Here is a 57,671-nt window from a genome sequence, read left to right on the forward strand (position 1 = left end):
CCATTACCCATTACCCATTACCCATTACCCATTACCCATTACCCATTACCCATTACCCATTACCCATTACCCATTACCCATTACCCATTACCCATTACCCATTACCCATTACCCATTACCCATTACCCATTACCTATTACCCAAAAATCTTAATGACTTAAAATTACCAACCAAATGTAACCCTCGTCGAATTTTTCCTTTCGCGATCGCCGATAAGATCTTAAGATAAGTAACAGGATTAGTATATCTTTGGAATAACCCAGTCACATCACTACTGGCGACATCTTGGTGATACCATGCTTGCCAAATCTCTAAACTTTCATCAAGATACATTGCTTTGCACTTACCACGCTGTACTTTGCCACTCGAAGTTTTTGGGATACGTCCTGGCAATAATAAAACAATACCGTAGATATCAATAAAGTGCTGTTGAAAAACCTGCCAACGGATTGCTTCTACCACTTCATCCATTACTAGGGATTTTCTATGGGTGCGTTCAATTTCCTGAGCAACGATTAAGCGGGGTTTCCCTTCTACCTCAACCGAAAAAGCAGCACCACTGTTCGGTTTTAATCCTAAGTGTGACTGTTCGATTGTTTGCTCAATATGCTGTGGATAGTGATTAAGTCCCCAAAATACTAATACATCGTGCAAACGTCCAGTAATATATAGTTCACCGTCACTAATAAAACCTAGATCACCAGTACGCAAATACTGTTTACCCTGCCAACTAGCCTGAAAAGTTTGTTGTGTTTGCTCGCTTAACTGCCAATATCCTTGTCCCACATTAGAGCCTGAATACCAGATTTCACCAATAAGATCGGGTTCACATTCTTTTAAACTGAGAGGATCGGCAATCAAAATCTGACCATCTAGCCAAGGATAACCCGCACTAATAAAACTCTTTGTCCCTAAGCTTTTTTTTCCTGGTTGAGACTGATCGACAATCACTACTTTGTTTTGTTCTAAAGCAACTTCATCCACATGTTTTATTTGCGGATACTGCGCTCGATCTCCCCCCGTAATCATTAAAGTCGCCTCCGCCATCCCGTAGCAAGGATAGAAAGCAGTTGATTTAAAGCCACAACTAGCAAATTTAAGCTTAAATTCGTCTAAAGTAGTCGTTTGCACTGGTTCAGCGCCACAAAATGCTACTTTCCAGCTACTTAAGTTTAATTGCGCCACTTCTGCTGTCGTAACGCGATCGCATAATAGATCATAGGCAAAATTTGGCGCACCGCTGGTAGTCGCCTGATACTTACTAATTGCCTGTAGCCAACGTAGTGGCTTTTGGACAAAACTAACGGGAGACATCATCACGCAATACCCTCCTACATATATTGGCTGGATCACGTTACCAATCAAACCCATGTCGTGAAACAGCGGTAACCAACCCACCCCCACTAAATCTGAAGTATGTCCAAACGCCTGCTTCAGCATCTCCTGATTCTGCATCAGACACCCATGAGTAATCATCACTCCTTTGGGTTCTCCCGTCGAACCAGAGGTATATTGTAAGAAAGCCAAGGTATCAGCAGTGATTTCGGGTGAAGTCCAACCATCAGCTGGTAACTCAATCTTGTCTGTATTTAAGCAAGGTAACTCAGCTTTGTCCCACTCTGATAGCCGTATTCTCAATTTATTAAACGAACTAGAGTTAGTTAGAACCACCTTTGCATTTGCAGATTCTAGACGAGTTTGCACTTCTATCGTCGTCAAGCGATTTTTCGGTGGATGAGAGGGTACGGCTACAATTCCTGCATAGAGACAGCCAAAAAAAGCCGTAATAAACTCCAAGCCTGCATTATAAGGATATACCAGTAAAGCTCTAGAACCAGGAGTAACAAGCTGTTGTAATTCAAAGGCGATCGCTTTTGCTTTGAGATCTAATTCCTGATAAGTTAGTTTAGTCTCCTTACTCTCTCCATCCTGAAGAAAAATATAAGCCAGATTATTCCCCTGAGATATGGCTCGATGCTGTAATATTTCGACAATGTTAGACTCACGCTGACTAGACATTATGACTACTATTTATTCAATGCAAACTAAACCATCAATATAACCTGGGTTTAAGAGAATCTGAAAATCTACGAAATGATCCTAAATCCTGTTGGGATACAACATTTAAAAGTTGAGCAAAGATAATGGGTAATGGGTAATGGGTAATAGCGGAATTAAACTGCTTACCACAAAGTTATTTTTAAGAATCGGATTTAGTATGAAAAATGTTAAATTTAATCTTAATTTCTATAAATCTCCGAGATACAGACGGAATTTTTGTCTAGTTTAAAGCACAATACGTAAACAATAAAATAAATCATAAACATTAAGATGCGAACTAATATTGTAATTGACGATCGGCTAATGGCTGATGCACTTAAAGCAACTGGTTTAACAACTAAGCGAGAAGTGATTGAATTGGGACTAAAAACTTTAATTAGACTCAAACAGCAGGAAACAATTAAAAACTTTAAAGGAAAACTTAAATGGTCAGCAGATCTTGAAAAAATGAGACTCTATCAATAATTTTATTGGACATTATTTATCTGTCCCTAATTCAGGGCTATTTCATTCTCATATATCCAGAGAATAAATTCTCTGTCTAAGTACATTAAGTCCGTTTAAACGGACTTTAATTTTAAGCCAAGAAATAAATTTCTGGGTTCACTACTCCCTAATTCCCTAATCCCCTAACTCCCTACTAGATTATTTTTTAATTAATTTGATCCACCTGCTTACTGTATTTTTATTTATTAGTAACTTTTTGCGACCAAATTTCAATTAAATTATTAACAGTTTGCTGCCAACTATATTGTTGAGCCAGTTCTTTAGCTTTTGTTCCCATCGAGTGACGAAGATCGTGATTAGAAATCAATAGAGTCAATTTATCTATGAAATCTGCTGGGTTTTGAGGTTGATATAAAAAGCCTGTTGCACCATCTACAATCGTATCAATAACTCCCCCTGCACGAGGTGCGATCGCTGGTATTCCCGCAGCAGCAGCTTCAATTACTGTTAAGCCTTTAGTTTCTTTGGCGGAATTTGTAATTAATATATCACCATTGACTAATAGTTTGGGTACGGCTTGAGGTTGAATTCTGCCTAATAAATAAACGTCTGGTGTTAACTGCTTTAAAGTTTGTTCAATCTTTGTTTTAAGTGGGCCATCTCCAGCAATGATAATTGTTATTTTATTCAAGATTTCTGGAGATAATTTTGCTAAAGCTTTGAAAGTAAAATACCATCCTTTATCAGGAGTTAATCGTCCGATAAAAATTAGCTTAATTTTGTTTTCTAAATCGGCTAGATTATATTGTTCTTTAAAAAAACTAGGAGTTTTATTTATCTGATTAAACTGACTTAGATCGCAGCCTAATAATTCAGCACAAGCTATATTTTTAATCCCTATCTGTCTAATTTTACGAGTAGTTACTGAACTTGATACTAAAGTATAGTCGTAAGAATTATAGATTTTAGCAAAAATTAAACCTAAACACTTTTTGCCTAACCGATTAAGACCAAAGGGTAAATTAAAATAGTCATCAAAATAATCAAGATAATTAGTATGAAACCAGGCAAAATAAGGAATATGATGCTGCTGGGCATATTTAACTCCAGGTAACTTAAGCAAACAAATTCCTAATCTTTCCGCTTCATCAACATGAATCAGATCGGGTTTAAACTGTTCCAGCTTTTGCAGCACAATTTGATAAGATTTAACTGTTAGATCTCGTTCAAAATCTAAAGCGATCGCTTTACTACTAGGTAAACTAATTATTTCTATTCCAGGCAATATTTGACCAGTATATTGTTGATGATCGGGATAAAAATGTTTAATTGGGCTATAGTCAGGACAAAATACGATTACTTGATGTCCTAAAAGACTAAGCTGTTCTAATCTTTTAAAAATGGCGATCGTTACACCATCGATTACAGGAAAAAAACTCGAACATATCATGGCAATCTTCATTAATTAAACTCGCTCCTAATTTCTGACTTGATCAAGACTCCATAAGTCTAGAGGAAATTCATTAGCACTAAACACCTTAGATTTATATACCTGTTGTAATTTAATTTGTGGCTCTTGATTTAATCTTTGTTTTAATTGCGTAGAAGGCTTTAACAAAAAGACATGCTCAAATTTATTCAAGTACAAAGTTAAATTCTCTTTGCTAGTAATCACCTTATATTTAACTTCAGATCTTAAAGAATAGGCTAAAGATATTGCATCCATGGCTTCACTTGATTCAACTACTACTAAAGCAGAATTACTTTTATTAATAATTTTAGCGATCGCAGGATTATTAATATTCCTTCCCTTTTGATAAAATGGCGATACATTTAGATTACGCATATTAGAAAAAATGCCTAATAATATAAATGCAATCACAATTAATCGCCAGAATTTCGGCTGCTGAGAGTCTAATTTACTAGCTACAGTATAGGCTACAGCAATTAATATACCTAACTGTAGAGGGATTAAGTATCTAGGTGCAGTGGAACTTTGCCCTTGATTAATAATGTCTGCAACTAATAAAGGTAGAGGCAAAGAAAGCATCAAACAGACAATATATAACCAGCGATCGCGATTTGTTTTGATAATTAGATAGTAGAGAGAATAAGCTGATAAACTTAAGATGCCAATAGCGACTAACGCTCCAATAATAGTTGTCCAATCTAAATAAATATATTTAGTTAATAAGAAAATAAAGCTAGAAGTTACTAATAACAAATTAAACTTTAGTAGTTTATTCTGCCAACGCCGATAGAGTTTAATAACAGCTAGTAGAGAAAACACAATAACTACTAATGCTATAGCAATTTCAACTGGATTAGAATTTTCTGATAGTGGTAGATCACCAAAAATTAATAAATTCGTTCCAATATAAACTGCAATAATATCACCAAGATTAAAATTGCCCCTCATCCAGCTAGTGTTATCCTGAAGTAAATTTAAATGATTAATAATTACCCAGATCCAAGGAGTAAAAGCTAGTAAAGCAATAACTAAAGAGAGCAGATAATTCTTAATTATACTTAACTGTTGTTTAGTTATATTAGACAACAAGTATAAACCTTGAAATAAGGCAACATAAAGAGAAAACAAAGAAGTATAAAAGCCAAGGATTAAACAAAAACTATGTAATGCCCAAGCCAATTTACTATTTAACCTTATAGCTCGAAAAAAACTCGCTCCCATCAATAAAATAGTCACTGTCCATAAACTATAAGGACGAGCTTCTTGAGCATATGCCACATAAAAAGGTGAAATACTCATTATGCCAACAGATAACCAGCTAATCTGCGAGCGCTGAAATAATTCTTGACACAACCAATACAAACAAGGCAAAATTAGCAAACTAAAGCAGACAGAAAGACTCCGTAGAATCCCTAGGGAATTTCCCCACCACTGTAGCCAAAATCTAGTGAGTAAAAAGTAAAGAGGAGCATGTTCAGGACTTTTAGTTAAAGCATTTAAACTATCACTTAAAGTTCGTGAAGTTACAGTTTGATAAAATAACAAAGTATCGCGTTCAACTAAATCTTGCTGTAACAAATCACTAGTAACCTCGGCAATTGTATATCCCGAAACTCTAACTGCCGTAGCCACTTCATCTACCCAAAATACCTGATCTGATAAATTTGTCCAGCGAAAAAAAAGGCCCAATAAGACCACAGTTATTAAACTAAAAACTGGAGCTGGCTTAAATACTAGCTGGTGAATTTTGTGCGACATTTAAGACATCAAATAACAACAAGGCTAAGATATAACAATCCTTTAATTAAAATGCAAAAATAAAATATAAAAATCAATTTGTTTTTAGTCTTTAATTCAAAGGCATAAAATAGGCATGAGATTTAATTAAGTATCTTAATTAACCCCAAAATACTATCAAGCGTAATTTCAAAGTTAAATAATGTCACCAACATCACCAATATTTCCTGAACAGCAAGCTACAGCCCATAAACATAACATTTATTACGGTATAATACTTATATTGGCGGTAATGTTGACAATTTTGCGATCGCCTTTGAAAGTATCTGCTCAGGAAGTAGAACCCCCACAACGAACTATTTCACCAGTCATTACATCGCCTGCTTCCCCACAGGCATCTCCCCTAAAAAAAGATCGAACTGATTCACCTAAGCTGACTACACAATCCGAAGCAACTTTTGGCACAAAAGGACAAAAACACTGGTATGTTCAGGGTGCAGTAGCAACCACCCTAGATCGAGAAGAAGCTTTCCCTCAACGTTTTGCCTTAGCAGGTGCTGGATTGTCTAAATTTCTGTTTGATGGTCATAGCATCAATTTAGAACTAAACACTATCTATTTTAGTCAGCCTGATGATGATGCTTTAGGCTTAAACCTCGCTCTTTTAATGCGCTGGCATTTCCTGCGTAAATCCAACTGGTCATTATTTATTGATGGTGGCGCAGGGGTAATGGGTACTACCAGCGATGTTCCCAGCAAAGGGGCAAGCTTTAACTTTACGCCTCAAGCTGGTGCGGGAGTTAATATTAAACTTAAACAGCAAAGACAACTGATGTTAGGTTTACGCTGGCATCATATCTCCCATGCCGACTTCTTTGGAGCAAATCCTGGTAGAGATAGCATTATGGGCTATGTTGGGTTGCAGTTTCCCAGATAATATAGCTGGACAAAATTAAAATCAATTGAGCATCAGGCAATGCGAGAGAGTACTCGATCTACACGATCTAGTTCAATGTCTAGAAAATCATCGACTGTCCAATTTGCTTGGCGCTGTAACATATGTAGAGGATAAAGATTCGAGATCCCAACTACTTGTATCTTCGCTCGCTTTGCAGAAGTGATACCAATTGGATTGTTTTCAATTGCCAAACATTCTTGCGGATTTAAGTTGAGCTTTGAGACAGCAAATAAATAAGGTTCTGGTTCTGGTTTACTCGATTCCAAATCATCACCTGCCACAATTAAATCAAAGTAGGGAGCAAGTTCAACTTTTGCCAAAACATATTCCACTTCTGAGCGAGTTGCACCAGTAACTAACCCGACAGCTATGTTTTGCTCTTTTAACTGGCTGAGAAACAGGGTTAAATTTGTAGGTAAAGTTATTTCTGGCAATTGTTCGACTTTTTCACGATAGCCTTTGGCTTTAGTTTTTAGCAGTTTATTGAGATATTCATCGGCGAGAATGCGACCCCGATTAGCTAAAATAGTTTTTAAGCAGGCGCGATCGCTTTTACCACGACAATATTGAGTATATTCATCATCATCAGCCCGCAAGTTTTCACTTAGAAGTATATCTGCAATTAATTCTTGATCGATCGCTTCATCATCAATAATTACACCACTAAACTCTAGAAAAACTGCTTTAAGACTCATAGATTAAACATCAAATATTAATTACTGCTCGATTTTACTCCTGTTGTGAGCTGATTTGTCCACCAAACATCTTCAGTTAGTACCTGATTAAAACCAGCCTTTCCCATCCAAGCATCAATACTACCTGCTGCATACTCTTTAATATAAGGCTCTTCAAATATATCAGAAAGCCAAGTAGTGTTACGTAGGGTTTTTTGATGACCATCCAGAATAATAATCTGTCCGACTGACTTGAGCAAACGATAAGCTTCTTGCAGTATCTGTTGGGCAACAGCCGTGGGAGTTTCGTGAAACAATAACGAAGCAGTTACAACATCAAACTCAGCATCAGCAAACTTAGTTGCCTCTGCCAACCCATGAACCCACTTAATATCTAACTCTGCCTGCTGCGCCTTGTATTCAGACATCGTTAACATTTGAGGCGATAAATCTAACCCCACAACTTCAGCACTGGAAAAAGCCTGCTTAAGCATGATTGTAGTTGAACCAGTACCACAGCCTAAGTCAAGAATTTTCTGGGGATTTCCTGTAATAGCTTTAATTACTGCTTCGCGATTCCAATTTTCATTAGGCGGTAGAGCATGTTTAGTCACAGGATCGTAGGTTACTGCTGCACCCGAAGTTAGATAACCCCCAGTAATACCGTGAAAATTCTGAGAAGTATAATATTCAGGATACAATAACTCTGGATCTTTGAGGCGATCGCCAGCTTCCGTCCAATCAATACTATCAGAAAGTTCTTTGAGTGCCTCGCGATCGATTAAAAAACCAAATACAGGTTGGATAAATTTTTCCCACAAGGTATCTTGAGCAGTTGCCATTGAGTTTGTAATTAACAGGGTTTATTCCCTCTATATTTTAGGCAATAATGTTCAATTACGCTCTAATACTAACCTATTGTTCAATGTTCAATGTTCACTGCTCATTGATAAAGCCATGATCTTTAATATCAAGATTAGTCGCTCTAATAACAGTTTTGACAGAAAGACTGAATTTGTTTTCTGAGTGTTAAAAAAGCGATCGCCACTACCAGTAAACAAACTCCTGTAAAGCTGTAGGTTTTAGCCAAACCAATCCCATTAGTAATGGGTTGAGAAACTAGCGGAGATAAAAACTGGCCTAAGAAAAAGAAGGTCGTTAAACCGCCCAAAGCTCGACCACGTAGAACATCGGGAATGATGCTAGATAGCCAAACATTAAGATTCGGCATTAATAAGCCAAAACCAAAACCAGCAATGATTAAACCGATTAAAACAACGTTATAACTACCAGCTATACCAATAATTAAATAGCCTACTGCTGCCACCCCAAAAGCAATGACTACAATACTGACAAAACCCAAACGCTCTTTAACAAAACCATAGCGCAATGAAGCGATCGCACTGGCTAAAGTTGAGGCTGCGATCGCCAACCCCGAAGCAGTAGCAGAAGCATTACTAAGATTTTGGAGATAAAACGGTAGCTGTACGGGAATTAAATAAAACGTCACCATATAGAACCAAGCAACACCATAAATCATAGCTAGCACGCCGATGGGCATAGTAGGCTTAATTGCAGAAGAAGATGTTTGGTTGAGTAGTTTACGCTCAGGTTCGTAAATAGTTACAGCGATCGCGATTAAAATAGCCCAAGCTGAAAGATAAATTAGAAAAGGGAAGCGCCAGTTAAGATCGGCAATAAAGCCGCCGACTGAAAGAAATACTACCCCTCCCAAACCCATAAAAGCTGCTTGCAAACCCATAAAGTTAGCCCGCGTTTGACCTGTATAATAATCAGCAATCAAGGTGGTCACCCCAGTCATAATTCCCGCTACAGAAAGTCCTAATAAAGCACGACCAACTAAAATTGCACCCAAAGAATTCAAAATAAAACCAGAACTACCAGCGATACCATAAAGTAAAGCCGAACCAATTAATAAAGGTTTGCGACCAAGGCGATCTACGAGTTGACCTGCAAACAGTCCTCCAATGGCGATAAACAACGCAGGGATAGTCAATACCAAACGAACTAAAAGCGCGGAATTGGGTACATCAGCAAAATACTCCTGCATCGCGGGTAGTGAAGGGGCAATTGTTGCTCCCGACATTACTGTTAAAGTACTAGTTAGTAATAAAGTTGCCTTGAGTGGTAAAGAATTGGAATTAGTTAGGCTCATTGATTATGCTTAAGAAGTTTTGCGGATCATCAATCTTAGCGATCGCTTTTTCTAAAGCTTAACGGGTTCTAAATATTGTTTGACAGTTAGCGGTTGAATTTGGGAATAACGATGTGACTGAACTAAAAAATACTAACAAAAGCGATCGCATCTATCAATTCCTGCTGTCGTTCCGATTCGACGGAAAAAATAACGATTACGGTAATAACTTCATTGTTAACTGCAATTGTTGCCATTATTACCAGATCTCCTTATGCGATTACTTCTTTAATCAACATAGTATGATGTAAAGATAAAAAGACGTAAAATAAAAGACTTTAACAGCTTGCCAACAATTAGATAATAATAGAGCGACCCTGGGTGATAATGAAAAATGATGAACTAAGTTTTATTGAAGCTGAACTAAATAGTCCTCTAGATAATATCGATTCAGCCAACTCTGTAGGCGACATTCCACCTCCAGATCCAGAGCGGATGTTAAAGTTGTTAGAATCTGCCGTCGCTTCAGATCGGATGCTAGCAGCCAGAGCATTTTGTGAGTTGGAAGATCGCCGTTCCATTCCGATCTTAATTAAACTGCTAAAGGATATCTGTCCTCTAATTAGAGTCAGCACTGCCTATGCTTTAGGACGCAATCCAGATTCTACTGCTGTTGAACCTTTAATTGAATTACTAGAGACAGACTTTAATGGCTATGTCCGTAAAGGAATAGTGTGGGCATTGGGTAATAGCAAAGATCGACGCGCTCTCCAGCCGTTACTTCATGCTCTTAAGACCGATATTTCCGCCGTCAGACTATGGGCAGCCAGTGGTTTGGCTCAAATTGCTCCAGCAAACTACGAAGATATTATTGCAGCCATTCCTCCTCTAATTCAAGGATTAAGAAGAGATCGGGTTGCAGCGGTACGCAGTAACTGTGCTTGGGCAATTGGACAACTATGCCGCGAACTACCTTCTAACGTTGTTTACGCTACGGCGATCGATGCTTTAATTGAGTCTCTAGTAGAAGATGATGATTATGGCGTTAAAGATGACGCAAGAAGTGCTATTCTCAAAGTCGGCGATCCTCGTGGTTTACAGATGATCGAAGAACTTGAATTTGAAGGACTAATTTAATTACCATCAATATTAATATTACATGACCAAACCCTTGATTATTGGCGTTAGCGGTGCTTCAGGGCTAATCTATGCTGTACATGCTCTAAAATACTTATTAGCTGCCGATTATACGATTGAACTAGTGGCCTCTCGTGCTACCTACATGGTTTGGCAAGCAGAACAAAACATTCGGATGCCAGCAGAACCCGATCAACAAGAACTTTTTTGGCGAGATCAAGCTGGAGTTAAGACAGGTGTCTTAAACTGTCATCGCTGGGGTGATGTGGGAGATAACATTGCCAGTGGTTCTTTCCGTACTTTGGGGATGGTGATTATTCCCTGTAGCATGAGTACAGTAGGCAAAATAGCAGCAGGTTTAAGCTCAGATCTCCTAGAAAGAGCAGCAGATGTGCAGATTAAGGAAGGAAAACCTTTAGTAGTTGTTCCCAGAGAAACCCCCTTTAGTTTGATTCATCTACGCAATTTAACCACTCTTGCTGAAGCTGGAGTAAAAATTGTGCCAGCAATTCCCGCCTGGTATCATCATCCCAAAACAATTGAAGATTTAGTTGATTTTGTCGTAGCTCGAACTTTAGATACTTTAGATATTGACTGTATTCCTTTGTCACGTTGGAAGAGTAGCTAATAGCAAACAGCAGATTAAGTAGGTAGGCAAAATAATTGATCAAACCCCTACCCTTAGAGCTATTTGTTACTCGTCCTAAAGGATACCGCTTCGCATATTACTCGTTACTCGTTACTTGTTACTCCCTAACCTCATTTCCAATTTAATTACACCCACCTACTTAGATCCATCTCAAAGCGATCGCCAAAAAATTAATTAATCTATCGGTTAAAATTCTGTTAACCTTTGCCTAAATATTTTGTTGAAGGGATCGGAGATTAATGGCGAAGGAGATCTCCATCCCTCTGCTGTGATCTTCAACCTGTAAATTATGTCTGAACCTGTTCTTGATGTTCGCCATCTACAAGTCCAATTTACGACTCCAACTCCTCCTGTCGTGGCGGTTGAGTCGCTAAACTTTCAGCTTAAAAAAGGAGAAAAACTAGGCATTGTTGGTGAGTCGGGTTCGGGTAAATCGGTAACATCCTTAGCCATTATGGGTTTAGTACCCACTCCTGGGAGGATTACTCAGGGTGAGATTTGGTTTACTTCTGTGGGTAAGTCGGCAGTAGATTTATTACAGGTAAATGAAGCTGAACGTAGAAGCTATCGTGGAGGAGAAATCGCCATGATTTTCCAAGAACCCATGAGTGCATTGAATCCTGTCTATGATATTGGGTTTCAAATCACGGAAGCGATCTTATTACACCAAAAGGTATCTTCACAAGATGCTAGAAGAAAAGCGATCGCTCTTTTACAAGAAGTTCAACTTTTACCCAGTGACGAGGCGTTACAACAGCAGTGTCTGCAAGAGCATCCTAGCTATAGCGACAAAGAAGTATTTAGCTATATTAATCAGCAGAAGCAGTCGATCCTCAAGCGCTATCCTCATGAACTATCTGGGGGACAATTGCAGCGAGTTACCATTGCCATGGCAATCTCTTGTAATCCTAGTGTTTTAATTGCTGATGAACCGACAACTGCCTTAGATGTAACAGTGCAGGCGACTATTTTAGATCTGCTGCGTAATCTCTGCGACGAACGAGGTATGGCGTTGATTTTTATTACTCACGACTTGGGGGTGATTGCTGAATTAGTTGATTCAGTGGCGGTAATGTATCAAGGAAAGGTGGTAGAAGCGGGCCAAATTGAGTCTGTCTTTAGCAATCCTCAACATCCTTATACGAAGGGATTATTAGCCTGTCGCCCTCGTTTAGACTGTCGATTGCAGATTCTACCTACCGTAACTGATTTTATGGAGGTGACAACTACCTCAAATGGCGAGATTGAAATTACAGAAAAGCAAACCGATGTTAGTCAGAAACTAAATCAGGTTGTTACCGAAGCCGAACAGCAAGCTAGATTAGAACAGCTTTTGCAGCAATCACCCTTAATGTCGGTTAAACAGTTACGGGTAGGTTTCCCGATGAAGGGCATGTTTGGCAAGACTAAAAAATATCTCATGGCGGTAAATAACGTCTCCTTTGAAGTCTATCCTGGAGAAACTTTAGGCTTAGTTGGTGAGTCGGGGTGCGGAAAATCTACTTTAGCCAGAACTCTCTTGCGCCTGATTCAACCGATGGAAGGAGATGTGGTATTCGATGGCGATAACATCACTAACCTAGCCCTCAGAAGCCAAAAATTGCGATCGCTGCGACGACAAATGCAGATTATCTTTCAAAATCCCTATAACTCACTTAATCCTCGCATTAATATTGGCAGAGCGATCGCCGAACCCTTAGTTGTCCATAAAATAAAATGCGATCGCCAAAAAAAGGTATCAGAACTTTTAGAACGGGTGGGTTTAAATCCCGATCTTAGAAACCGCTATCCCCATGAGTTTTCAGGCGGACAAAGACAACGGGTATGTATTGCCAGGGCTTTAGCTTTAGAACCCCAGTTTATCATCTGTGATGAGTCTGTTTCCGCCCTCGATGTTTCAGTGCAGGCACAGGTATTAAATCTGCTCAAACAGTTACAGGCAGAGATGGGATTAACCTATATCTTTATCTCCCACGATCTCAGCGTCGTTAAATTTATGAGCGATCGCATTATTGTCATGAATCAGGGAAAAATTGAAGAAATAGGCACATCAGAGCAAATATACCGCAGCCCAAAAACAGACTATACGCGCAAGTTAATTAATTCGATTCCTACGGGAGAATTTGCCTAAATTTACGATCTAAGTAAACAGTAAATAGACACCAAGAATCGATTAATTAGATCGAAGGTAGATAAGTTGCTAATGACTTTTGTATGATCTATAGATAAAGCTCGAAATATAAAAAACTGTGATCACAAATTCGGTAGTTAAAAATAGTTTGTCAGAGTTAGACTGGCATTGGCAAGGTCATAAAATCCGCTACACTGTTGCTGGATCAGGCAAACCGTTGCTGTTAATTCACGGCTTTGGGGCATCTCTTGGGCATTGGCAAAAGAATATTCCTGTCTTGGCAGATGCTGGTTATCAAGTATTTGCCTTAGATCTACTGGGTTTTGGGGGTTCAGATAAAGCACCTTTAAATTACACCTTGGAACTTTGGGAATCTCAAATTACCGATTTCTGGACAGAATTTATTAACCAGCCCACAGTATTTGTCGGCAACTCCATTGGCGCACTATTAGCCTTAATGCTAGTCACCAACCATCCTGAGATTTCCGCAGGAGGCGTATTGATTAACTGTGCAGGAGGCTTAAATCATCGTCCAGGGGATCTCAACCCTGTATTAAGTCTAGTTATGGGCGGGTTTGCCAAGTTAATTAGTTCCCCCGTGACAGGGAATTTAATTTTCAATAATATTCGACGTAAAAGCCAGATTCGCCGTACTCTTTATCAAGTTTATCGCGATCGCCAGGCTGTAACAGACGACTTGGTAGAAATGCTCTATCAACCATCCTGCGATCCAGGCGCACAGCAAGTTTTTGCTTCGGTTTTAACCGCCCCCGCAGGCAAAACTCCCGATGAATTATTACCCAATTTGAACCGCCCTTTATTAGTAGTTTGGGGAGAGAAAGATCCTTGGACACCCGTAGCGGGAGCAAAAATATATCAAGATTTAGCAGCTAGTAATCCTGATGTAAAGTTTCAAATTATTCCTAATGCAGGTCATTGTCCCCACGACGAAAACCCCGAAGCGGTAAATACCCAGATTATTCAATGGCTATCTAGTAGTGTGTCAAAGGTTAATTGAGGGGTAAGAACGGGTAATGAGTAATGAGTAATGGGTAATGGGTTTATTTTCTCCCTAACTCCCTAACTCCCTAACCCCCTAACTTAGAAGTATTGCAATCACACTACTCATTCAGCTAAAAAACGACTAAATTAGTAGGGTTTTATTTGGTTGAATTGGGATGAATAACTTAGGTACTACTAAACTGACAATTGCCGATCCAGAGGTCGATTTTGAGGTCATCGATTTTGGCCCCGACGGAATAGGAGATGAAGTATTTTCTACGTTTAACACTGTAGTTCTTGGTCTTCCAGGAGAGGGAGTTTTTGGCCCGACAGGGGAATCGGCGGCAATTGTGGAATTTGACCTCAGTAATTTATCAATTCCTGCTGGCGAAGTAGTTGAACAAGCTGTGTTTGAAGTTCAGATTAGTACTTTTGATGTAAGTGGTTTAGGAGTAGAGGCTGGTGATAATCCCGATCAGCTTGGAGTCTATGGATATGTGGGCAATGGAATTGCTGAGGCATCTGATTTTCAGTCAGGGGAGCTGTTGACTGTCTTAGACATTTCTTCAGCTTCGGCAGGGGATATCTTAACTTTTGACGTTACAGAGTTTTTCCAAACTGTAAGTGATGAAGATCATTCTTTTGTCGGATTGGCTGTTCGCGCACAAGAAGTTGGCGGATTAGCTGTTCCTGAATCGGTCAGCCTTCCCAGACTCAGCATTACTACAAAACCGTCGCTTAATAATACTTCTGCACCCATTTTTGGAACTATTGAAGCAGATCTGATCGAGGTAAAAGGTAGCAATCAACTAATTTTTACTGGAGACTCTGACGATCTAGTTGATGCTGCTTACGGTAGTGAAGGTGACAACAGGATCTATGCTGGTAATGGGAATGACACCCTAATTCTCGGCTCGGGAGATCGTTTATTTGGCGCAGAAGGAGGCGATCGCTTTTTTACTACTTCAGGGGGCGATAATACAATTAGTGGTGGAGAAGGTGCAGATCAATTCTGGATTGCTTCAGGCGAAATTCCCGACGTGGCTAACACCATTACCGACTTTGATAATGGTACAGATATCATAGGTATTGGCGGTTTAGGCATCGGCTACAATGACCTTAGTATTACTCAAGATCACACTAGTACAGTAATTGCTGTTAACTGTGAAAACTTAGCAATTTTACCAGGGGTAGATGTAGCCGATTTAAGTGTGGATGATTTTGTTTTTGTTTAATCGAACTTAAATTCAAAAGTCAGGAGCAATTTCTTCACTCCTGACAAGTTTTTTATACTTGATGCTGAATCGATAAATTATTATCAGCTTAGATCTTAAAGCTTAGAGCTGTTTTAATCTTCGTGATCCTCAAAAGGATCGCCTAAATCAGCAGATGGAGGGCCAAAAGCTGTGTAGATTGAATATCCAGTAATGGCAACTAAAACAGTCCCAAGACTGACACCTAAAAATACTGCGGGTTCCATAAGTAAATATTAATTATGATTACTATTACTCTATAATATTACAGAAGATTACGAATAAAACCGATATTACATCACTATTTGATTTATGTCACAGCAAACTCGTTTGGGAAATATTCTCAAGCCTTTAAATTCGGAATATGGTAAGGTTGCCCCTGGTTGGGGAACTACTGTCTTGATGGGCGTATTTATGGCTCTATTTCTAGTATTTCTATTGATTATTCTGCAACTCTATAATTCCTCCTTGATCTTAGAAGGAATTGATGTTGATTGGAGAACCTTAAGTCGTTAGACTAAGCATTACACTTTTGTGTTAACCATTGAATTAATTTGTAGCACAGCTCGATCTTCATGTGTTTGAGGATTGAGCTATTATTTAATCTATCAAACCTAGAGGAAATTAAGATTATGAACATTTTTGGCATTGGGTTACCAGAAATGGCTCTAATTACGATTGTCGCCTTGCTAGTATTTGGCCCGAAAAAACTACCTGAGATCGGTCGCAGCGTTGCCAAAACTCTTCGTAGTTTCCAAGATGCATCCAAAGAATTTGAAAATGAATTTAAGAAGGAAGCAGCTAGTATTGAGAAATCTATTAGCATGAATGCTCAAATCGAAGGTAGCAGCGAGCAAAAATCAACAGAGACTGAAAGTATCTCTCCTAGTGAATCTGATGCTTTAGGTTAAATCTTGCTCAATTCTTGGAAGTGGATGGAGGCGAACTATTGTCTTTAGTCCCTTTCCCATTATATTGTTGAGTAATTAATCCTTTTAACAGGGTAAGTAAATGTCCTTCTAATTGAGGTGGCAGCTTAATTGGTGTATCCCCCAGCTTGAGGTTAATATCTCGTTGCGGAAAGGGAATATCAATTTTTTGTGCTTGGAAAATTTCTTCAATCCGAAAACATAAATCACTCATTAATGGTGCTTGACGACTAGGATCGGCTGTCCAAACAAGCAGCTCAAAATCAAGAGAACTATCGCCAAAACCTATAAAAAATACTTGCGGAGCTGGATTGTGTAACACTTCTAGATGTTCTGAGGCAGCCTGCAATAGAGCCGATTTAACTTTTTGGACATCAGAACCATAGGCTACCCCAATCGGTAAATGGAGGCGAACAACGCTGTGACGATGATTCCAGTTGATTACTTCATCACTTAGCAAACGAGAATTGGGAACGATAATTGAAATACGGTCTAGGGTTTTCAAGATAATACTCCGAGTTCTAACTTCTTCGACAATTCCCAAATGTTCTCCTACCTGAATAAAATCCCCTACCTGGATCGATCGCTCGAATAATAAGACAATACCGCTAGCAAAATTACGGGCGATATCTTGAAACCCAAAACCGATACCCACACCCAGCGCACTACCAATTAAGGCTAGGGAACTAAGATCGATTCCGTTTGCCTGAAGTAAGACGATGGTGCTGAGAGAAATCAAACCATATTTGGTAATAATGGCGATAATTTCCTGTGAACCTCTGGTCATTCTGGTTGCATCTAGCACATTAGTGCGCAACAAATTAGCCATATAGGTGCTAAAAAAAATTGAAGCCATAATTAAGCCAATTAAGATTAGCAAGCGAATAATCGAAAAGTCTTTGCCTCCCAGGTTGAAGATGGATATCGCTAAAGAACTAGTAATTAAGTTGAAGAGAAAATATAGCCAGTGCCGAGTAGCAGGAAACAGACGGAAAATAAACAGAATCAGCGTAGTCCAAAGTAAAAATTGGGCTAAACCCAATTTAAGGCGAAATAAAGTAGTTAGGTTAGATGGTTGAGAACTGTTGTTACTGGGTAATCCTGGAATGATTCTTTGAATCGCCCTTCTTACGGGGTAACTTTGTAGCTGAGTTAAAAGTCCGCTAACAACTAGACCAAATAAAATTAGTCCTACGGTAATTAGGCCCTGGCGTTGAAGATAAGCTGGAGTTCTTTCTTTTCTGGCGATCGCCATTGCCTCCTCTATTTCTATTTTAAAATCTTCAGCAGTTTCCCGATTGGACTTCCTGCCGACTGTATCTTCTTGAGTTACGGTAAATAGATAGCGTCGATCTTCAGCAGAATCATCGGTTAAATTTGAGGGCGATTTAGTATAAACCAAATATAATACAGGCAGCCCTCCTTGCTGTTCAATGGTTACTTTGGGAACAACATCATCTCGAATTGCTTTGAGTAGTTCATCTCGAATCAGTGCAACTCTCTCTCCTGCTGGGGTATTCCCAATTTTACCGACCGAAATAATCTCTCTACCATCGATGACAACAGGAGCTTTAAGCACAGTCGGATTACTTTGAATTGGCAGATCTTCGATCGCCCTAGGGCCATAGCTAGTTTGGCTTAGTCCAGGCAAATTGGTAATTAGAATAAACCCAGCAGTAGCCATAGCTAAGAAAATTGGTAAGAGTTTTTTAAGTTGCATTGATACTCTCATTGATTCGCGAAGGTAGACTGTAGGAAATAGGAAATAGGAAATAGGAAATAGGAAATAGGAAATAGGAAGTAGTATTTCAAAAATATCCTAACGTTGTTACGTAGGGCTATAGAAGGTAGTAAGTAGTAGGTAAAAAACTTATTACTCAATCAAGATTATTCAAGAGCAGTTTGCTCTGTACTTTTGTAATGAACTATAGTTCCTGCCCACTGTAGCTTTTCTCTCAGGGTCTCATAAAAAGAGTAACTTTCGCGCAAGATAATAAAGTGAGCCTGAGCGTTAGTCATCTTAATTACCACCCGTTGACCAGGCCAAATTGTTGCACCCAAGGCTCCATCAGTCCAAAGTTTAGTATTAACTTCGTAGTCTCCCAGAGGCAAGACGCTAACAACCGTGCCAGGAGGCAGAACTAAAGGGCGACCAGAGAGACTTAAAGGACAAATTGGGGTAACAGCGATCGCCCACATACCAGGGTGTAAGATCGGGCCATTAGCAGACACGGTATAGCCAGTAGAACCCGTCGGGGTAGAAACTAATAAGCCATCACCACTATATTGATCGACAACCTGTCCATCTGCCTCCAATTCTAAGACTGAAGTGGGCATGCGATCGATGCTGGCGGGCTTGATACACATTTCATTTAAGCAATAAAATATTTCGCTGACTGGCTTTAAGTTATTTCTTTCCCCTTCGTATACTTGGGCTTGCAGCATCATCCGTTTTTGAACTGCATAGCGGTCTGACTGGAGACGATCCCAAGTTGCTTCTGTATCCTGAAACAATTCAAAGGGTTCGGTCAAAAATCCTAAATGTCCGCCAACATTTACCGCGAGGATAGGTATTCCTTCAGGGGCTAACTGTCTAGCAGCAGCTAAGATCGTACCATCTCCCCCCAGGACAAGTGCTAAATCGATGTTAGCGGTTGAAGAAGCCAAGAATACTGGGTAAGGATTATCTTTAATGCCACTGGGCCCAATCATGACCTGACATTGACGAGCCTCTAATTCCCTGGCGCATCTTTCTGCCCACTGCTTACTAATTTTATGTCCTGCTTTATAAGCAATGATTACATGCTTTAAATCCACTATATTTACCAGACAGATAGAACAATCATTCTTCTCATCCTATTACTTTACTGATTAGTAATTACTGATTACTGATCAACTGGTGGGCATTATCTTAAGTAATCGGTCTTTATTCTGATTCTTTGCGATGCCCACCCTACATTGTTCATTGAAAAGTCCCTCTTGCTAAATTTGAAAAACTTACTATCATAGATAGAAGTACTACTACCGCGTTGGTGACTACCTAACAAGTTTATTGATCTATGCTTGATTTATGAGGGAGTAGCATAAGTTTTTGTGGAAGTATACCGAGCTTTGACTCGGAAATGGAAACAGAGGCAGCCAATTCCCACCCTGGAACGCCAGGTCATAAACTAAGGTAAAACGGCGCGGCGGTATGCTACCTTTTAACTATCGCCAGAATATAAATAAAAGCTTAAATTGCCAGACATATTTATATTTCTGTTAAAAATGTAACAAGAAAGACATTCTTCTAGGGGTTATGATTTAGCTATATTATTGGGAGTATGGCTAAAAAGTGCAAAAATTATCTCAATCCTTGGCTCAAGTTCAGTTCAACGCCAATACTTTTCAGTTGAGTAATGGATTGACAATCATTCATCAGTATTTGCCTGCAACCCCAGTGGTGGTTTCAGATATTTGGGTTAAAGCAGGAGCGATCGCTGAACCAGAAGCTTGGTCGGGAATGGCCCATTTTTTGGAACATATGATCTTTAAAGGTTCTCCCAACGTGATGGTTGGGGAGTTTGACTGGCTGATTGAGAGTACGGGGGGAATAGCTAATGCAGCTACCAGCTATGATTATGCCCACTTTTATCTGACTACCGCAGCAACTCATTTTGAGCAGACATTGCCCTGTTTAACAGATATATTATTACGGGCGAATATTCCAGATGATGAGTTTATCCGTGAACGAGAAGTTGTGATTGAAGAAATTCATTCTAGTCATGACGATCCTGATTTTATTGGCTATCAAGCACTGTGTCAAAATGCTTATGAGCATCATCCTTACCGACGTTCTATTCTAGGGGAAAAAGAATTATTACTGGAGCATACTCCAAACCAGATGCGCTGTTTTCATCGCACCTATTATCAACCAGAAAACATGACCATCGTTATTGTGGGGGGAATTGAGCAGGAACGAGCTTTAGCTTTGGTGAATGAGAACTTTAGCCAGTTTAGCGTGCGTTCTGAATGTCCTCCCAGCAGGATTGCCGTAGAACCTCCTGTAGTTAGTATTCGTCGTCAAGAGTTATATCTACCCAGGATCGAACAGTCACGGTTATTGATGGCTTGGATTTGCCCTGGTTCAGAGTCTTTATCAGAAGCGATCGCCCTGGATTTAATTGCGCTGATTTTGACAGGAGGACGTAGTTCAGGCTTGGTTAGGGAATTACGGGAAGAAAGACAGGTAGTGATGGATATTGACTGTAGTTTATCTCTGCAAAGAGATTCTAGTCTATTTTCTATCGGTGCGTTGCTAGAAACGGAACATCTGGCGATGGTAGAACAGATGATTTGCGATCGCCTAAGTCAATTACACCATCATTTGATTCCCGCAGCCGAAATTGCCAGCGCCAAGCGTCAGTTAATTAATGACTATATCTTTTCTACCGAAACCCCTAGTCAACTAGCCAGCATCTACGGCTTTTATAATATTGTGGCAACCGCAGCGCACTCTGCACTATATCCCCAGATGATCGCGCAGCTACAGCCAGAACAATTACAGGCGATCGCTCAACGCTATCTATCTCCTGAACATTATGCTGTTACAGTTTTAAAACCAGGCAATTAGTAACTGACGTTACGTAGTATAAACCTTTAGGGTCGCGTCGCAAATAATCAGTAATTAGCCTTTCTGGCTTTGAATTCTAGTAAATTTACTTGATTTTGCAAATCTTTATTTTCAGTTTTTAAGATTGCCAATTTCTTTTGCGCTCTATGAAAATGACCTTTATAAGCACCTAAACTTCTATTACTAGCTCCCAATTTTTCCCGTCGCTTCACTTCTTGTTGATACTGACGTTGAAGCTTATTATACGCCGTTTGTAGATCTTTCAAGCCACCTTTACATTGAGACTTAAGCTGTTTTAATTCGCGATCGCGTGTTGCCACCATTTTGTTTAAGCATTCAATTTTAACTAGCATTTGCCGATCAAAATTATTAGTTTTAACTTGCTTAATTAATCCTTGATAGCTATCATGAATCCAATCATGTTGCGCCTTAAAAGCTCGTCTAGTTGCTTCGTATTTAATTGTATTTAAAACTGCTTCTTTATAAATTCCTTTGTGTTTACCTTTAATATCAATTAGTAGCCTGTCATAGTTGGTTGCGTTGTGGCGCAAACTATCACAGTTAGCTTCAATATATTTAACGCGATCGCCTGTAGTAGAATTAATAATATAGGCTTCTGCACCAACTCCTTGGGGTGGATGACAGACAATCCGATCTTTCCAACTTTGAATTACTTCCTCTAACGAAAATTGTTGGGTATTAATACTCATTTGTCTTTAAATTACTTAATAATTGGTAGTAATAAACCGAGACTAAATAAAAAAATCAATATCAGTTAGTTAGACCATAGCAACAACAACCATTGATTATATTTAGTTAAATTATGCGCTATTAAAGTCACGTCAGTTTTAACAAGCAAACTAGAAAACCGCCACTGTAAATACAGTAAATAAATACAGCAAATCAAAGAAACATTTTGCTTCTCAACTACATTTAATTCTCAGCAGCTTAATTTTGTCTTGAAGTTCAATGTTCTGTTGTGCGAGTAATTGGCGATCGCTTTGTAATAAATTAATTTTATTTTGAGCTTTGATAAAAATATTTTTACAAGCCTGTAAGCTTTTATTTTGACTATCAACCTGTTGTTTATTAGTGCAACTCTTAACAAACTGAGTAATTAATCCTTTATATTTAAGTTTTAGTTCCTGTAAACCTTGATTCAATTCTGATTTCAGGGTTTTAATTTCGCGATCGCATTGTTGTAGCTGTTGATTTAATTGCGCGATCTGGCGATTTTTTTGCTCAATCTCTGCTTCTTTTTGCTTTAATAGAATATTTGTAGAAATTGCTGCTAACTGTCCTTGGCACTCGGTTTTAATTGCGGCTATTGCTTGGTTTTGTTCAATAATAATCTGTTTGAGAGCGTCAATTTCTGATGACTGTTGTTCCACAGTTAAGTTTTTATGTTCAATTAATGCTTGATAACTAGATTGAATCCATTGGTGTTGTTTGCGCACTACTCTTCTGGTTGCTTCGTATTTAACACTATTCAAAATTGCTTCTTTCAAATAGCCATAATACTGCTCTTTAATTTTATTTAAAATTGAATGATAGTTAGTTCCCAAGTGGCGTAATTCATCACAGCTGGCACGAATATAATTAACTAGCCTACCATCTCTAGAATCGACCAAGTAAGCACTATATCCTTCACCTTGTGGAGAGAAACAGATAATCTGATCTTGCCAAGTTTGAACAATTATTTGTAGGCTATTTTGTTTTTCTATAGTGGAATCGATCATAGTAGCTAATAATAAATTGGAATCTTCAATTGGCTTATTCAATGGGGCTATATTTAAGCAGTTGGCTTAATTCATGTTGAGCTAAAAACTGTTCTAACCAAGCTCGTTTCAGAAGATCTAAAGTAGTAGCCTGAGTTGCCAAAGTGTACTCCCACTGCGCTCCTTTCCACCAGCTAATATAGCTTGATAAATCGTCATAAGCTTCTTCTACGGCTGTACTACCTGTAAGCTGATGATAATTTTGCTGGTGAATTGCCAAAATCAAAGCTTCAACTTCCTGTTTAAACTTGGCAAATTCTTGAGAATCTTTAGTCAAATTGTCGATCGCGCAAGCACATTGCGACCAAGAGATTTTGGTGCGAAAGTCGTACTGATCGTGTTTAAAGATCGGAAAAGCCAATTTCAATTCCCTCAGACTGTCAACCTGTCCCAAATCATAGGTTTTAGCTTTAATAATGCGTAGCGGAAAGCGATCGGGATGAGCCTGAATCTCTAAACTAGAAATAAGCTCTAAATAGTCATAATTCTTAATTGCAGCCAGTCTTTCCAAGTCACTTTGAGACAATCCTAACTGCAAGCAGCGTTGATACTCCGTCTCCAAAACCGACAAAGCAGAATTTAATTTAACCGTAACTAACCCTGCGACCTGATATTGCTTTAATCTTCGTTGCAGGTCTGTATATTTCATCTCTTAATCAGTGATTTAAAAATTAAAATTAACCAACTTAACATCAGGTATAACTTCAAAACTGATGGGTTAGCAACTTAATCTTGGTTTTAAGCTTGAAGCCATAAGCCAAAAAATAATCCGTGAATTTCAGACGATCGGGTAAAATAACAAATAATTAATCATAAAAAACCAAATTTTAGAGGAGATCTTCAATGGGTGGCGCGATCGCATTTTTACTAATCATCGGTTTGTATACAGGAATTGCTTCTGGTTTATATTTAGGTTTACGTAAGTTCAACATTATTTAATTCAGCTAGTCTTCTATCGCTAGTATCTAAAGAGCATCGTTAAACTTGACGGTGCTTTTTGTGTGCAGTCTACTCCAGAATTCAGACATAATAAACAGACTACTAAAGCTAATCCCCAAAAATTTGACTGAAATTTTTTAGCAAAGACGGCACAATAAGAAAGGAAATCGAGCGCTAATGCCAGGTCATTAATCGAATTCAATTAAATCAGAGGTAAGTTAGGTTGGACGAATCATATCAAGAATACATCAATCGAGTTGCGCGGTTAACCTTACCGAGCGCCTGTGCCTTGCAGCTTCAAGGTATTCAGCAATCACCTAAATTTGTCGATGGTAAACCTGTCTCATTTCCTGGCTACAGTGTGATTACCCCTCCCGCAGGAGAAGATACTGTTAACCAGCAATTCTATCAGCAGTTGGAAACTTTACAGAGACAGTTGTTTGACAATTTGGGGCAAGATTTCTTTATTCCTCTACCCACTGCCAGTTTTCATTTCACTCTAGCCGATTTGATTTGGGATGAAAGCTATCGTCAAGTAGTTAAAGCAAACCCTAATTTTGATCGAGAATTGCAGCAGCAGGTAGCAGCTAGTATCGATGAGTATCAGGCGGAGTCGGATCATCAATCAATCTCTTGGCAGTTGTGGGGCGTAATCGCCAGACCAAGAGCTATTATGGCTTGCTTAGTGCCAAAAGATCAAACTAGCTATCAATCAGTTATTAAGCTGCGTCGCGCCTTGTATCAGAATCCAGGAATAGTTGGCTTGGGTGTTGAGCAACAGTACGATTTAACGGCACATATTACTTTGGGATATTTTGATAGTATCCCCGACAGTTTAAATCGCGATCGCCTTTGTATTGTTATGTCGCAAATTAATGACCGACTGGTAGAAAGTGAGCTACCAGAGTTTACCCTCCAAAAGGCAGAGTTAAGAAAGTTTGAAGATATGATTCACTATAAACGTGAAGCAGATTGGGCAGTAGTTAACTTTGATTAACGTAAGTTCGACCAAGTAAAGAAATTGAGTAAGCTGAATCATCCGATTGTCGAACAAAGCTTCGCGATTATTGACCGCGAGGTAGGAGAACATAAACTCAATCTCCAAGAATATGCCCTTGCTCGCCGTGTAATTCATGCTACGGCAGACTTTGAGTATCTCAATCTCTTACGCTTTAGTTCGGGAGCGATCGCTGCTGGCATCCAAAATCTACAGCAGGGCATACCGATTGTGACGGATGTAACGATGGTTAAACAGGGCATCACTAGCTTGGTGAGTAAAACATTTAACAATCCCATTATTAGTGCAGTGGAGCAAGTAGAAATAGCCCAAGCGGGAAAAACCAGAACCGAAACAGGGATGCTGCGGTGTTGGTCAAAATATCCCCAAGCTATTTATTTAATTGGCAATGCGCCGACAGCACTATTAGCTTTATGCGAACAGTTAACTCATTCTCCAATCAAACCAGCGCTAGTTATTGGTGTCCCTGTGGGCTTTGTTTCCGTGATTGAATCAAAACAAGCCTTAATTAGGCTAGATGTGCCATACATCACCATAGAGGGCAGAAAAGGTGGTTCTCCCGCAGCAGCTTCCATACTCAATGCCTTGTTAATTTTGGCAGCAGAAAGGAGCAATGCTCCTAGCTATAAGTTATAAGCTATAAGTTTAACTAAAACTGAGATTAATCAAGACATATTTCCACACTAAACGCGGTTGTACATAAGTTTTTAATAAAGCATTAGCTGCTCTATTCTTCTACTGATACAGGTTTGAAATCAATTGTTAAACCTACTGCCTGTAATATCGAGGTTAATGTATCTAATGTTGGATTTCCATCTCCGCTTAGAATCCGATAAAGGTGCTGTCTTGATATCTTAGATTCATTGGCGATCGCTTGAGTCGAACCTTTGGCTTCCACTACATTTTTTAACGCCAATAAAAATGCTTCTGTATTTCCATCTAATAATGTTTCATCCAAAGCAGCTTTTAAATAGACCGCTGCATAATTTGAGTTGCTTAATCTTTCTAGTAAATCTGTTTTATAGTCTTTTGTCGGCATTTTTAGTTAACCTCTTTTTGTTCTTCTTGGTATTTTTTCCAGTACCTAAGAGATGTTTTTATATCTTTGCTTTGAGTTTTCTTTGCCCCTCCCGCTAACAATAAAATCATCTTTTTCCCCGATATTGCGTAGTAAACTCGATATCCTCCGCCAAAATGTAATCTAAGTTCATAGATACCATTTCCTAAACTTTTGCTATCACCAAAGTTACCGAGACTTACCCGGTCGAGACGTACATCAATACGAGCTTGTATCTTTGTATTAAGTGTCTCAAACCATTCATCAAAAGGACACACCCCCTCATCTGTCACATATTTAAAGATTGTCCAAAGTTGACTTTCCACTTTTCATTCATTTGCTGATTTTGTCATATATATGTGACAAAATTAATTGTATCAGCATAGGCTACGCTCAATCACTGGTTTTTGTCATTAGGCGATCGCCATCTTTCAAGTGGTATTTATTTTTGTTAAAAGTTTTGTATATATATTAAAAGCGATTAGGCTTCGCCTAGCCTTCGGATCGCTCTACTCAGGTTGTTCTGGATCGGCGTAATAAGCGTATGGTGCAATTATGGTCTAGGGACAAAGTATTACCTTGCCCCTACATAATTTGATAATTCAGTTTAAACCTTCAATTAACTGTTGTTTGGCAGTAGCTAAAGCCTCGTCTAATTTACTAACATCTCTAGCGCCAGCCTGCGCCAGATTTGGTCTGCCACCACCTCCACCACCGCAAATTTGGGCGATCGCACCGATGAATTTACCTGCCTGTAGGTGTTTTTCTTTAATTACTTTCTGGCTAAAAGCGGCAACTAAGCTGACTTTGCCTTCTGAGGGAATAGAGGCAATCACCACCGCAGCGTCACCTAATTTTTGCTGTAATCTTTCGGCAGCAGACTGGAGAGATTTCGCATCCATATCTCCCATATTTGCGACTAAGATCTTATATTCACCGACGGTTTCTGCCTGAGACAGTAGGCTATCTGATTTGAAGAGAGCAAGTTCTTGTTTGGCAGCTTCTAATTCTTTTTGGGTAGTTTTTAATTCATTCTGAAGACTGTTAACGCGATCGCTAATTTCTTCGGGCTTGACTTTAAAAGTACTGCTCAATTCTTTAACCACCCGCTCTCGCACGTTGAGATAATCTAAAATAGCTGGCCCCGCCACGGCTTCAATCCTTCTGACTCCAGAAGCAATCCCCGTTTCGGCGATAATTTTAAATACGCCAATTTCAGCAGTATTGGTAACGTGAGTACCGCCACAAAGTTCCATCGAAACTCCAGGAAAATCAATTACCCTCACTTCATCGCCGTATTTTTCTCCAAACATGGCTGTTGCCCCTTTTGCTTTGGCATCAGCGATGGGCATAACCTGGACATCGGCTTCGTGGGCTTCGGATATCCAGGTATTAACTAACTCTTCTACCTGCTGCACATCATCGCTAGTTAAGGCGCGGGGAGAATTAAAGTCAAATCTTAAACGATCGAAGTTGACTAACGAACCTGCTTGAGACACAGAGTCATCAACTATTTTCTTTAGTGCCGCCTGTAATAAATGAGTGGCGGTATGGTTTGCTTGGACTCGACGACGGCAAGCACGATCTATCGTGGCATTAACGACATCTCCTACCTTGACAGTACCCCGTTCTACCTTACCTTTATGAACTAAGATGTTACCTTCTTTTTGTACGTCTTCAATGCGGATTAAGAGATCATCCCCCGAAAGATATCCGCGATCGCCAATTTGTCCGCCAGACTCGCCATAAAAGGGTGTTTGATCGAGAATAATCTGCACGCGATCGCCAGCAGCAGCCGAAACGCCCCTACTTGCATCATCATTTGCATCATCATTACTAATCACAATACCCATAATTTGAGATTGTGTTACAAATTTGTGATATCCCAAGAAGCTTGTTTCATTACTACCTGCAACTATTTCACCCAAAGCATTTTGAGTTGTGAGGTCGATCGCCTCATGGGAATCTTGCGAACGAGTTTTTTGCAACTCCATTTCCCGTTCAAACCCTTCAAGATCGACAGTTAATCCCTGTTCTGACGCTACTTCTTGAGTAAGTTCTAAAGGAAAGCCATAGGTATCATAAAGTTCAAAGGCATCTTTCCCTGAGATCTTGGTTTGCGAAAAGTTAGCAGCTTGAGCAATAATCTCCGCCAGTAACTTCTCTCCTCTGGTCAAAGTTTTGAGGAATTGAGATTCTTCTCGCTGTAGCTGACTTTTAATCACGTTTTCACGTTCGCGAACATGGGGATAAGCCGATTCGGCTAGGGCGATCGCTGTTTCGGCAACCTGAGTAATAAAATTACCTTCAATCCCAATCAATCTGCCGTGGCGAATTACCCGACGGATCAGACGGCGAAGAATATAACCGCGATCTGTATTCGAGGCTGTCACCCCATCGGCGATCATGTGAACTACTGCGCGAACGTGATCGCCAATTACCTTGAGAGAAATTTTAGTTTGCTCATCAGCTTGGCTATAATCTATTTCCGCAATCAACCCAGCAGTTTTAATAATTGGCAGAATGAAATCGGTTTCATAGTTATTAGGTACTTGCTGAAGGATTTGCGCCATCCTTTCCAAACCCAAACCAGTATCAATATTCTTATTCTCTAGAGGTGTCAGATTTCCTGCTACATCTTTGTTGTATTGCATAAATACCAAGTTATAAAACTCGATAAATCTGCTGTCGTCTTCCAAATCAATCTGCTCATCACCCAATTCTGGATGAAAGTCATAGAATAACTCTGAACTAGTGCCACAAGGGCCAGTGATACCAGAAGACCAAAAATTATCTTCTCCCATCCGCTGAATACGATGTTCGGCAATACCAATCTTGTCACGCCAAATCGCAAAAGCTTCATCATCATCATGATAAACACTAGGCACAATCCGTTCTGGTGGCAAACCATATACCTGTGTTGAAAGTTCCCACGCCCAAGCGATCGCTTCTTCTTTAAAATAATCCCCAAAGCTAAAATTACCCAACATCTCGAAAAAGGTATGATGTCTGGCGGTACGTCCCACATTCTCAATATCGTTGGTGCGAATACACTTTTGGGAACTAGTAGCACGAGGTTGAGGTGCTTTACGCTGTCCCAAGAAGATCGGCTTAAACGGCAGCATTCCTGCAATAGTCAACATTACTGTGGGATCTTCAGGGATTAAAGAAGCGCTAGGTAATATTTTGTGGGATCTTTCTTCATAGAACTTTAAAAATTTTTCGCGGATTTCGCTACCGCTTAGGTGTGGGAGATCTGCCATAGTAGTTTAGATAAATGCAGTTTGCGTATTTTTATTTATTTGTTTATTTTGACATCTTTTCCAGTTCTATTGAGTCTCACCCGCAAGAGTAATCAATCTACTTAAAAACTATTTTAAAACCAACAAAATACTATAAATTTAATTTATTACTGATTAATTAACATGAACTATTTTCGTCCTGCGATCGCCACAATGCAAGGCTATACTCCTGGAGAACAACCAAAACCAGGATCACCGATTATTAAACTCAATACTAATGAGAATCCTTATCCTCCTTCTCCCAAGGCATTAGAAGTATTACGCAACTTAGATAGTGAGTGGTTGAGACGCTATCCCGATCCTTATTCTAGAGATTTCTGTAGCGCTGTTAGTGAAGCTTTAGATGTGCCTACTGATTGGATAATTGTTAGCAACGGTAGTGATGATCTATTAAACATTCTAATTCGCGCTTGTGCCGAGGGAAAAGAGCGCAAGGTGGTCTACCCGATGCCATCTTACGTACTTTATCGTACCCTAGCATCATTGCAGGCTGCGGAGAGCGTAGAAGTTGCCTATCCTGAAGATGATCGGCTACCAATTGCCGAGTTAGTTGCTGCGGGTGGTGCAGTCACTCTAATTGCTACTCCGAATAGTCCTTCGGGTCACATTGTCCCGCTAGATGATTTGCGACAGTTGGCTAGTAGAGTGTCGGGTATTCTAGCTATTGACGAAGCTTATGTTGATTTTGCCGATTATACGGCTTTGTCTCTGGTACAAGAATTTGAGAACGTAATTATTTTACGCACCCTTTCTAAGGGTTATTCCCTGGCTGGTTTACGTTTAGGCTTTGGAATTACCAATCCCCAGCTACTCTCAAATCTGTTTAAAGTCAAAGATAGCTATAACGTTGATGCTTTGGCGATCTTGATTGGCGCAGCAGCGATGCACGATCAAACCTATAAAAATAACTGTGCGTCAAAAATAAAGCGATCGCGCAGTAAACTAACAATAGATTTAAGAGAAATTGGTTTTAAAGTCCGAGATTCTCAAGCAAATTTCTTACTGGTTACGCCACCTAATAACCAAGCCGCGAAGATTTACCAAGCTTTAAAAGCACAAAATATCTTAGTCCGCTATTTCGACTCGCCAGGATTATCAGATAAATTACGTATTACGGTGGGAACTGATGAACAAAACCAAAAATTACTTCAGGCAATTCTAGCCGTACAAGTAGGAAATAGGAAATAGGAAGTAGGAAACTGCTGTAATTAGCTATTAGCTTTTGGAGTTTGACCTTCAATCACACCATAGTTTTTAAGCACATCTAGAAAGGCATAAACGGCTGGAGTATGCAAAGCATTTTTGACAATTGCTGCTTCGATAATTCTTTCTAGAGGAATGGGCAAAGAATAAACTTTTAATTGTTTGGGAAGCGGTTCGGTAGCAAGCTGGGGCAAAATTGCTGCACCTAAGCCTTGCATTGCCATACTAGTCATAGCTGAGTCTTGTTTCATTTCATAAGCAATATTTACAGGTTTTAGCGATCGCTGTAAATATTGTCGAATTTTTAAAGAACAACTATTATTCACGGAGATAATTAGAGGATATGTGGCTAATTGTTCCCAGGTTAATCGTGTTTGGTTTAATTTCAGGCTGCGGGGTAACAGCACCACATATTCATCTCGATAAATTTCCCAGGTTTCAAATTCCTGAGAACAAGGTAGATCGACTATTCCAATATCTGCTTGACCAGAACGCAAAATATTTTCGATCTCGAAATGTTCCTCAATATCGGTAACACTCACTTTAATTAAAGGAAACTGACGGCGAAACTGAGCAATTAAGGCAGGTAAAATATGAGTTGCTGCGCTGCGAAAAGCTACCAGTCTCACATTCCCCCCTTTTAAACCTTTAGCCCGATTGGCTTCGGTGGCCATCTTTTGTAATAAGTTTAAGATTTCTTTGGCAGGTAAAACTAATTGCTCTCCCACAGGGGTAAGATCTGCACCATTACGCCCCCGATTAAACAAAATTACTCCCAACTCTGCTTCTAAAGTGGCGATCGCATGACTAACTGCTGACTGGGAAATTTCTAAGTGTAAAGCAGCCTCGCTAAAGTTCCGATAATTGGCTACCTCCACCAGTATTCGTAGCTGTGAAATTTTTAGTTTATACGGATCGATTGCACTCATAAATAATTTTATTACAAGCTACCCGAAGAGCAGATATTTAACTATTAATTTTATTCATACTTACCATGCCTAGCTTATTTTGTAGATTAAATACCCAAGAGCTACAGTTAATTTATAGCAAACAAAGGTGCTAAAAATCTTTTTCTTTATTGTTTATAACTGTGGAAATTAATCATGAAAGTAATTAATTTTATGACCAATTTTTGGCAAAAAATTGAAAATAGCTTAGTAAAATCTAATCACGAACCCCAAGTCAGACAAAAACGAGATCGCTTTGGCAATCAATATTGGCAGGCATACGATTTTTATACTAACAAATCATATACTTTTGGTTCTGAGCAAGATGTTAAAGTTTGGATTGAAAATCGCTATCATTGTTTTTAGCTAGATCTTAGCAAGATTCAAATAATTTAAATAGGTGCAAACAAGAAGTCTAATATCAAGTCCGCTTAATTACTTCTAATAAAATCTTTGCCCCGAACTATGCGGGATAAACGTCTTAGCGTCTTGGCGCGAGTTTTAATTGGAATTGTTTAAACGGACTTCATATGACCAGTATTTTTAGTGCCGATGAATCATGGTTGCGCTTGATTGATCGGTAGCCAATACTAATACTTCGCTCAAATTAACATGAGCTGGACGAGTCGCACAAAAAACGACAATTTCGGCAATATCATCAGGAGTTAAAGGATTCATTCCCTGATAAACTTTAGCTGCTTTCTCAGTATCTCCTCGAAACCGCACTTTACTAAAATCTGTTTCGACAGAACCAGGATCGACACAACTTACCCGAATGGGAGTACCCAACAAATCCATTTTTAACCCTTGCGATAAAGCTCTTACGGCTGCTTTGGTAGCACAATAAACATTGCCTCCAGGATAAGCTTGATGTCCTGCAATTGAACCAATATTAATAATATGTCCTTGATTGCGTTCCACCATCCCAGGTAAAAGCGATCGCGTCACATATAACAAACCTTTGACATTAGTATCGATCATCTCTTCCCAATTTTGGATATCTCCCGATTGCAGCTTGTCCAAACCACGGCTTAATCCTGCATTATTGACCAAAATATCGATATTTCGCCAAGATTCGGGCAAAGAATCCATCGACTTGGCTACCCCATGGCGATCGCTGACATCCATTTCTAATAAATATATTTGGCTTTGATAAGCTTGCTTTATTTCTGTGGCGACTTCCTCTAACTTATCCCGACGACGTGCAGCTAAAATCAACGATGCACCTTCTTTGGCAAACATCTTAGCGCAAGATGCACCAATACCACTACTCGCCCCAGTAATGACGACAATTTGCTCTTGAATTGAAACCATATTCATTTAGTGAAAAATGCTACATCTTCAGAGTAGGTTTTTTTGTAGATTAATAACCACGTTAATATCGATACTATAATTTTGTGTTTTCCGACTAAAAAAAGCGATCGCTCACTGTAATTTTTACTTGCTCACTTTGCCACAAAATATCGCAGCTTAGTAGAATATATGTTCTATAGTTATGCTGTAAGAGTCAAAAGTTATTAATGGCAGAAATAAACAACTTACCTCCAACTAGTATTGAGGCGGAAGAAGCGATCCTGGGGGGAATTCTGTTCGATCCCGAAGCGATTACCAGGGTAGGAGAATTAGTCGTTAAAGATGCTTTCTACGTTAAAGCGCATCAAGAGATTTATTACGCCGCCTTATGTCTCAATGCCAAAGGTAAACCAACGGATTTTATTTCTGTTAGTACATATTTAAGCGATCGCAATTTATTAGAACAGGTGGGTGGGACAACCAAGTTGGCACAGTTGCTTAACCGTACGGTGTCGGCGGTTAATGTGGATCGCTATGCCAACCTGATCATGGAAAAGTATGTCCGTCGTCAGTTGATTACATCAGGACATGAAATTGTCGATCTCGGCTACGATAACACCTCGGAATTGGAAGTTGTCTTAGATGCAGCGGAACAGAAGATCTTTCGTCTCACTCAAGAACGTCCTCAAGAAGGTTTAGTTCCCATCGCGGAAACTTTGGTGAACACGTTTAATACGATTGAAGAACTACATCAAGAAACGGCTTTACCTGGGATTCCTTCTGGTTATTATGATTTAGATGCGATGACTAGTGGTTTTAGTCGTTCTGACTTAATCATTATTGCAGGTAGACCATCAATGGGAAAAACGGCGTTTTCCTTATGTGTCGCTTCTAATATTGCCAGGGATTCTAAATTACCCATTGCTGTATTTAGTCTAGAGATGTCGCGAGAACAGCTAACCCAAAGATTGCTATCTGGTGAGGCGAGGATTCCTAGTAACCGTCTGCGTTCAGGGAGAATTGCGCAAAACGAGTTTGGACAGCTAATTGATGGAGTAGAAAGACTTTCCGAACTACCAATTTATATTGACGATACTGCTAACTTAACAGTGATGCAAATGCGATCGCAAGTACGCCGTCTGCAAGCACAGCAACCAGTTCCTCTGGGTTTAGTGATGATTGATTATCTTCAGTTAATGGAAGGGGGAGATAATGACAACCGCGTACAGCAGCTTTCTAAAATGACGCGGAGTTTAAAAGGTTTAGCTAGAGAGTTAAATGTGCCGATTGTGGCATTATCTCAGTTAAGTCGAGGAGTAGAACAAAGAACTAATAAACGCCCCATGCTGTCTGACTTACGGGAGTCGGGATCGATTGAGCAAGACGCGGATTTAGTCATGATGATTTATCGTGATGAATATTATAATCCTGATACTCCAGACCGAGGTATTACAGAAGTAAGTATTGTTAAACATCGTAATGGCCCTGTGGGAACGATTAAGCTGTTGTTTAATGCCGAATTAACTAAGTTTGAAAGTTTAGCGCAACCTGGCAAATATTAACCAGAAATAGAATTGAATCTAGCAGTCCTATTTGATTCATGAAACTACATTGATTGGTTTTTAGGTAGTCCTAAAGGATACCGCTTCGCATATAGGTAGTAGAAATTGCTCATTTCATTTAGGATTGCTATATGACTTAATAGATTGCATCAATAGCAAAAACCCCTGACTTCAAGCATTTTGATGGTCAGAGGATTAATTAAGTAATCTTGGTAAGATTATGATTAAACTAAGATTACAAGATACCCAACTGTTTTAAAACACCGTGTCCAGTATTCATTTCAACGATAATTGCCGTAACAAAACCAATCATTGCTAAACGACCATTCCAAATCTCTGCATAGTTAGTAAAGCCAAATTTGCCTTCTTTTTTGTCCACGATTACAGTTATCTCCTTATTGTATGGTTTACCTATGTCAAGTATTCTTAATATAGCGTAACTTTATCACATATTTTGCTTTCATCTGACCATAATTTAAATAGAAACCCCATTCGTAAAATTTCTATTTTTAGTTAAAGCGATCATCATGGGTATCATCACGACGAGATTATAGAAAAAATGTAGTTCAAGTCTAGGGAAAAAAGCTCCACCAATGCTAGTTCTATTTGCCATTGCTACGCCCCCCAACGCTTGGATAAGCAATAACAAGTGTTCCAAGTGATGAAACTGTTGCAGGTAAATAGTAGTGACCCACCAACGAGTTTTAACTTGACGTTGAAGCTGATACAATCCAATTAGCATGAAAAGCGCATAGCCGTAATGCAACCACTCCGAATGCATTAGCGCTGGTTGCCATAATCCCAAAAACCCCAAACACAAGGGACGTGACCAACCAAGCACGTATAACTCATAAATTTGCGCTAAATGCTCCACAAAATGAGCAATACAGATACCAATAAAGATTTTCATTTCAAGTTACCACGATGCAGGATTACAGCGCTAGGCAGAGTATTAGCAGTCGCATCATCTAACTGCAAAAATTGCACGCTACCATAGCCAGCTTTGCTTAAGTTATCCGTGGATCTGTAGCTATCGTCAACACTTGAATAAATGCCGAATTCACGATGTCCTTTTGGCCGAGCTTGCCAATGAATTAACTTAAAGTCCCCTGTAAGCTTGAACTTATCGATAATTGGTTGAAAATCAAGTATTAATTCAGAGTTTTCAACTCCTTGCGTATTTACCTTGAATTTAGCGTTTGTTATATGCTGTATAGTTTTCATTGTTCTGGCATTGCCTCAAAAATATCATCGGCAGCTGCTTCTAACTTTTGCTCAGACTGATCTAATTGCCGCTTAAATTCTTGTCGTTTGGGATTGTTTAACGGCAACAGGTCAACACTACGTTCTAATGTGTCCGACACTTTTTGCACATCAGCGATCGCGTTTCCAGTTTTTAGCTTGTAGCTAGCTAGCTCTAGTTCAAACTCTTTAGTTTTTGATAAGTTCCAGCTCATACCTAAAGACATGATTACAAGCGCTATGCCTACACAGTTCCAAAAAGTACCCGTCGGTGAACTATTTACGCGAACCATCTTGCTATATCTCCGCGAAAATCAACATGAACAAAGCCTCTATATCGACCTAAGCCACCATACATATGTACTCGATCGAGAAATTTGTAGATAGCTGACGGTGATAAATAATCACTTGAAATGTCTACGGCATCGCCAAACAAATGCCGCGAATCTTTCACCCCGCCGACTCGACTATTAATATGCTGCGGACGATACCAGCTATGAACCTTGATGGGACGATTGCCAAGCAGCGCTCGAAACTCATCTAGACGATTAGCTGTAGCAATAATATTTTCTTCAATCTCTTTACCAGTTTTGACTAACTTGTTCGAGATAATCAAGTCTTGCAATGTCCGTGCGCAGTTATCTGTCGCTTCACCCCAAGTAAAGTGAGAGCCTGAATAAATAGGAGTTGAACTAATTACTTTTTTGCCTGATGGAGTCAGCATTAATCAAAAATCCTTGGAGTAAGCTAAATGTGCGGGTTTGAGATAAATCAGCAGCAAGCCTATCGCCGAACGAGCAGCAGTAAGTCTTACAGCAACGGCGTTGTTAACTAGTACTGTGGGAAAGGTTTTTGGTGTTTGATTGCGCAAAAGTGTCTCAGTAAAAAAAACAACGCCCTGATCGTCGAGAATCTCAATTTTGAGTTCACTATCTTGTGGGGAAGATATATAACAGCTATTAATTGCCCAAAAACCTTGAAGATCGGCAAAATTAACAACTTTTGGACTATTAATAGCCAGTCCAAAAACTCTTCTTAAAGCAAAAATATCAACGTTGCCAGCTGATAAATTAACGTTATTTTCGTCGCTAAAAACTTGATATTTAGCACCTGATACGGTGATTACATTAGGCTGCATTAAATAATTCCTAATATGTTTAATTGAATAAAATCGATTCCTGAGACGCTAGCAGGTACGACAGGCACGCCAAGATTAAGGTAGGTTAAAATCAAATCGACTTTAGTATTTAGTTGATTTAACTGATTGTTGAGCAAGCATAAATTGCAATCAGGTTTAACAATTACGGCATAAAGATAAGTAGTATCTGAAGCTAAAAACAGCAATGCCATTTCTAGATCTGTGTTTTGATACTCCAAAGGAATTAAATTAGCCGTTTCAGTATCGGTAACATTGAGCAAAATTGCTTGTGATTCAATTTTTCCTAGGGGAATATTGCGCGTTGTCTCGCCTAAAATTCCTGGCAAATAAACCTGTAAAAAAACATCAATTTCTAACTCAGCGTTTAACAAAGGAGCTTCAATAAAAAAGACCGAAGCTTCAGTAAACCTTGAAGATAGATTCGCGCCACTGGGATCTAAATTGCCACTAAATACTATTTGTGTAGACATATGCGCTTAATCTTTCCCCGTTGTATTCGCCACAAATTACCTGCGGTTGCGCCAAAATTTCTTGAACATGCTCAATCAGTAAAGGATCGCTTGGACGATAGGGAATTTTAGCAATCAACTCACGAGTGCCTACATAAGCCAAAACATGCCGTAGACCAGCGCTAGTACCCGTTACTTTTTCACTCATATTTACCACTCGCGCCAAAAATAAAGCCGTGGTTGGAGTATCTTCGGTCAAGCCATCTGAATTTAAATAGCTACGGTGACGTTTAATCGATTGACGACCGCGATCGTCATCATAGAGAAACTTGTAGGAGATGTATTTTCTAGACGGCATTATCTAAGATCTTCCTCAAGCGACCGTATTTAAGTCTTTCACCGATAAATTCCCAGGCAACAATCTCCAACGAATTGGTAAGTTGCCCTGCTAGTTGTTCAGAAAAAGGTACGGGATAATTAATCAAAAACTGCGCCCCATCACGCAACCACAGTGCTAGTTTTCTCGGCGTTAAACCCGCAACAGCACAAGGGTTAGAGATTTCAATCAAATCGTTTAAGACTTGATTGGGCAACAAATCAAGGGGATTAATCTCGGTTGCCACGTCATTGATTTGATCGATAGATAGAGCAAACATGGGATATACCCTATCTAAATCTGTTCGATAAGAAAGCCATACCAAAGCCATATCTAAGGCAAGAGCTTGTGATAGCGAGCATAGCTTTCGCCTTGATAGCCGATACAGTAAAGACCGTTTAGAGCAGCAGCAGCTTGACCACAAGACAAGATCGATGCAGCTTCAGCGTCTTTGACGGGTAATTCGGTAGTTTCAGTCTGACGAGCAGTAGCAGTGCCGACGGCAAAAGTCATCAAATAGCGTCTGTGTTTGCGTGGGTTACGGCGACCTTTACCCCGACAAGCTAGCGCGTCAACAAAAGGCCCGACACAGCCATTCCAAGCAGCCTGTAACTGTGAAGATGCTGCTGTCTCTAAATCGCTAATAGCTTTTACTGGCTGAAATACGACAGATGAACCTAATACACCTGATGTAGCATCGGTCTCATAGCTAATATTGCCAGCGTGATAATATTGCTTACCGCCTGTAGTAGGAATGTGAGAAACAGCAAAATCATTGCCATAATTCAATCCCAGCTCATCAGCTAGATCGGGAAAATATTCACCGATTAGCTTGATACAAACAACATCAGAGCCAGCAGCATTTAAAATGCCACGAATAACGACAGCTGCGTTAAGCAAATTAGCTCTACTGCTTACAGGTACACTCATTGAGTTGCCGTTAGAGCGGATAAACTCAAGTTTACGCAAATCGGCATTAGAGGCATCAGAGCAGGGAATCGGGTCGCCAACAGCAGATAATGGTTGAGCGCCAATGTTAGTAAGAATTGTAGTGATTTCAGTTTGAGGCACATCAGGAGGTAAGACAAAGCGTCCATTAGCTGCGATGTCCGTGCCGATATCCATCAAATAACCTGTGCCAGAATCGGGAACAAAACGCACAGGAACAACTGTTTTAGGCATACCAATAAAAATTTCTGTAATGTATGCCCAAACTAACCTCAAGCCTTGTTTTGACCCAAACAAATCGGTGGTTGACCCTTAAGGGTCAACCACCCGTGTCTACTGTTCGACATCTCCCAGTAATTGCTCGATTCCCAAGTAATCTAATAGCTCTTGTTTACACAAGGGATTACAAGTGACCCACCAGACATGATGGCGGCGAAAAGCGATTAAATATTTGAGTTTGATCAAGCGATAGCCAACATCAATGGTGATAAAGTTAGCTCTACACAAGTCAGTTAGTTTTACTATTTTCACGCTGTCTCGATCTTCAAATCTCGACAGTGGGCGCGTACTGTTAAGCGTATTACCTTGAAACGCCGAGCCTGATAGCTTCAAACAGGGTTCAATTAATGGTTTATTCATCTATTGGAGGGACATATTTGACGTGACAAATTGCCTGACCATCGGGATTAATCGACTCGATAAAAGCGCGATAGGGACGGGTATCAATGGTTTGGATATCTGTACGAGGATACTTTTGCTTGGGATAGCGACGATTTTTTTCTGTGCCAACGGTTAAACTCAGTACAAAGTCAAAAAAAGTATCAGCAGCAACTTGGGACGCAAACCAACCCGATACTCTAGCTCTGTATTCGTTTAATTCCAGTTCAGCGTATTGATTGCCCTGTTGCCAAACTAGGTTTTCAAAATCAATTTTCCAGTCGTAAGTTTCTTTTGCTCCTGGTATTTGTATTTGTCTGTAGTTACTACCACGACTACGTTTAGGGTAGTTATCAAGTGTGACAAAATGCAAGATTAATACTTTGCCTTCAACGTTGGTCACATATTTAGGAGAGGCGACGATACTAACTACCTCAGTTGGTTCTAATTTACACTGTGCGAGTTGAATTGCTGCGCGAGCTGCATAAGCTTCGAGTTCGGCTGCTTCAGTGCCTTTGATAACTGCTACGGTAACAATTTCTGATTCTGCTACGCCTTCATTGCAGGTTATTCGTTCTACATTAATTGGTGCAAATTCCATAATTTCAGTGCTTGAAATGCTAGTACATTGTCCGACGGTAAGTAATGCGGTTAACTCCGAGTTTTTGTAACTTAATTCGATGCCACAGCCGTTATACTCAATACCTCCACCACCATCTCGTCCATCAACACCATCTCGTCCATCAACACCATCTCGTCCATCAACACCATCTCGTCCGTCAACACCATCTCGTCCGTCAACACCATCTCGTCCGTCAACACCATTTTGTCCGTCAGCACCATCTTGTCCGTCAGCACCATTTTGTCCGTCAGCACCATCTTGTCCGTCAGCACCACTAAACCCGCGTAATCCCCTCTCTCCATCTTGACCTTGTATCGTATTGGGTAAAGGAAGTAATATTGTTGCCGTGTCTTGGCTTTTGCCATCAGCTACAGTTAAGTACAAATAGTCACTACTGTAACTACCATCAATAGCTAGATTTGAATCTGATTCTTGGTAATTATGAGCTTGAGTAAAATCTGAATTTATATGCGCTTCTAATTCAATTTCAAATTGAGCAATAATTTCGGCTTTTATACGGGCGATAATAATTGGAATATAAAGATCAATATCAAAATCAGGTTTAGGTAAAGTAATTGTTTCGCTGTCATTTTTAGAACCTACAGCTACAAATACTTTGAGGTCTCGATCGGAGCTAGCAGCTAGACTAACTGTCACTTCAGGTTCTGGCAGCTTAATTGTCTCGCTGTCATTTTTTGAGCCAACCGCTACAAAGACTTTGAGGTCTCGATCGGAGCTAGCAGCTAGACTAACCGTCACTTCAGGCTCTTCATAGTTATGCGCTTCGGGAATATCTTGCTGTGTATGCGCTTCAAACGATGCCTGTAATAGTTCTATTGCTTGCTCTAAAGCACTAAGGCGATTTTCAAGTTCTTCGCATTTAGCGGCGGTGCAAAGGTTATCACAATTCATGAATTCCCTCCTCCTAAAGGATTAGCTAACGCGTCACAATAATCAGAGGCGGGTATCGATTGAACGCTTACACCATAGTCGTTGTAGCAACAAATATGATCGTCACATTCAATCGGACAAGTGCCATCAGGGCAAGATTGACAATTATTACAGTCACAAATTACTTGATATTCAGGTGGAGGACAACCAGGGTATGAACAAATTTGAGCTACAAAGCTATCAAATGGCGTGGCGTTAGGATATATAGCTTGTCCAGACGGTGGAATAACATAAATAGCGTTGTTGTAGATATTTAGGCATTCAGCAGGAATTTGATCGGCTTGAACTATTGGAGCAGGCACACCGGGCAATTTATAAGCGCTGTATTGATAAGGAACTACCTCAACTTTTTCTAAATAAGGTAGTTTTTTGATTTCAATTGAATGCCTGACATCACTCAGCTTGCAGGGTATTTTTTCAACTTTAGGGCAGACGGCGCGCGTTTCTTGATGAACTATTTGTCCTTTTTTGGTGATGGTAAAAGTACAATCACCACAATCATCAGGTTGACGATCAACTCGAATAATATCTATTTCTACTAAATCTAATCTCCTGCCATGTTCAGGAGAAGAAACGTTAATACAACTACCAAATCTATTGAAAATTTGTCCAGCGCTGTTTACTAAATTTTTAGCAAAATAGGTGGCAGAATTAATAGGACGGATTGAACGAAACTCCCCTGTAGTTAAAGGAATAACCCATTCATTGTCTGATTTTACTTGCGGTGTGTAGTTAAGTACTTGACTACCAATTACTGCTTGTGCTGTTCTCCAATAGCCAATTTGACCACAGGTAGCTGTGTTGAGAGAAACATACTGACCAAAAACGTGATACAACACAGGGCATTTGCCTTTTGGTTGATTAACTGTGTAATCATCACCAATAATTTCTTGCCAAATTTCTCCAGGGTAACGCCAGCGAACTTTGGGTGGTTCATATTTTTGATAAACCACCTCAGCACAACTTGAGGGTATACAGTGCCAATTACCCATTAGGCTAAATTATCTGGATCTAAAGTTACGCCCAACGAATCGTTTTGATAAGCGGTCGCTACTAGCTGATAGCCAAACTGTGCAACGCTGTTGCGAGTAAACGATCGCTTGCCTTGGTTAGTTACATAGAGTTTGACCGTCTCATCGTTATTGTCGGCTGCTTGAGTAGCTTGAGATTTTAACAGTAATGCCCACAGAATCTTACTAGCGTATTGGTCTTTATTGGCTGTGGTCATTGCCGATACATTTAAGCCAACATCAACCCCGCTAATCGTTATGCTTGCTAGATCGTTGAGGTTGATTGAGAGAATTTTAGTCGTCTCGTTAAAAGCAACGCTTGTGCCGAATCTTTGAGCCAGAGTTAAATCAGCCATAAGTAGAAAAAAGATTAATTTTTCCTACTATTCCCAATTCAACTAACAATTATTGGTTCTGGTTCTACATAGAACAAGTACCTTTACTGATGTCGATAAGCATTGCTACAGGTACTATTGAGCGAATTATATTTACTCTTTATTGGTTGCTAGTACTGGAATTGTAGATATTTGAATACAATTCCAGTACCTCTTTTTAAAGATGAAAAATCACGGCAAAGGTCAAGCGGCTATCTGGACACCGCAAATTATTCGTCAAATGCGATCGCGGTTTAAATCTCCGACTCAAAGATTGATTTTTGAAATTTCGCTATTTACTGGCGAACGAATGGGCGCGATTGTCCAGTTAAAAGCGAGTGATGTTTATGATAAAAACGGTCAAGTACTTGAATTCATTACTTTTGCTAGCTCAACCAGAAAAAGCACAAAACACGGTGCAGCTGCTACTCGTCAAGTGGCAGTCCATCCTGACTTGAAGTTTTATCTTGAAACCTATACACCACAAGGCGTAGGCTATTTATTCAAGAGCGATAGTGAGATCGGGCATATCAGTTTACGCGCGGTTGATAAGTATTGGAGAGCTATTTTTGATGAACTTGGTTTATCTGGTTACTCAACTCATTCTTCGCGCCGTTGGGTGATTAATAGCTTGAGAAAGTCAGGGATTGAAATTGTCACTATTGCTGAAACCATGGGCATGAACATTCAGACCGTGAGACATTATCTCGATAACGATCCGCGTGAATGCAAGCGAGCGATCGCCACTTTAACTATTTAGCTATGAGCAAATTGAACGCACAAGAAATAGGCATCTTTAACCGCGAGCAAATCAAAGATTATTTTGCATCAAACCCAGATTGGATTAGTGCCGTCGCTTTATCTGGGCTGATCGATCTACACGTCAATGTAATTCATGCTCATTGCCGATACTTGGTTAAGGTCGGCTACTTAGAATTCGGATTAATCAGATTAGCAATTCCAAACAATAGCGCGAGGCAAATCATTCACTATCGACTAGCTTCCATTAAAAGTTCTCACTGCTGCTAGTACCTCTGATAATTCTGCACCACGGTCAATCATTGCCTGTAAAACATTGGCTCGGTAATTTGCCAGCTCAGCGATCGTGCTGCCTCCACGAAGATGAATATGTTTTTTCCGATTGCCTAACTGGTAGCTGACACGATAGTATTCTGTCGCTCGTTTACCAGGACTGTATTTGTTGACACTGACTGATGGTTCTTTCTTACCTTGTCTAAGATAGCGTTCTATAGCTTGTTTTTTAGCGTCGCTACGGGTATTTTGTAGCGACACAGGATCGCTGTCGCTACAGAGTCCAGAAATAATCAATTGCTCTGACATACGCTTGCTCCGATATTTGTATTTATCCTAGGCACGCAAACACGTATAAATCAATGGTTCAAATTGGTAGTGTACCCCCCGAACGCATCAAGTTTCTATGGATGATTGATTCATAGACAGTATCGCCCCCATACTTGTCTTTGACTTGCTCACGTAGCAATCTGCCATATTCTGCCCATTCGGCTTTAGAGTTAAACCGTGGTAATTCAGGTTCAAAAAATGGGTCAAAAGCTAAATGCCATCCTTTTTTGAGGCAATCCATGATAAAACCATGTGGCTTGGGGATCTCTTTAGAACCATTACGGTAGAGTAACAATTGGATAGCATCAACTACCTCATCAACTTTTCGGTTTGCCAGACGATAAATGCGGTTTAAAGCGTCTCGGTCAAACTTTAAGTTAATTTGTCTAAGTAAGCTATCTATCTTAGATATATCTTGCTGCTGCTGCTCATACACACGTTTTTTGTGTTCATCGCTGTACATGGGATCTCCCGTTTTTAGTTTGGGAATCGACGCGCATTTTGCGCTTTGAATTTTCTCAACAAAAGCTAGCGGTCTAACACGAATTTTGTAAACCCAAGGATTATATCTTTTGAGAATAGTGACCATGCCTTGAGTTTTATCATCGAGTTGAGCGATCGCGGTCGTGATGGTCTTACGATGAAATTCACCCCGCGCTCTGACTTTACCAATCCAACGGTTTGTTACCCTAAGATCGATCTCAACTTCAGTTGGTTCATTTAGCTTTCCTTTACGCAATATGTCACGTAAAACGTATCCTTGTGATTCGCTCAAATTGCATGCTAGAGCGAATTTGTCATGTTTTTTTGTCCAGGTCATGATTAGAATGTATTTAATTACATTGAATTGGTTAAGCGAGTAAAGCAGTAATCTTTACTCGCTAATTTTTTGACTAATACTTATCGGAAAAATCGTCGGGAAGCTCATCAACTTTTTCAATCTTCAGTTGCTTGCATAACAATTTAAGCTGTATCAAATTTGGTCTAGTTTCGGTTTTACCTAAAATCCATCTTTGATAAGTTTTTAGTGGTATTTTGCAAGCTTCGGCAAACTCTTTCTGATTAAGATTAGTTCGCTCGATCCTGAGAGCTTCAATCATTGATTCACTTTGCTTTAACTTTCGATCTCCATGCTTCATTTTACATAAAAAAAGTCAAGTTGACTTTTTCTTTTAAAAAGGTCATAATGACTTTTAGATAGACAACAAAAAACACCAAGTGCCACAGAACGGTAATTTTGAAACACTTGATGCCTTTAATTGTCTCTTATGATTGCCCGATGAATATCGGTGTGAGTCCTGTAGGTGCAAATCCTACCTAGCGGAACTGGTAAAGCCAGTTAACGAGGCATTAGTAAGGCGGCTTTTGAGAAAGAATACTCTTACTCAAAACGCGCCGTATCTCTTAGCAGCGTGGTTAGTGACCACGGGTATGAGTACTAGCAATTAACCATGTACCACTGAAAATTAAATCAAACCTATGTGCAACATCGATCGTGGAGCAGAAGCTCAAATTTTAACTATGGGGTTAAACCTAATCACCAAGGCGATAGAAGCCAGCGTGAAGGAAAATAACCATATACAGTCAACCGATGTACTAGCGACCGCTACTACAGCATATCAGCAAGGCAAAATTACCAAAAGTCAGTTTATGGCAGTAATTAATGCTCTAGATGAACAAGCTAGCTCTACCAAAGCTCACGACCAGCCAAGCTGGATCAGCGAATACATTGAAGCTAACCATTATCTGAATCAATATCGTTAGTAAATTTTAAAGTTATGCCTATTCTAGATATGGCATATTTTTGAAGACTTTTATTTTATGAATTAACCAAAATATGAAATATAAGACAATAACTTACCAGCGAGTTAAAAACTTGGGTAACTATGAATCAGAACGCCTTGAGCTATCGGTAGAACTAGATGAGGATGATGATGAAGAAGTGGCGATCGCATCACTAAAATCTAAAGTAGAACAAGCTTTGGGTATTGAATTTGACCAACCACCTTTTTAAACCATGAGTGAAATTATTTACGATTTACATGAGTTGAGATCTCAAAATATACCACCAGAAAGCCTTACTGATTGGATGGCGTTTGTTACTGCCACAAATACTCGTAGTGCATACTGGTTAATGCGCTCATTTATTGATACTTATGGCATTGAAACATTTTGGGCATATAAAGATCAACAGATGAAGCAAAAATATGGCGTAGTTTTAAGCTCATCTCAAAAAATAGAATATATAAACAACATGAGGAATTCGGAAAATAGTTTTGTTAATGATTGAACCAAAATATCAGATCGGCGATCGCATTGCCGATAGTCCCTTTACCGTCTGTGGTTCACTCACTTTAAGTAACGGTACACATCGCTATTTTATTCAGGTAGCCGATTCAGACAATACTTTTGTTGGTACTGAAGATGATATTGAGCAAGCAATTGTTTTAGTCAAGAATGAAGTTAACCGCCTGATGAGTATCGCTTTGGAACAGCGATCGAAACTTTAGTAATTACTATAGTCGCGGGATAGTTCCAACCTATCCTGTATGGGATGTATTGCGCTTTTAAATAGAAATAAGCCTTTGTGCTTTCATGCTTCACAAGCCAAAATTCCCATGACAAAACGCTGATCAACGTGCTTACAGAGAGAAAAAGGATAATTCCTTTGGGTGTTTCACAAGCCGATCAACGTTCTACGGCGCGTTTTATGAATGAATACTCATACATAAAAGATGCCTTAATTACCTACACCCATTATATGTTTAATCGAATAATTGGCTTAGATGTCGGTCGCGGATCGGCTGTTTTGTGCTGCTTACACGAATTCCCCACGAATATTCAAAAGCACTATCGCGAATTGAAAAATACCAAACAATTTTACAAAATAGATTGCTCGCGTGTAGGGGTAGATAAATTATTATCTCTTGAGCCAACGGGCATAGTCTTAGAGCCAACGGGACATTGGTATAGCCAATTCTGGGTAACAGTCGCCGATAAATATGGCATTCCTATTTATTGGATTGGGCATAACGATCTCGAAAAAGTTCGTGGTAGCTATGGTTTTACTAATAAACGCGATGAAGAAGACGCTCTCTGTCTTGCTGCTTCGTATTTTGACGATCGCTTTATCGATATTCACGGTCAAAAGCGTTTTCTTAATTTAATTCAATCGGTAGCTATTACTAGATTACGCGAGTTATTTCATGAGAAGGAACAGCTACAGAAACTTAGATCGGGGTTAATTTCTCAGCTGCGACAAAGACTAAGTTACGAGTTTCCAGAAGCAGCGCGCCACACTATGAACATTAGTGATCAAAGAAGTTACACGCCAATTATTTATTGGCTAGCTTTTAACCACTCCAACACACGCTATGACAACAAGTACAAACTATCTATTGCACCAGAATTAGGGATAGAAATATCCACCTACACGCGCTCTCACGCAAAAATAATTGTGGGTTTAGAGATGCGAATCGGGGTGATCCTCGAAACGATTACCGAAGAAATAAGTCAGAAAGAATTCGATGATTATAATGCCGTGTTTGACCGATTTAACTTTGGTCTAAACGTTAGGACATTACTGCTATTTAATTTGTACCCGTTTGAGAAATTTCTAGTAGCAGGCAAACCGTGGGTGGAATACGAACGCAAATCGGGTAAATTACAAAAGCGCGATCGCTCTTTACGTAAGTTTCAAGCTTTTATGGGACTATCCTATAGCTACAAACAATCAGGGGATAAGGTTAAACGTAAGTTTCACGGCAATTCCATGATTCGTTCCCATCTTTATATCTGGGCGGTTTGTGTGCTTTCTCGAACCAAAAATATCAAACACAATCAACTGACTCAAGAATTAAGCGATCGCTATACTGAATTAAGGAAATCAGTCAAGGGTAAAGACGCGCTAACTAGAATTCTATTTAAATTAACTCGAATGCTGTTTTACGAGCTTCTCAAGCAGATTAATCAAGTTAGAATAGATTAGAGAGAAGTATGACAGACTGCCTGTGATTATCACTGAAACTTTAGACTTATTGGAATGGCAACGTTTATGCCAGAATTTAGCCACCTTTGCAGCAACTAAGTTAGGTGTGGTGGCAGCGCGTCATTTGAGATTACCTGACACCCAGGCGCAAAGTGAAAGTTTACTGGCTCAAACTAAAGAGATTTACAACTTAGAACAGCAGCTAGATTCTGGTTGGACTTTTAAAGGAATTAAAGATGTCGGCGCGTCTTTAGAAAGATCGGCGATTGGGGGTATTTTATCCGCTCAGGAATTGCTGGATATAGCGAGTACCCTAGCAGGAATGCGTTATCTGCGACGTTTGATTGATGCTAACGAAGAGTTAGTAACTTTATCTGAGTTAGTAGCTGATGTACGTACCTATCCTGAAATTGAGCAAGAAATCCATCATTGTATTGACGATCGCGCTGAAATAACCGATCGCGCTAACCCAAAATTAGCAGGTATTCGGAGTGAGATTAAAAATCTGCGGAGTCGGATTTATACAGTACTGCAAGGCATTATGCAGCGTAACTCCACAGCCATCCAGGAAGCGGTAATTACTCAACGGGGCGATCGCTTTGTCCTATCTGTCAAACCTGGTCAAAAGGAGACGATTAAGGGGATTGTTCACGATGTTTCGAGTACGGGTTCAACTTATTATATTGAGCCAAATGTGATTATTCACTTGGGTAATCAGCTACGGCAAAAAGAGCGCCAGGAACAGCGGGAAGAAGAGATTATTTTAAAAGGGCTGTCAGATAAGGTGGCAGGTGTACAGGAAGATTTAGAAAGAGTCTTGATTGCTGCCACGATCTTAGATTTAGCCACGGCGAGGGCGCGTTATGGTTTGTGGTTAGAGGCAAATCCGCCTCGGTTTATCGATCCAGAACAAGAGGACACTACCCTACGTCGTTTACGTCATCCCCTGTTGGTTTGGCAACAACAGCATGAACAAGGAACAGCAGTAGTACCAATTGATGTCTTAGTCAAACCAGAAACTAAGGTGGTAGCTATAACAGGGCCGAATACGGGAGGCAAAACCGTTACCCTGAAGACAATGGGGTTGGCTGCGTTAATGGCAAAAGCAGGTATGTTTGTTCCCGCGCAAGTACCTGTAGAATTACCCTGGTTTGATGTAGTTTTGGCTGATATTGGCGATGAACAGTCTTTACAACAAAGCTTATCGACTTTTTCTGGACATATTCGTCGTATTAGTCGAATTATTCAAGCTTTACAAGGTAATAATGGTAATTCTTTGATTCTTTTAGATGAAGTGGGTGCAGGAACAGATCCCGCCGAAGGAAGTGCCTTGGCGATCGCATTATTGAAATATCTCGCCGAACATGGTTTATTAACTATTGCCACTACCCATTATGGAGAATTAAAGGCTCTCAAGTATCAGGATGCTAGATTTGAGAATGCTTCCGTAGAGTTTGATGATAGTACTCTCCAACCAACCTATAGGCTGCTATGGGGAATCCCTGGGCGCTCTAATGCTTTAACTATTGCTCAACGCCTCGGCTTAAATACAGAAATTATTCAAGAAGCGCAGTCTTTGGTTGGCACAGGCTCGGCAGAAGACGTAAATCAGGTAATTGCTGCCTTAGAAGCTCAAAGGAGAGAACAAGAAGCCAAAGCTAATGAAGCGGGTAAGCTACTAGAACAAACAGAGCGTTTTTATGCAGAAGTGTCGGCTAAAGCCTCTTTATTACAAGAACGAGAACAGTCCTTAAAAGTATATCAGGAACAAGCGGTACAGGATGCGATCGCCCAAGCCAAAAAAGAGGTAGCCAGCGTTATTCGTCGGCTACAGCAGGGAGAGCAAACCATGCAAAAAACCCAGCAGGCGACAGAAGCCTTAGATCTCATCACTAGCCAGGAATTAGCTAAAACTCAGACACCACAAGCAGCTAAACCCAGCTATAAACCCAAGGTAGGCGAAAAAATTAGAATTCCCCGCCTCAATCAAACGGCAGAGGTATTGAGTATTGATGAAGAGACAGAACAACTAACTGTACGCTTTGGCATGATGAAAATGAATGTCGCCATGCTAGAAATTGAATCTCTCAGTGGACAAAAAGCCGATCTCAAACCAAAAGAGACCAAGAAAAAACCTCTAACCGAAACTCAACGCCAAAAAACGCCAGTGTTAGTCAGGACATCGAGAAATACCCTAGATATTCGTGGTCAAAGGGTAGATAATGCCGAAATTGAGGTAGATAATGCGATCGCCAAAGCTATTGAAGCAGGAGTACTGTGGATCATTCATGGTAAAGGTACAGGACGTTTACGCCAGGGTGTACATGAATATCTCCAGCGTCATCCCCAGGTAGAGAAATTTGAACTTGCATCTCAGAAAGAAGGTGGTGCAGGCGTAACTTTGGTCTATCTAAAATAGAAAAAGCCAGCTTATCGATAGAAGATATCTAAACCATCGATCGCGATCGGGTGAAATGTAGTCATGGAATAGCTCCTGGTTTATGGAGGTAAAATTGAAGTGTTGGTGTGAATGAGTATTGAACGATTAAATGCGCTGCCACACCAACTCGAAAACTGTTTCAACACCATCATTTAACGCTGGCGACGTTTTCAGTGTCAGTCGGCTTTTACTCAGAGTAAAGGTGCGAACTAACGTTGTACCAACCCGATTAGGAATCGATGCAATTTCGATCTGGTGAATTACTGTGTTGCCACTCAGCCTATAAGTTCCAGCGTAAGCATTAAATGTCGTGAACGCTTGAGCCAGTTCTTCAACAGGTAGGGATTGCATCTCTTGACTCAATGGCGATCGCACCTCTTGACTCAGCAGTGAGCGATCGCTCTGAGAAAACATCACCATCATATGACTATTTGAGGTGTAGGTAATGTAGCCAGTTGGATTTGCTCCATACACTTCTGGTGTCACCGTTTCATCAGCATGAATAGCAGTTGCAGAAATTAACTTCCAAATGCCAATCAGAGAATTATTTTGAATCGATGGTGTAGACATAAAGTTTAGTCGTTGCTTGATAAGTTTCCGCTCAAGTAATGGGTTTCAACACAAAATCAAACTCGGTTGTGTAGAATGGCTTACTTAGCTTCCGCGCCTTGAGTTCCTCTGGTGCTTCGTGCTTTTGCAATTGAACGATCGCCGAGCGCACTGCAAAGGTTGTATCTGAATCCAGGTGAGGATCACCAGCCATAAAAATTTGGGTTGTCAGCGGAGTGTACTGTGGCGCACTGAGTTTGAAATGGACGTGAGCTGCTCGCCAGGTATGCCGTCCTAGCAGTCGCAGTAACTCGCCCGATGGACCGCTGGCTGGCACATTATAACCGAGTGGCACAACGGTTTCAAACTGATACTTGCCACTGATATCAGTTGTAAAACATCCCCGAAAATTCCCCTGCGGTTGAGATGAATCCTGAATGTCATACAGTCCCTTAGAATTCGGTTGCCAAACATCAATCAAAGAATTGGCGATCGGCTGACCATTTAAATCCAAAACACTACCTGACAGGAAAAGCGAGTCTCCTTCTGGATCGAGGCCTAAGCGATCGCCCATCTGCCGTTCAGGTGCATTCGGCACATATAACGGCCCTTCTAAATTGCTCTCTGTGCCATGATGGGCATCGTGTAGTAGTTCTACCAACTCTGAGATTCCGAGTAGATCCGTCAACATATGGATCTCGCCAGAGGAAATCTCTTGAGTGTAATGACTTGCTTGGTTGAGAAAATCACGTCCCTGCTGCAATTCTGATTCAGTCAGATTCATCTCACGCACAAAGTCATGCAAATGTTGAATCAAGCTCGTGTAAATTTCATATAGTCGTGGGTGAGATTTACCGCGATCGCCATGATTGACAACAGCTTGAGTAATATTGTCAAGCGTAATCTTCTGCATAATTTAACTCCTTTTTAGCTAAGTGATTAATGTCTGGATAGATGTAGATTGCTTTATCTATCCCTCCATGAGCGGTGAAATTAGCTTGTTTATTACCTTCTAAATTGAGCGATTGCGTTATGGTGCGATCTCTAACTGGCTCTTGGAAAATTCCAGTGAGCATATTTGATTTGGATTTTTAAGGGGATTAATCGGCAGTTGTTGAAACTCACCCATGAGCCACTCACAGAGTTTTTGTTGAGCTATGTCTGAGATTTCGACTGATTCTCCTTCTAGGTAGAGTTTGGCAAGGGTTTCTAATTTATGTGCCATGAAATTACCTGTGAGTGTATTAGCTCTAGGTCAACTGAATTAAACAGTCTTCCAAAACTACAATGCGTTTACTTTGACGGTAGGGAAGAACTGTGAGGATTCTGTGAGGAAACTACGGCTTTTGGATAGGTTTAGATGGTTAGTCCGCACCCGATGCGAAGGACGCGAAGTGCGAAAAGCCTTGGCCCTAAAGCACTAACTTTGCGTCGCGGAGGTTCACGGTCAAGTTCTTTGTGAAGGCGACACGATCAATTAATGCGCTACTGACATTAATCAAGACATTTCTAGCATTCTTTGAATTGGTTTTAAGGCACGCACACGAATTTCTTCAGGTAAAGTAATTTCGGGTGTTTTATTTTTCATCGCCAGATAAAGCTTTTCTAGAGTATTCAATCGCATATAAGGACATTCGTTGCAGGCGCAGTTGTTCATCCCTGGTGCTGGAATAAATTGTCGCTGAGGAGCAGCTTTTTCCATTTGATGAATGATCCCTGGTTCAGTTGCTACGATAAATGTATCGCTTTGACTTTGTTGAGCGTAGTTTAATAAGGCGGTAGTGGAACCAATAAAATCTGCATGGCGCAATAGAGCGGGTTCACATTCGGGATGAGCAATAATTTCGGCGGCTGGATGCTCAAGTTTTAATTCAATAATTCTTTTTTCAGAAAAAGTTTCGTGAACAATACAGCTACCGTCCCACAATACCAAATCTCTGCCTGTTTGCTCGCTGACATAGCGACCTAAATTGCGATCTGGAGCAAAGATAATCGGTTGATCTAGAGGAATCTGATTGACGATCTTAACCGCATTGGAGCTAGTACAAATAATGTCGCTCAGAGCCTTAATTTCGGCGGTACAGTTGATATAGGAAATAACAATATGGTCGGGGTGTTGGGCTTTAAAAGCTCTAAAATCATCGGCTGGACAACTATCAGCCAGGGAGCAACCCGCCTCTAAATCTGGTAGCAACACAAGTTTATCGGGATTCAAAATCTTCGCTGTCTCCGCCATAAAATGCACCCCAGCAAAGACAATCACTTCTGCATCAGTATCAGCAGCCTGCTGCGACAAACCCAAAGAATCACCTAAATAATCGGCAATATCCTGAATATCAGCTTCTTGATAATAGTGAGCCAGAATTACGGCATTAAGTTCTTTTTTCAGTTCATTAATTGCGCCAAACAAATCACTAGGAATTTGGGGGGAATTAATCTTCGGTTTAGCTGCGGTAAACATAGTTTTTAGATCTCGATCGGTTTAAAAGTTTAAAAAATTTAATTTAGTTGCTAATTATAGTAATTTTTACTATAACTTTATTATAGTATATCTCACCATTATTCAAAGTGATGTTTCCAGATTAATGTAGTCAGCTTGAAACTTTTGCCCAAGTACTGACACGGACTATTTAGCTATCTTTAGCTATTTGGCTTAATTAATTCAGAGATATTAATTTTAAGATTGAATTGTCTTAGTTTATTTTCAATTTTTTTTAGTAAATAATAGTATTTAGTTGTAATTGGTTTATAGTCTAGATCGTATTCGGCTATTGTCTGACGCAGCCACTCATAATTCGCCGATTTCTTATCGATTTTGAGTTTGTCCAATTCTTTTTGCCAAGTACGATAGTAGAACATACCAAAATAGTGAATTGAAACGATTTGCTCGAAGCTAGTTAATTTAAATTCTGGTGACAAACGATTGTGCAATGGTAAAGGATAGCTATAGGCAGAAGAGAAGGTAAATACCTCTTCTTCTAACGCGCAAACTGTCGCTGAGAGAGTAGACTGCTCAATCATATAGTTACCCTGCTTAGGAACAATTTTCGCCTGCATCACCTGTTCAAAATTATTTTTCCAAGCTGTAAAAATACCTGCTCTTTGGCGCACAGCAACTATCCCTGAATTCCAATACGCTCTAATTATTTTCTTCCCTATCGGCGTGCAGACAAATCTTTCCTGTTTCACGCCCACAGTTTGATAAAGTTGTTGCCAGTAATCATCCTGAATATCTTGACTACCTGTTGAGCCAATACCCCTACCATATTCGACCCTTAGACCAATATTGTAATTACTGGGAAGTAAAAATTCTGTTGGTTCAGCAAAAATGCATTTATCACTGTCTAAAAACACTAAAATTTCAGCATCAATAGTTGCTTCAGCATAGGCGCAGACATAAGGTTTATTCGCTAAATAATAGTCGTGATATTTTACATTCAGGATAACTTGTTGATGGTCTACTCCTAATACAGCGAACTGTTTCAGTGTTTCGTCAGCTACAGGCGAGCCTTTACGGGGATGAAAACTATAAATAGGAGTATCTTTGAATTTGCCACCAAACTTACGGATACTTGCAGCGAGAATTTGTGACTGTTTTTCTAATCGACCAGGTTCGGTACAAATAATAAAAGCTAACGGTAGGGACATTTTATTTTCTTTTCCTTCTTTCAACTAAAACCGTTGAGTGGTGATTTTAGGCACTCGTTTGAGGGACTGTTTTTTCTGTAAACGTTGATATTCTAAAGAGACTGATAAACAGACAGCTATGGCGAGGATGCCATAAGCATTAGTCGCGCCAAATCCCAGACCAACATCAGCTAAACCCGCTAATGTCATAAACATTAAGAACTGATATAACCAAAAATATTCAACTTTTTTGCTCGCCAAGAGTAAAATCATGCCTTTAATTGCAACATTAATCAAGACAATTCCATATAAAATTAAGCCCACTAAACCCAAATCAGCGAATATTTCAATATAAACGTTATGAGCATTAAAACTCTCGACAATTCCCCGATCAGATGCCCAGGTATTAGCAATTACGTGCGCTCCTGCATCTGAAGTCCAAAAACCTCCATAACCATAGCCCAACCAGGGTCGCTGCTGAGATACGGTATCAATTACGATCGTCCAGATGGGGGTACGACCATTAAAGTTTGTTCCTTCCCCCAAAATATTTACCAAGATTGTTTCTTGCTGTGCCACAATCACCATGATTACCGCACTAAGTACAATACATACCAGACTGAGCAAAATTACACGCACTCGATATTGCTGTTTGATTAGTAGATAAAGGGGCATTTGTGCAAACAGAAGTAATAAGAGTAATACGCTTGTGGAGCTTTGAGAAACGATCGCCAAAAATAAGGTTATGACCAAACCGACCCAGCACAACCAGTTGCGAGCATTGTCTAGAGCTAAAATTAATAGTAAAATTCCGCCTAAAACCATCGCCCGTCCCATATAGTTTTTATAAGGAAAAATTCCTTGCCAGCCGTCTTCTTTGATCCCATAGCTCGGTACACCTAAACAGGCTAACAAGCTTAATACCGCAGCAATACCCAGTACCCAGGCGAGGATCTTCATCTGCTCTTTGAGGCTATAGCGAGCCGTAAAATAGGCACCAAAGAGAAAGGTACGTAATAAACCCCGATTAATATCAAAAGTGCTGCTCATATCAGCAGACCAAAATAGCGAGAACATTGCCACTGCTAAAAATAACAACAGAGTTATATTTCTAGTAGCAATATAGGCCACCTCTTTCCAGTGCAAGGCAACTAATAGAGCGACAAAAGGATAGCTTAGAGCATTAATAATTCCAGGGGGAAGTGGAGGGGGGATATTGACATCAAGAAAGTAGATTAACCAGAAAACCGTCACTACTATCTCTAGTTTTTCAACTAGGCGACGGTGAATCGAGAGCTGCTGTAGTCCGAGCATGGTGTTTTTTAGCTATAAATCTGGCGGTTAAACTGATGTCCTAATACTATTTTTTTTTAATGTTGCATTTAATATTTTGATCGTAAGTCTCGCGCAAAGACGTTTACCCCGCTTAGTTTGGGGCAAAGACGCAAAGACGGATGCGAAGCTTATACTAAAGCACTCGCTTCGCATCGTCCGAAGGTGTATACCGCAAGGGTACTAACTCCGTGTCGCCCTTTAGGGAATCCTTTAGGACAAAGACCTTTATCCCGCTTAGTTTGAGCGCGAGATTCGGCGAATTTATTTCGCCTTGAATAATCGCGCTGTTGGGGCAAAGGAGTCAAATCTGATTTAATGCATTTTAATAGAGAATTGGTATAAATAGTGTTTGACCCCGATCGGTATTTAGCCCGATCTTGGCTTCATAATACGATATTATTACTTTCTTCTTGCTTATTGGTTTTATGGTTAGCGATCGCAATTCACCAGAGCAATTAGCAGTCGGCTAATATTTCTTGGTAAAGATTTTGATATCGACGAGCTTGAATTTTCAAAGAAAACTCCTGTTTGGCTTTAGTGCGGGAATAGTCAGCCAAGCTCTGTAGTCTGCTTGGATCTTCTAGTACCCATCTAACTCCTTGAGCTAGATCTTCGATGACAAAGGGACGAGCCAAATAGCCATTTTGCTGATGTTCAATCATGTCAGGCATTCCACCAATATTAAATGTTACACAGGGAGTACCACAAGCGATCGCTTCTAGGACAGTATTGGGCAAATTGTCTTGGAGAGAAGAAGCCACAAAAACATCTGCTGCCGAGTAGACCAATGCTAGAGTCAAGTCATCTGTCAAGATTCCTAAATAATGTGCTTTAAATCCTAATTCTGGCGGATTTTCTGGAGGAGATGAGCCTACCACCATCAGTTCTAGCTTGTCTTGCCAACCTGATTGACTCAATTGCTGTAAAGCTGGCTGTAGTAAATGAAATCCCTTACGCTCGTCGCTAGTGGCGTTGAGAGAAAGAAACAATACCAATTGTTTATCTTGGGGTAGCTTTAACAGTTTTCTGGCGGTTGCTTGGTCTATTGGTCGATAGGTATCTGTATCTAAACCATAGGGAATAACTTCAACTCGGCGATCGCTAAATAAAGAACTAGCTTTGGCATTGTCTCCCAGCCATCGACTAGGGGTAACAACCGTTAAATTTAGATTTCTCCAGGCTTTTTGTTTGCGTTGCCAAATTTGGCGAGATAAATCTAATTCTCTAGTACTGCCTAACTGAGGACAAGCCCCACAAGCAGTAGTAAACTTATCACAGGATTGATTGTAGTGGCATCCTCCCGTAAAAGACCACATATCGTGTAGTGTCCAAACTAAAGGCGATTGAAACTTAGCTATAGTCTCGATTTTTAGATAGCCCGCGCTGATCCAGTGTAAATTAATAATGTCAGGATTTAATTGAGTAACTTGTTTATCTATTTTAGAAGCTAGCCAGTGAGGCGAAAAAAGCTGCTTACTTTTGTGACGATAGCGTTTTAGTGGCAGCTGATCTAAACTCAGCCTGAGTCCTGTTTTTACCTGTTCAATTCCTGAAGAAGTTTTCCCCCCAATAACTTTGGGATCTTGACTAAATTTTGATTGACATAAAATCCAAGATTCGACATCAATCTGATTTAAACCTTGATGCAGACGATAAGCCGCACGAGCAGCTCCACCTTGATTATCAAACGTGCTAAGGGATGCAATCTTCATTGACAAATTAGTTTGATCCTAAATCCGATTCTCAAAAATAACATTGTGGTAAGCAGTTTAATTTTGCTAAAACTTTATTACCCATTACCCATTGGTGACAAGTTAAGCAAAAGAGCTAGTTGTCAACTGAGTAACGAGTAACGAGTAACAAGTAACAAGTAACGATTGAATTGCTGACAACTAAAATATGGATTAAAGCTAGACTAAATTCGCGCTCGCCACTCTTTGAAGAAGCTTTCCTTCAAAATCCCTCAAAAGCTAGAGGCTAGAGGCTAGAAGCTAAAAACGATTGACAAACAACGTAGTCCCTTAACTTGTCACCAATGCCCATTACCCATTACCCATTACTCATTACTCATTACTCATTACCCATTACCCATTACCCATTACCCATTACTCATTACCTTTTCATCATGATCTAGTGGCTTCACTGCTTCAATAAACAAAGAGTCTGGTTTGTAGATTTTGCCATTAGATTCAGTGTCTAAATTAAAGCTACTCCAGTTGTCGAGATAGCTATCACTAGCTGTACGCTGTACTATCTGTTCTAGACCG

The 57,671-nt window shown here is 39.9% G+C and carries 65 protein-coding genes and 1 other RNA gene (1 of these 66 running past the window's edge); 24 read left to right on the plus strand and 42 right to left on the minus strand.

Translation table 11 applies throughout. The features are described 5' to 3' along the window. Positions 1-129 precede the first annotated feature (129 nt). On the minus strand, positions 130-2,019 hold the full coding sequence (locus tag KME09_14540; protein ID MBW4535150.1) for a fatty acyl-AMP ligase: 1,890 nt from the start codon (positions 2,017-2,019) through the stop codon (positions 130-132). Positions 2,020-2,331: 312 nt separating this feature from the next. Between KME09_14540 and KME09_14545 the strand changes: the two genes are divergently transcribed. Beyond that, complete coding sequence (locus KME09_14545; protein ID MBW4535151.1) at positions 2,332-2,526, plus strand: type II toxin-antitoxin system VapB family antitoxin; 195 nt, start codon at positions 2,332-2,334, stop codon at positions 2,524-2,526. Positions 2,527-2,746: 220 nt separating this feature from the next. On the opposite strand, the gene KME09_14550 is transcribed toward KME09_14545, so the two are convergent. Further along, positions 2,747-3,970: a glycosyltransferase gene (locus KME09_14550; GenBank protein ID MBW4535152.1), complete on the minus strand. Its 1,224-nt coding sequence runs from the start codon at positions 3,968-3,970 to the stop codon at positions 2,747-2,749. 15 nt (positions 3,971-3,985) lie between these two features. Then, entirely contained in the window at positions 3,986-5,677 is a 1,692-nt protein-coding gene (locus tag KME09_14555) for a glycosyltransferase family 39 protein (GenBank protein MBW4535153.1), read from the minus strand. Between the two features lie 331 nt (positions 5,678-6,008). Here KME09_14555 and KME09_14560 point away from each other — a divergent pair, with 331 nt between their 5' ends. Beyond that, positions 6,009-6,653 carry an acyloxyacyl hydrolase gene (locus tag KME09_14560; protein MBW4535154.1) on the plus strand — a complete coding sequence of 215 codons (645 nt, stop codon included), beginning with the start codon at positions 6,009-6,011 and terminating at the stop codon, positions 6,651-6,653. Positions 6,654-6,685: 32 nt separating this feature from the next. On the opposite strand, the gene KME09_14565 is transcribed toward KME09_14560, so the two are convergent. The 3 genes from KME09_14565 to KME09_14575 all read right to left on the minus strand — a co-directional run bounded on the left by KME09_14565 (position 6,686) and on the right by KME09_14575 (position 9,524). Next, positions 6,686-7,369, minus strand: a complete 684-nt coding sequence (locus KME09_14565) for an HAD family phosphatase (GenBank protein ID MBW4535155.1) — start codon at positions 7,367-7,369, stop codon at positions 6,686-6,688. Between the two features lie 17 nt (positions 7,370-7,386). After that, the gene (locus tag KME09_14570; GenBank protein MBW4535156.1) at positions 7,387-8,190 is read right to left on the minus strand and encodes a class I SAM-dependent methyltransferase; all 804 of its coding nucleotides are present in this window, start codon (positions 8,188-8,190) and stop codon (positions 7,387-7,389) included. Between the two features lie 143 nt (positions 8,191-8,333). Beyond that, complete coding sequence (locus tag KME09_14575) at positions 8,334-9,524, minus strand: MFS transporter (protein ID MBW4535157.1); 1,191 nt, start codon at positions 9,522-9,524, stop codon at positions 8,334-8,336. Between the two features lie 363 nt (positions 9,525-9,887). Between KME09_14575 and KME09_14580 the strand changes: the two genes are divergently transcribed. The 5 genes from KME09_14580 (at position 9,888) to KME09_14600 (ending at position 15,657) form a co-directional block, all read left to right on the plus strand. Continuing rightward, a complete protein-coding gene (locus tag KME09_14580) occupies positions 9,888-10,640 on the plus strand; it encodes a HEAT repeat domain-containing protein (GenBank protein MBW4535158.1) in 753 nt (250 codons plus the stop codon). Between the two features lie 22 nt (positions 10,641-10,662). Then, positions 10,663-11,268, plus strand: a complete 606-nt coding sequence (locus KME09_14585; protein ID MBW4535159.1) for a UbiX family flavin prenyltransferase — start codon at positions 10,663-10,665, stop codon at positions 11,266-11,268. Positions 11,269-11,578: 310 nt separating this feature from the next. Beyond that, positions 11,579-13,420, plus strand: coding sequence for an ABC transporter ATP-binding protein (locus KME09_14590; protein MBW4535160.1), 1,842 nt, complete (start codon positions 11,579-11,581; stop codon positions 13,418-13,420). 118 nt (positions 13,421-13,538) lie between these two features. Next, on the plus strand, positions 13,539-14,438 hold the full coding sequence (locus tag KME09_14595; protein MBW4535161.1) for an alpha/beta fold hydrolase: 900 nt from the start codon (positions 13,539-13,541) through the stop codon (positions 14,436-14,438). A gap of 160 nt (positions 14,439-14,598) precedes the next feature. Continuing rightward, complete coding sequence (locus KME09_14600; GenBank protein ID MBW4535162.1) at positions 14,599-15,657, plus strand: hypothetical protein; 1,059 nt, start codon at positions 14,599-14,601, stop codon at positions 15,655-15,657. Between the two features lie 113 nt (positions 15,658-15,770). Here the strand turns inward: KME09_14600 and psbN are convergent, their stop codons facing one another. Beyond that, on the minus strand, positions 15,771-15,902 hold the full coding sequence (gene psbN / locus KME09_14605) for a photosystem II reaction center protein PsbN (GenBank protein ID MBW4535163.1): 132 nt from the start codon (positions 15,900-15,902) through the stop codon (positions 15,771-15,773). Between the two features lie 85 nt (positions 15,903-15,987). Here psbN and psbH point away from each other — a divergent pair, with 85 nt between their 5' ends. Continuing rightward, positions 15,988-16,191: a photosystem II reaction center protein PsbH gene (psbH, locus tag KME09_14610; GenBank protein ID MBW4535164.1), complete on the plus strand. Its 204-nt coding sequence runs from the start codon at positions 15,988-15,990 to the stop codon at positions 16,189-16,191. Positions 16,192-16,307: 116 nt separating this feature from the next. Beyond that, positions 16,308-16,586, plus strand: coding sequence for a TatA/E family twin arginine-targeting protein translocase (locus KME09_14615; GenBank protein ID MBW4535165.1), 279 nt, complete (start codon positions 16,308-16,310; stop codon positions 16,584-16,586). A gap of 7 nt (positions 16,587-16,593) precedes the next feature. On the opposite strand, the gene KME09_14620 is transcribed toward KME09_14615, so the two are convergent. Next, positions 16,594-18,324: a mechanosensitive ion channel gene (locus KME09_14620; GenBank protein MBW4535166.1), complete on the minus strand. Its 1,731-nt coding sequence runs from the start codon at positions 18,322-18,324 to the stop codon at positions 16,594-16,596. A gap of 167 nt (positions 18,325-18,491) precedes the next feature. Then, on the minus strand, positions 18,492-19,421 hold the full coding sequence (locus tag KME09_14625; GenBank protein ID MBW4535167.1) for an NAD(+) kinase: 930 nt from the start codon (positions 19,419-19,421) through the stop codon (positions 18,492-18,494). A 198-nt stretch (positions 19,422-19,619) separates the two neighbouring features. On the opposite strand from KME09_14625, the gene ssrS reads away from it, so the two are divergent. Then, a non-coding RNA gene (gene ssrS, locus KME09_14630) (6S RNA) lies at positions 19,620-19,803 on the plus strand. Positions 19,804-19,938: 135 nt separating this feature from the next. After that, a complete protein-coding gene (locus KME09_14635; GenBank protein MBW4535168.1) occupies positions 19,939-21,216 on the plus strand; it encodes an insulinase family protein in 1,278 nt (425 codons plus the stop codon). A 47-nt stretch (positions 21,217-21,263) separates the two neighbouring features. On the opposite strand, the gene KME09_14640 is transcribed toward KME09_14635, so the two are convergent. From KME09_14640 to KME09_14650, 3 genes are all read right to left on the minus strand, one after another. Then, positions 21,264-21,926 (minus strand): hypothetical protein, encoded by a 663-nt coding sequence (locus tag KME09_14640; protein ID MBW4535169.1) that lies wholly within the window; start codon positions 21,924-21,926, stop codon positions 21,264-21,266. 213 nt (positions 21,927-22,139) lie between these two features. After that, on the minus strand, positions 22,140-22,955 hold the full coding sequence (locus KME09_14645; GenBank protein ID MBW4535170.1) for a hypothetical protein: 816 nt from the start codon (positions 22,953-22,955) through the stop codon (positions 22,140-22,142). 34 nt (positions 22,956-22,989) lie between these two features. Then, a complete protein-coding gene (locus tag KME09_14650) occupies positions 22,990-23,643 on the minus strand; it encodes a hypothetical protein (GenBank protein MBW4535171.1) in 654 nt (217 codons plus the stop codon). Positions 23,644-24,156: 513 nt separating this feature from the next. On the opposite strand from KME09_14650, the gene KME09_14655 reads away from it, so the two are divergent. Together KME09_14655 and KME09_14660 are read left to right on the plus strand one after the other, a co-directional pair. Then, a complete protein-coding gene (locus tag KME09_14655; GenBank protein ID MBW4535172.1) occupies positions 24,157-24,930 on the plus strand; it encodes a DUF1868 domain-containing protein in 774 nt (257 codons plus the stop codon). A gap of 24 nt (positions 24,931-24,954) precedes the next feature. Continuing rightward, on the plus strand, positions 24,955-25,587 hold the full coding sequence (locus KME09_14660; protein ID MBW4535173.1) for a cobalt-precorrin-8X methylmutase: 633 nt from the start codon (positions 24,955-24,957) through the stop codon (positions 25,585-25,587). 91 nt (positions 25,588-25,678) lie between these two features. Here the strand turns inward: KME09_14660 and KME09_14665 are convergent, their stop codons facing one another. From KME09_14665 to alaS, 3 genes are all read right to left on the minus strand, one after another. Then, a complete protein-coding gene (locus KME09_14665) occupies positions 25,679-25,990 on the minus strand; it encodes a helix-turn-helix domain-containing protein (protein ID MBW4535174.1) in 312 nt (103 codons plus the stop codon). A 2-nt stretch (positions 25,991-25,992) separates the two neighbouring features. Continuing rightward, on the minus strand, positions 25,993-26,334 hold the full coding sequence (locus KME09_14670) for a type II toxin-antitoxin system RelE/ParE family toxin (protein MBW4535175.1): 342 nt from the start codon (positions 26,332-26,334) through the stop codon (positions 25,993-25,995). 276 nt (positions 26,335-26,610) lie between these two features. Next, positions 26,611-29,271: an alanine--tRNA ligase gene (gene alaS / locus KME09_14675; protein MBW4535176.1), complete on the minus strand. Its 2,661-nt coding sequence runs from the start codon at positions 29,269-29,271 to the stop codon at positions 26,611-26,613. Between the two features lie 162 nt (positions 29,272-29,433). On the opposite strand from alaS, the gene hisC reads away from it, so the two are divergent. Beyond that, positions 29,434-30,498 (plus strand): histidinol-phosphate transaminase, encoded by a 1,065-nt coding sequence (gene hisC / locus KME09_14680; GenBank protein MBW4535177.1) that lies wholly within the window; start codon positions 29,434-29,436, stop codon positions 30,496-30,498. A gap of 20 nt (positions 30,499-30,518) precedes the next feature. Here the strand turns inward: hisC and KME09_14685 are convergent, their stop codons facing one another. Then, complete coding sequence (locus KME09_14685) at positions 30,519-31,442, minus strand: LysR family transcriptional regulator (protein ID MBW4535178.1); 924 nt, start codon at positions 31,440-31,442, stop codon at positions 30,519-30,521. 174 nt (positions 31,443-31,616) lie between these two features. Between KME09_14685 and KME09_14690 the strand changes: the two genes are divergently transcribed. After that, positions 31,617-31,826, plus strand: coding sequence for a hypothetical protein (locus tag KME09_14690; protein MBW4535179.1), 210 nt, complete (start codon positions 31,617-31,619; stop codon positions 31,824-31,826). Positions 31,827-32,003: 177 nt separating this feature from the next. On the opposite strand, the gene KME09_14695 is transcribed toward KME09_14690, so the two are convergent. Beyond that, the gene (locus KME09_14695) at positions 32,004-32,774 is read right to left on the minus strand and encodes an SDR family oxidoreductase (GenBank protein MBW4535180.1); all 771 of its coding nucleotides are present in this window, start codon (positions 32,772-32,774) and stop codon (positions 32,004-32,006) included. A 206-nt stretch (positions 32,775-32,980) separates the two neighbouring features. On the opposite strand from KME09_14695, the gene dnaB reads away from it, so the two are divergent. Further along, positions 32,981-34,315 (plus strand): replicative DNA helicase, encoded by a 1,335-nt coding sequence (gene dnaB / locus KME09_14700; protein MBW4535181.1) that lies wholly within the window; start codon positions 32,981-32,983, stop codon positions 34,313-34,315. Positions 34,316-34,550: 235 nt separating this feature from the next. Here dnaB and KME09_14705 read toward each other — a convergent pair whose 3' ends face one another. The 14 genes from KME09_14705 to KME09_14770 all read right to left on the minus strand — a co-directional run bounded on the left by KME09_14705 (position 34,551) and on the right by KME09_14770 (position 42,085). Then, positions 34,551-34,694, minus strand: a complete 144-nt coding sequence (locus tag KME09_14705) for a high light inducible protein (protein ID MBW4535182.1) — start codon at positions 34,692-34,694, stop codon at positions 34,551-34,553. 96 nt (positions 34,695-34,790) lie between these two features. Beyond that, the gene (locus KME09_14710) at positions 34,791-35,225 is read right to left on the minus strand and encodes a hypothetical protein (protein MBW4535183.1); all 435 of its coding nucleotides are present in this window, start codon (positions 35,223-35,225) and stop codon (positions 34,791-34,793) included. Further along, positions 35,222-35,539, minus strand: a complete 318-nt coding sequence (locus KME09_14715) for a hypothetical protein (protein ID MBW4535184.1) — start codon at positions 35,537-35,539, stop codon at positions 35,222-35,224. Before KME09_14715 ends, KME09_14710 begins: the two co-directional genes overlap by 4 nt. Then, the gene (locus KME09_14720) at positions 35,536-35,850 is read right to left on the minus strand and encodes a hypothetical protein (protein ID MBW4535185.1); all 315 of its coding nucleotides are present in this window, start codon (positions 35,848-35,850) and stop codon (positions 35,536-35,538) included. Before KME09_14720 ends, KME09_14715 begins: the two co-directional genes overlap by 4 nt. After that, positions 35,838-36,281 (minus strand): hypothetical protein, encoded by a 444-nt coding sequence (locus KME09_14725; GenBank protein ID MBW4535186.1) that lies wholly within the window; start codon positions 36,279-36,281, stop codon positions 35,838-35,840. Before KME09_14725 ends, KME09_14720 begins: the two co-directional genes overlap by 13 nt. A gap of 3 nt (positions 36,282-36,284) precedes the next feature. Next, a complete protein-coding gene (locus KME09_14730) occupies positions 36,285-36,695 on the minus strand; it encodes a hypothetical protein (protein MBW4535187.1) in 411 nt (136 codons plus the stop codon). Next, a complete protein-coding gene (locus tag KME09_14735; protein ID MBW4535188.1) occupies positions 36,695-37,186 on the minus strand; it encodes a hypothetical protein in 492 nt (163 codons plus the stop codon). Before KME09_14735 ends, KME09_14730 begins: the two co-directional genes overlap by 1 nt. Next, positions 37,164-37,523, minus strand: coding sequence for a hypothetical protein (locus tag KME09_14740; protein ID MBW4535189.1), 360 nt, complete (start codon positions 37,521-37,523; stop codon positions 37,164-37,166). Before KME09_14740 ends, KME09_14735 begins: the two co-directional genes overlap by 23 nt. Further along, positions 37,513-37,821: a hypothetical protein gene (locus tag KME09_14745; protein ID MBW4535190.1), complete on the minus strand. Its 309-nt coding sequence runs from the start codon at positions 37,819-37,821 to the stop codon at positions 37,513-37,515. The genes KME09_14740 and KME09_14745 overlap by 11 nt, the downstream gene beginning before the upstream one ends. 53 nt (positions 37,822-37,874) lie before the next feature. Beyond that, entirely contained in the window at positions 37,875-38,723 is an 849-nt protein-coding gene (locus KME09_14750) for a hypothetical protein (GenBank protein ID MBW4535191.1), read from the minus strand. A gap of 99 nt (positions 38,724-38,822) precedes the next feature. After that, entirely contained in the window at positions 38,823-39,128 is a 306-nt protein-coding gene (locus KME09_14755) for a hypothetical protein (protein MBW4535192.1), read from the minus strand. After that, on the minus strand, positions 39,121-40,680 hold the full coding sequence (locus tag KME09_14760) for a collagen-like protein (protein MBW4535193.1): 1,560 nt from the start codon (positions 40,678-40,680) through the stop codon (positions 39,121-39,123). The genes KME09_14755 and KME09_14760 overlap by 8 nt, the downstream gene beginning before the upstream one ends. Then, entirely contained in the window at positions 40,677-41,711 is a 1,035-nt protein-coding gene (locus KME09_14765) for a hypothetical protein (GenBank protein MBW4535194.1), read from the minus strand. Before KME09_14765 ends, KME09_14760 begins: the two co-directional genes overlap by 4 nt. Beyond that, positions 41,711-42,085 carry a hypothetical protein gene (locus KME09_14770; protein ID MBW4535195.1) on the minus strand — a complete coding sequence of 125 codons (375 nt, stop codon included), beginning with the start codon at positions 42,083-42,085 and terminating at the stop codon, positions 41,711-41,713. Before KME09_14770 ends, KME09_14765 begins: the two co-directional genes overlap by 1 nt. A gap of 202 nt (positions 42,086-42,287) precedes the next feature. On the opposite strand from KME09_14770, the gene KME09_14775 reads away from it, so the two are divergent. Both KME09_14775 and KME09_14780 read left to right on the plus strand, forming a co-directional pair. After that, positions 42,288-42,863 carry a tyrosine-type recombinase/integrase gene (locus KME09_14775; GenBank protein MBW4535196.1) on the plus strand — a complete coding sequence of 192 codons (576 nt, stop codon included), beginning with the start codon at positions 42,288-42,290 and terminating at the stop codon, positions 42,861-42,863. 2 nt (positions 42,864-42,865) lie between these two features. Beyond that, positions 42,866-43,132 (plus strand): hypothetical protein, encoded by a 267-nt coding sequence (locus tag KME09_14780; GenBank protein ID MBW4535197.1) that lies wholly within the window; start codon positions 42,866-42,868, stop codon positions 43,130-43,132. On the opposite strand, the gene KME09_14785 is transcribed toward KME09_14780, so the two are convergent. The 3 genes from KME09_14785 to KME09_14795 all read right to left on the minus strand — a co-directional run bounded on the left by KME09_14785 (position 43,100) and on the right by KME09_14795 (position 44,604). Beyond that, positions 43,100-43,444 (minus strand): hypothetical protein, encoded by a 345-nt coding sequence (locus KME09_14785; protein ID MBW4535198.1) that lies wholly within the window; start codon positions 43,442-43,444, stop codon positions 43,100-43,102. The two genes, KME09_14780 and KME09_14785, sit on opposite strands and share 33 nt — an antisense overlap. A gap of 58 nt (positions 43,445-43,502) precedes the next feature. Beyond that, complete coding sequence (locus KME09_14790; protein ID MBW4535199.1) at positions 43,503-44,285, minus strand: hypothetical protein; 783 nt, start codon at positions 44,283-44,285, stop codon at positions 43,503-43,505. 73 nt (positions 44,286-44,358) lie between these two features. Further along, positions 44,359-44,604, minus strand: a complete 246-nt coding sequence (locus KME09_14795) for a helix-turn-helix domain-containing protein (GenBank protein MBW4535200.1) — start codon at positions 44,602-44,604, stop codon at positions 44,359-44,361. Between the two features lie 340 nt (positions 44,605-44,944). Between KME09_14795 and KME09_14800 the strand changes: the two genes are divergently transcribed. The 6 genes from KME09_14800 (at position 44,945) to KME09_14825 (ending at position 49,872) form a co-directional block, all read left to right on the plus strand. After that, positions 44,945-45,229 (plus strand): hypothetical protein, encoded by a 285-nt coding sequence (locus KME09_14800; protein MBW4535201.1) that lies wholly within the window; start codon positions 44,945-44,947, stop codon positions 45,227-45,229. A gap of 73 nt (positions 45,230-45,302) precedes the next feature. Next, entirely contained in the window at positions 45,303-45,479 is a 177-nt protein-coding gene (locus tag KME09_14805) for a hypothetical protein (protein MBW4535202.1), read from the plus strand. A gap of 3 nt (positions 45,480-45,482) precedes the next feature. Next, positions 45,483-45,755: a hypothetical protein gene (locus KME09_14810; GenBank protein MBW4535203.1), complete on the plus strand. Its 273-nt coding sequence runs from the start codon at positions 45,483-45,485 to the stop codon at positions 45,753-45,755. Then, the gene (locus tag KME09_14815; GenBank protein ID MBW4535204.1) at positions 45,748-45,975 is read left to right on the plus strand and encodes a hypothetical protein; all 228 of its coding nucleotides are present in this window, start codon (positions 45,748-45,750) and stop codon (positions 45,973-45,975) included. The genes KME09_14810 and KME09_14815 overlap by 8 nt, the downstream gene beginning before the upstream one ends. A gap of 251 nt (positions 45,976-46,226) precedes the next feature. Then, positions 46,227-47,453 (plus strand): transposase, encoded by a 1,227-nt coding sequence (locus KME09_14820; GenBank protein ID MBW4535205.1) that lies wholly within the window; start codon positions 46,227-46,229, stop codon positions 47,451-47,453. A 22-nt stretch (positions 47,454-47,475) separates the two neighbouring features. Then, entirely contained in the window at positions 47,476-49,872 is a 2,397-nt protein-coding gene (locus KME09_14825; protein ID MBW4535206.1) for an endonuclease MutS2, read from the plus strand. A gap of 126 nt (positions 49,873-49,998) precedes the next feature. Here KME09_14825 and KME09_14830 read toward each other — a convergent pair whose 3' ends face one another. The 8 genes from KME09_14830 to KME09_14865 all read right to left on the minus strand — a co-directional run. Then, complete coding sequence (locus KME09_14830; GenBank protein ID MBW4535207.1) at positions 49,999-50,463, minus strand: lipocalin-like domain-containing protein; 465 nt, start codon at positions 50,461-50,463, stop codon at positions 49,999-50,001. 31 nt (positions 50,464-50,494) lie between these two features. Further along, complete coding sequence (locus KME09_14835; protein MBW4535208.1) at positions 50,495-51,355, minus strand: hypothetical protein; 861 nt, start codon at positions 51,353-51,355, stop codon at positions 50,495-50,497. A 117-nt stretch (positions 51,356-51,472) separates the two neighbouring features. Beyond that, positions 51,473-51,667, minus strand: coding sequence for a hypothetical protein (locus KME09_14840; GenBank protein ID MBW4535209.1), 195 nt, complete (start codon positions 51,665-51,667; stop codon positions 51,473-51,475). A 273-nt stretch (positions 51,668-51,940) separates the two neighbouring features. Beyond that, positions 51,941-52,903: a quinolinate synthase NadA gene (nadA, locus tag KME09_14845; protein ID MBW4535210.1), complete on the minus strand. Its 963-nt coding sequence runs from the start codon at positions 52,901-52,903 to the stop codon at positions 51,941-51,943. Between the two features lie 179 nt (positions 52,904-53,082). After that, positions 53,083-54,090, minus strand: coding sequence for a hypothetical protein (locus KME09_14850; protein ID MBW4535211.1), 1,008 nt, complete (start codon positions 54,088-54,090; stop codon positions 53,083-53,085). Positions 54,091-54,114: 24 nt separating this feature from the next. After that, positions 54,115-55,383, minus strand: a complete 1,269-nt coding sequence (locus KME09_14855; GenBank protein ID MBW4535212.1) for an O-antigen ligase family protein — start codon at positions 55,381-55,383, stop codon at positions 54,115-54,117. Between the two features lie 476 nt (positions 55,384-55,859). Further along, positions 55,860-57,116, minus strand: coding sequence for a glycosyltransferase family 4 protein (locus KME09_14860; GenBank protein ID MBW4535213.1), 1,257 nt, complete (start codon positions 57,114-57,116; stop codon positions 55,860-55,862). Between the two features lie 386 nt (positions 57,117-57,502). Then, a protein-coding gene (locus tag KME09_14865; GenBank protein ID MBW4535214.1) for a methyltransferase domain-containing protein crosses the window boundary here: on the minus strand, positions 57,503-57,671 show its 3' portion. Its footprint extends 692 nt past the window's final position; only the last 169 of its 861 coding nucleotides appear in the window; its start codon lies beyond the right edge, outside the window; its stop codon occupies positions 57,503-57,505.

Source organism: Pleurocapsa minor HA4230-MV1 (assembly GCA_019359095.1).
In the GTDB taxonomy this organism is placed as follows: Bacteria; Cyanobacteriota; Cyanobacteriia; order Cyanobacteriales; family Xenococcaceae; genus Waterburya; species Waterburya minor.

Bases quoted from the DNA above. Each gene is read 5' to 3' on its own strand.
- KME09_14540 (MBW4535150.1), bottom strand. From the start codon at position 2,019: ATGTCTAGTCAGCGTGAGTCTAACATTGTCGAAATATTACAGCATCGA.
- KME09_14545 (MBW4535151.1), top strand. From the start codon at position 2,332: ATGCGAACTAATATTGTAATTGACGATCGGCTAATGGCTGATGCACTT.
- KME09_14550 (MBW4535152.1), bottom strand. From the start codon at position 3,970: ATGAAGATTGCCATGATATGTTCGAGTTTTTTTCCTGTAATCGATGGT.
- KME09_14560 (MBW4535154.1), top strand. From the start codon at position 6,009: ATGTTGACAATTTTGCGATCGCCTTTGAAAGTATCTGCTCAGGAAGTA.
- KME09_14565 (MBW4535155.1), bottom strand. From the start codon at position 7,369: ATGAGTCTTAAAGCAGTTTTTCTAGAGTTTAGTGGTGTAATTATTGAT.
- KME09_14570 (MBW4535156.1), bottom strand. From the start codon at position 8,190: ATGGCAACTGCTCAAGATACCTTGTGGGAAAAATTTATCCAACCTGTA.
- KME09_14575 (MBW4535157.1), bottom strand. From the start codon at position 9,524: ATGAGCCTAACTAATTCCAATTCTTTACCACTCAAGGCAACTTTATTA.
- KME09_14585 (MBW4535159.1), top strand. From the start codon at position 10,663: ATGACCAAACCCTTGATTATTGGCGTTAGCGGTGCTTCAGGGCTAATC.
- KME09_14590 (MBW4535160.1), top strand. From the start codon at position 11,579: ATGTCTGAACCTGTTCTTGATGTTCGCCATCTACAAGTCCAATTTACG.
- KME09_14600 (MBW4535162.1), top strand. From the start codon at position 14,599: ATGAATAACTTAGGTACTACTAAACTGACAATTGCCGATCCAGAGGTC.
- psbN (MBW4535163.1), bottom strand. From the start codon at position 15,902: ATGGAACCCGCAGTATTTTTAGGTGTCAGTCTTGGGACTGTTTTAGTT.
- psbH (MBW4535164.1), top strand. From the start codon at position 15,988: ATGTCACAGCAAACTCGTTTGGGAAATATTCTCAAGCCTTTAAATTCG.
- KME09_14615 (MBW4535165.1), top strand. From the start codon at position 16,308: ATGAACATTTTTGGCATTGGGTTACCAGAAATGGCTCTAATTACGATT.
- KME09_14620 (MBW4535166.1), bottom strand. From the start codon at position 18,324: ATGCAACTTAAAAAACTCTTACCAATTTTCTTAGCTATGGCTACTGCT.
- KME09_14640 (MBW4535169.1), bottom strand. From the start codon at position 21,926: ATGAGTATTAATACCCAACAATTTTCGTTAGAGGAAGTAATTCAAAGT.
- KME09_14645 (MBW4535170.1), bottom strand. From the start codon at position 22,955: ATGATCGATTCCACTATAGAAAAACAAAATAGCCTACAAATAATTGTT.
- KME09_14650 (MBW4535171.1), bottom strand. From the start codon at position 23,643: ATGAAATATACAGACCTGCAACGAAGATTAAAGCAATATCAGGTCGCA.
- KME09_14665 (MBW4535174.1), bottom strand. From the start codon at position 25,990: ATGCCGACAAAAGACTATAAAACAGATTTACTAGAAAGATTAAGCAAC.
- alaS (MBW4535176.1), bottom strand. From the start codon at position 29,271: ATGGCAGATCTCCCACACCTAAGCGGTAGCGAAATCCGCGAAAAATTT.
- hisC (MBW4535177.1), top strand. From the start codon at position 29,434: ATGAACTATTTTCGTCCTGCGATCGCCACAATGCAAGGCTATACTCCT.
- KME09_14685 (MBW4535178.1), bottom strand. From the start codon at position 31,442: ATGAGTGCAATCGATCCGTATAAACTAAAAATTTCACAGCTACGAATA.
- KME09_14690 (MBW4535179.1), top strand. From the start codon at position 31,617: ATGAAAGTAATTAATTTTATGACCAATTTTTGGCAAAAAATTGAAAAT.
- KME09_14695 (MBW4535180.1), bottom strand. From the start codon at position 32,774: ATGGTTTCAATTCAAGAGCAAATTGTCGTCATTACTGGGGCGAGTAGT.
- dnaB (MBW4535181.1), top strand. From the start codon at position 32,981: ATGGCAGAAATAAACAACTTACCTCCAACTAGTATTGAGGCGGAAGAA.
- KME09_14710 (MBW4535183.1), bottom strand. From the start codon at position 35,225: ATGAAAATCTTTATTGGTATCTGTATTGCTCATTTTGTGGAGCATTTA.
- KME09_14715 (MBW4535184.1), bottom strand. From the start codon at position 35,539: ATGAAAACTATACAGCATATAACAAACGCTAAATTCAAGGTAAATACG.
- KME09_14720 (MBW4535185.1), bottom strand. From the start codon at position 35,850: ATGGTTCGCGTAAATAGTTCACCGACGGGTACTTTTTGGAACTGTGTA.
- KME09_14725 (MBW4535186.1), bottom strand. From the start codon at position 36,281: ATGCTGACTCCATCAGGCAAAAAAGTAATTAGTTCAACTCCTATTTAT.
- KME09_14730 (MBW4535187.1), bottom strand. From the start codon at position 36,695: ATGCAGCCTAATGTAATCACCGTATCAGGTGCTAAATATCAAGTTTTT.
- KME09_14735 (MBW4535188.1), bottom strand. From the start codon at position 37,186: ATGTCTACACAAATAGTATTTAGTGGCAATTTAGATCCCAGTGGCGCG.
- KME09_14740 (MBW4535189.1), bottom strand. From the start codon at position 37,523: ATGCCGTCTAGAAAATACATCTCCTACAAGTTTCTCTATGATGACGAT.
- KME09_14745 (MBW4535190.1), bottom strand. From the start codon at position 37,821: ATGTTTGCTCTATCTATCGATCAAATCAATGACGTGGCAACCGAGATT.
- KME09_14750 (MBW4535191.1), bottom strand. From the start codon at position 38,723: ATGCCTAAAACAGTTGTTCCTGTGCGTTTTGTTCCCGATTCTGGCACA.
- KME09_14755 (MBW4535192.1), bottom strand. From the start codon at position 39,128: ATGAATAAACCATTAATTGAACCCTGTTTGAAGCTATCAGGCTCGGCG.
- KME09_14760 (MBW4535193.1), bottom strand. From the start codon at position 40,680: ATGAATTGTGATAACCTTTGCACCGCCGCTAAATGCGAAGAACTTGAA.
- KME09_14765 (MBW4535194.1), bottom strand. From the start codon at position 41,711: ATGGGTAATTGGCACTGTATACCCTCAAGTTGTGCTGAGGTGGTTTAT.
- KME09_14770 (MBW4535195.1), bottom strand. From the start codon at position 42,085: ATGGCTGATTTAACTCTGGCTCAAAGATTCGGCACAAGCGTTGCTTTT.
- KME09_14775 (MBW4535196.1), top strand. From the start codon at position 42,288: ATGAAAAATCACGGCAAAGGTCAAGCGGCTATCTGGACACCGCAAATT.
- KME09_14780 (MBW4535197.1), top strand. From the start codon at position 42,866: ATGAGCAAATTGAACGCACAAGAAATAGGCATCTTTAACCGCGAGCAA.
- KME09_14785 (MBW4535198.1), bottom strand. From the start codon at position 43,444: ATGTCAGAGCAATTGATTATTTCTGGACTCTGTAGCGACAGCGATCCT.
- KME09_14790 (MBW4535199.1), bottom strand. From the start codon at position 44,285: ATGACCTGGACAAAAAAACATGACAAATTCGCTCTAGCATGCAATTTG.
- KME09_14795 (MBW4535200.1), bottom strand. From the start codon at position 44,604: ATGAAGCATGGAGATCGAAAGTTAAAGCAAAGTGAATCAATGATTGAA.
- KME09_14800 (MBW4535201.1), top strand. From the start codon at position 44,945: ATGTGCAACATCGATCGTGGAGCAGAAGCTCAAATTTTAACTATGGGG.
- KME09_14805 (MBW4535202.1), top strand. From the start codon at position 45,303: ATGAAATATAAGACAATAACTTACCAGCGAGTTAAAAACTTGGGTAAC.
- KME09_14810 (MBW4535203.1), top strand. From the start codon at position 45,483: ATGAGTGAAATTATTTACGATTTACATGAGTTGAGATCTCAAAATATA.
- KME09_14815 (MBW4535204.1), top strand. From the start codon at position 45,748: ATGATTGAACCAAAATATCAGATCGGCGATCGCATTGCCGATAGTCCC.
- KME09_14820 (MBW4535205.1), top strand. From the start codon at position 46,227: ATGTTTAATCGAATAATTGGCTTAGATGTCGGTCGCGGATCGGCTGTT.
- KME09_14830 (MBW4535207.1), bottom strand. From the start codon at position 50,463: ATGTCTACACCATCGATTCAAAATAATTCTCTGATTGGCATTTGGAAG.
- KME09_14835 (MBW4535208.1), bottom strand. From the start codon at position 51,355: ATGCAGAAGATTACGCTTGACAATATTACTCAAGCTGTTGTCAATCAT.
- KME09_14840 (MBW4535209.1), bottom strand. From the start codon at position 51,667: ATGGCACATAAATTAGAAACCCTTGCCAAACTCTACCTAGAAGGAGAA.
- nadA (MBW4535210.1), bottom strand. From the start codon at position 52,903: ATGTTTACCGCAGCTAAACCGAAGATTAATTCCCCCCAAATTCCTAGT.
- KME09_14850 (MBW4535211.1), bottom strand. From the start codon at position 54,090: ATGTCCCTACCGTTAGCTTTTATTATTTGTACCGAACCTGGTCGATTA.
- KME09_14855 (MBW4535212.1), bottom strand. From the start codon at position 55,383: ATGCTCGGACTACAGCAGCTCTCGATTCACCGTCGCCTAGTTGAAAAA.
- KME09_14860 (MBW4535213.1), bottom strand. From the start codon at position 57,116: ATGAAGATTGCATCCCTTAGCACGTTTGATAATCAAGGTGGAGCTGCT.